At 74.1% G+C, this 55674-nt stretch carries 53 protein-coding genes and 3 pseudogenes (1 of these 56 cut by a window edge); 33 read left to right on the top strand and 23 right to left on the bottom strand.

The genetic code is table 11. The features are described from left to right. Positions 1 to 129: 129 nt before the first annotated feature. Positions 130 to 1353, top strand: a complete 1224-nt coding sequence (locus ADK41_RS11350; protein WP_030821332.1) for a S1 family peptidase — start codon at positions 130 to 132, stop codon at positions 1351 to 1353. Positions 1354 to 1418: 65 nt separating this feature from the next. Here ADK41_RS11350 and ADK41_RS11355 read toward each other — a convergent pair whose 3' ends face one another. Then, positions 1419 to 3545: a SpoIIE family protein phosphatase gene (locus tag ADK41_RS11355; protein ID WP_078661835.1), complete on the bottom strand. Its 2127-nt coding sequence runs from the start codon at positions 3543 to 3545 to the stop codon at positions 1419 to 1421. A gap of 182 nt (positions 3546 to 3727) precedes the next feature. Here ADK41_RS11355 and ADK41_RS11360 point away from each other — a divergent pair, with 182 nt between their 5' ends. The 4 genes from ADK41_RS11360 to ADK41_RS11370 all read left to right on the top strand — a co-directional run bounded on the left by ADK41_RS11360 (position 3728) and on the right by ADK41_RS11370 (position 8521). Then, positions 3728 to 6166 (top strand): SpoIIE family protein phosphatase, encoded by a 2439-nt coding sequence (locus ADK41_RS11360; protein ID WP_030821328.1) that lies wholly within the window; start codon positions 3728 to 3730, stop codon positions 6164 to 6166. Between the two features lie 111 nt (positions 6167 to 6277). Further along, positions 6278 to 6673, top strand: coding sequence for a CBS domain-containing protein (locus tag ADK41_RS11365; protein ID WP_030821325.1), 396 nt, complete (start codon positions 6278 to 6280; stop codon positions 6671 to 6673). Positions 6674 to 6811: 138 nt separating this feature from the next. Then, entirely contained in the window at positions 6812 to 6985 is a 174-nt protein-coding gene (locus ADK41_RS42085) for a hypothetical protein (RefSeq protein ID WP_167353467.1), read from the top strand. A gap of 732 nt (positions 6986 to 7717) precedes the next feature. Next, entirely contained in the window at positions 7718 to 8521 is an 804-nt protein-coding gene (locus tag ADK41_RS11370) for a methyltransferase type 11 (protein ID WP_030821321.1), read from the top strand. 72 nt (positions 8522 to 8593) lie between these two features. On the opposite strand, the gene ADK41_RS11375 is transcribed toward ADK41_RS11370, so the two are convergent. After that, positions 8594 to 10531 (bottom strand): glycosyltransferase family 2 protein, encoded by a 1938-nt coding sequence (locus tag ADK41_RS11375; RefSeq protein WP_030821320.1) that lies wholly within the window; start codon positions 10529 to 10531, stop codon positions 8594 to 8596. Positions 10532 to 10744: 213 nt separating this feature from the next. Between ADK41_RS11375 and ADK41_RS11380 the strand changes: the two genes are divergently transcribed. After that, complete coding sequence (locus tag ADK41_RS11380) at positions 10745 to 11245, top strand: metallophosphoesterase family protein (RefSeq protein ID WP_030821318.1); 501 nt, start codon at positions 10745 to 10747, stop codon at positions 11243 to 11245. Between the two features lie 659 nt (positions 11246 to 11904). On the opposite strand, the gene ADK41_RS11385 is transcribed toward ADK41_RS11380, so the two are convergent. The 3 genes from ADK41_RS11385 to ADK41_RS11395 form a co-directional block, all read right to left on the bottom strand. Further along, positions 11905 to 13158 carry a YncE family protein gene (locus ADK41_RS11385; RefSeq protein WP_030821316.1) on the bottom strand — a complete coding sequence of 418 codons (1254 nt, stop codon included), beginning with the start codon at positions 13156 to 13158 and terminating at the stop codon, positions 11905 to 11907. Positions 13159 to 13381: 223 nt separating this feature from the next. Continuing rightward, positions 13382 to 13747: a nuclear transport factor 2 family protein gene (locus tag ADK41_RS11390; RefSeq protein ID WP_030821314.1), complete on the bottom strand. Its 366-nt coding sequence runs from the start codon at positions 13745 to 13747 to the stop codon at positions 13382 to 13384. A 121-nt stretch (positions 13748 to 13868) separates the two neighbouring features. Beyond that, the gene (locus tag ADK41_RS11395) at positions 13869 to 15623 is read right to left on the bottom strand and encodes an ABC transporter ATP-binding protein (protein WP_030821312.1); all 1755 of its coding nucleotides are present in this window, start codon (positions 15621 to 15623) and stop codon (positions 13869 to 13871) included. Positions 15624 to 15756: 133 nt separating this feature from the next. Here ADK41_RS11395 and ADK41_RS11400 point away from each other — a divergent pair, with 133 nt between their 5' ends. From ADK41_RS11400 to ADK41_RS44045, 7 genes and pseudogenes are all read left to right on the top strand, one after another. Next, positions 15757 to 16845, top strand: a complete 1089-nt coding sequence (locus tag ADK41_RS11400; protein WP_030821310.1) for an S-(hydroxymethyl)mycothiol dehydrogenase — start codon at positions 15757 to 15759, stop codon at positions 16843 to 16845. Beyond that, on the top strand, positions 16845 to 17474 hold the full coding sequence (locus ADK41_RS11405; protein ID WP_030821308.1) for an MBL fold metallo-hydrolase: 630 nt from the start codon (positions 16845 to 16847) through the stop codon (positions 17472 to 17474). Before ADK41_RS11400 ends, ADK41_RS11405 begins: the two co-directional genes overlap by 1 nt. A gap of 102 nt (positions 17475 to 17576) precedes the next feature. After that, positions 17577 to 18491 carry an SDR family oxidoreductase gene (locus ADK41_RS11410; RefSeq protein WP_030821306.1) on the top strand — a complete coding sequence of 305 codons (915 nt, stop codon included), beginning with the start codon at positions 17577 to 17579 and terminating at the stop codon, positions 18489 to 18491. A gap of 13 nt (positions 18492 to 18504) precedes the next feature. Next, positions 18505 to 19254 carry an SDR family NAD(P)-dependent oxidoreductase gene (locus ADK41_RS11415; protein WP_051843008.1) on the top strand — a complete coding sequence of 250 codons (750 nt, stop codon included), beginning with the start codon at positions 18505 to 18507 and terminating at the stop codon, positions 19252 to 19254. A 127-nt stretch (positions 19255 to 19381) separates the two neighbouring features. Beyond that, complete coding sequence (locus ADK41_RS11420) at positions 19382 to 20077, top strand: L,D-transpeptidase family protein (RefSeq protein WP_030821302.1); 696 nt, start codon at positions 19382 to 19384, stop codon at positions 20075 to 20077. A gap of 166 nt (positions 20078 to 20243) precedes the next feature. Next, on the top strand, positions 20244 to 20429 hold the full coding sequence (locus ADK41_RS39110) for a hypothetical protein (protein ID WP_078661831.1): 186 nt from the start codon (positions 20244 to 20246) through the stop codon (positions 20427 to 20429). Positions 20430 to 20938: 509 nt separating this feature from the next. Continuing rightward, positions 20939 to 21280: pseudogene (locus tag ADK41_RS44045) on the top strand (multidrug DMT transporter permease); the annotation flags it as partial. 88 nt (positions 21281 to 21368) lie between these two features. Here ADK41_RS44045 and ADK41_RS11430 read toward each other — a convergent pair. Further along, a complete protein-coding gene (locus tag ADK41_RS11430) occupies positions 21369 to 22748 on the bottom strand; it encodes a S1 family peptidase (RefSeq protein ID WP_030821297.1) in 1380 nt (459 codons plus the stop codon). Between the two features lie 379 nt (positions 22749 to 23127). Here ADK41_RS11430 and ADK41_RS11435 point away from each other — a divergent pair, with 379 nt between their 5' ends. Further along, positions 23128 to 23508, top strand: coding sequence for a PPOX class F420-dependent oxidoreductase (locus ADK41_RS11435; RefSeq protein WP_030821294.1), 381 nt, complete (start codon positions 23128 to 23130; stop codon positions 23506 to 23508). Between the two features lie 28 nt (positions 23509 to 23536). Here the strand turns inward: ADK41_RS11435 and ADK41_RS11440 are convergent, their stop codons facing one another. Beyond that, positions 23537 to 23953 (bottom strand): Zn-ribbon domain-containing OB-fold protein, encoded by a 417-nt coding sequence (locus ADK41_RS11440; protein WP_030821292.1) that lies wholly within the window; start codon positions 23951 to 23953, stop codon positions 23537 to 23539. 162 nt (positions 23954 to 24115) lie between these two features. Continuing rightward, positions 24116 to 24835: a TetR/AcrR family transcriptional regulator gene (locus ADK41_RS11445; RefSeq protein ID WP_030821290.1), complete on the bottom strand. Its 720-nt coding sequence runs from the start codon at positions 24833 to 24835 to the stop codon at positions 24116 to 24118. A gap of 129 nt (positions 24836 to 24964) precedes the next feature. Here ADK41_RS11445 and ADK41_RS11450 point away from each other — a divergent pair, with 129 nt between their 5' ends. Then, positions 24965 to 25795: a hypothetical protein gene (locus tag ADK41_RS11450; RefSeq protein WP_030821288.1), complete on the top strand. Its 831-nt coding sequence runs from the start codon at positions 24965 to 24967 to the stop codon at positions 25793 to 25795. Between the two features lie 72 nt (positions 25796 to 25867). After that, positions 25868 to 26482 (top strand): peptidoglycan-binding domain-containing protein, encoded by a 615-nt coding sequence (locus ADK41_RS11455; RefSeq protein ID WP_030821286.1) that lies wholly within the window; start codon positions 25868 to 25870, stop codon positions 26480 to 26482. A gap of 20 nt (positions 26483 to 26502) precedes the next feature. On the opposite strand, the gene ADK41_RS11460 is transcribed toward ADK41_RS11455, so the two are convergent. From ADK41_RS11460 to ADK41_RS43060, 3 genes and pseudogenes are all read right to left on the bottom strand, one after another. Further along, on the bottom strand, positions 26503 to 28818 hold the full coding sequence (locus ADK41_RS11460; protein ID WP_030821284.1) for a SpoIIE family protein phosphatase: 2316 nt from the start codon (positions 28816 to 28818) through the stop codon (positions 26503 to 26505). A 157-nt stretch (positions 28819 to 28975) separates the two neighbouring features. Next, positions 28976 to 29244 (bottom strand): annotated as a pseudogene (locus tag ADK41_RS43055) (hypothetical protein); the annotation flags it as partial. After that, a pseudogene (locus ADK41_RS43060) lies at positions 29237 to 29567 on the bottom strand (MurR/RpiR family transcriptional regulator); the annotation flags it as partial. The pseudogenes ADK41_RS43055 and ADK41_RS43060, both read right to left, overlap by 8 nt. A 147-nt stretch (positions 29568 to 29714) precedes the next feature. Between ADK41_RS43060 and ADK41_RS42100 the strand changes: the two are divergent. Beyond that, on the top strand, positions 29715 to 29876 hold the full coding sequence (locus tag ADK41_RS42100; RefSeq protein WP_167353468.1) for a hypothetical protein: 162 nt from the start codon (positions 29715 to 29717) through the stop codon (positions 29874 to 29876). Positions 29877 to 29925: 49 nt separating this feature from the next. Continuing rightward, entirely contained in the window at positions 29926 to 30339 is a 414-nt protein-coding gene (locus ADK41_RS11465) for a DUF3662 domain-containing protein (protein ID WP_030821282.1), read from the top strand. Positions 30340 to 30578: 239 nt separating this feature from the next. Here the strand turns inward: ADK41_RS11465 and ADK41_RS11470 are convergent, their stop codons facing one another. Together ADK41_RS11470 and ADK41_RS11475 are read right to left on the bottom strand one after the other, a co-directional pair. Beyond that, positions 30579 to 31082, bottom strand: coding sequence for a GNAT family N-acetyltransferase (locus ADK41_RS11470; protein ID WP_030821280.1), 504 nt, complete (start codon positions 31080 to 31082; stop codon positions 30579 to 30581). Between the two features lie 102 nt (positions 31083 to 31184). Then, a complete protein-coding gene (locus ADK41_RS11475; protein WP_030821278.1) occupies positions 31185 to 31847 on the bottom strand; it encodes a nucleoside/nucleotide kinase family protein in 663 nt (220 codons plus the stop codon). Positions 31848 to 31939: 92 nt separating this feature from the next. Between ADK41_RS11475 and ADK41_RS11480 the strand changes: the two genes are divergently transcribed. The 4 genes from ADK41_RS11480 to ADK41_RS11495 all read left to right on the top strand — a co-directional run bounded on the left by ADK41_RS11480 (position 31940) and on the right by ADK41_RS11495 (position 37382). Then, positions 31940 to 32677: a beta-phosphoglucomutase family hydrolase gene (locus ADK41_RS11480; protein WP_030821276.1), complete on the top strand. Its 738-nt coding sequence runs from the start codon at positions 31940 to 31942 to the stop codon at positions 32675 to 32677. Beyond that, positions 32674 to 35028 (top strand): glycoside hydrolase family 65 protein, encoded by a 2355-nt coding sequence (locus ADK41_RS11485; protein ID WP_030821275.1) that lies wholly within the window; start codon positions 32674 to 32676, stop codon positions 35026 to 35028. Before ADK41_RS11480 ends, ADK41_RS11485 begins: the two co-directional genes overlap by 4 nt. A 168-nt stretch (positions 35029 to 35196) precedes the next feature. Continuing rightward, complete coding sequence (locus ADK41_RS11490) at positions 35197 to 36708, top strand: hypothetical protein (RefSeq protein WP_037803611.1); 1512 nt, start codon at positions 35197 to 35199, stop codon at positions 36706 to 36708. 185 nt (positions 36709 to 36893) lie between these two features. After that, positions 36894 to 37382, top strand: a complete 489-nt coding sequence (locus tag ADK41_RS11495) for a DUF5709 domain-containing protein (RefSeq protein ID WP_030821271.1) — start codon at positions 36894 to 36896, stop codon at positions 37380 to 37382. A gap of 77 nt (positions 37383 to 37459) precedes the next feature. Here the strand turns inward: ADK41_RS11495 and ADK41_RS11500 are convergent, their stop codons facing one another. From ADK41_RS11500 to ADK41_RS11515, 4 genes are all read right to left on the bottom strand, one after another. Then, positions 37460 to 37666: a hypothetical protein gene (locus ADK41_RS11500; RefSeq protein ID WP_030821269.1), complete on the bottom strand. Its 207-nt coding sequence runs from the start codon at positions 37664 to 37666 to the stop codon at positions 37460 to 37462. Positions 37667 to 37838: 172 nt separating this feature from the next. Next, positions 37839 to 39041 (bottom strand): beta-1,3-glucanase family protein, encoded by a 1203-nt coding sequence (locus tag ADK41_RS11505; RefSeq protein WP_030821268.1) that lies wholly within the window; start codon positions 39039 to 39041, stop codon positions 37839 to 37841. Positions 39042 to 39356: 315 nt separating this feature from the next. Further along, complete coding sequence (locus ADK41_RS11510) at positions 39357 to 40247, bottom strand: Gfo/Idh/MocA family protein (RefSeq protein WP_030821266.1); 891 nt, start codon at positions 40245 to 40247, stop codon at positions 39357 to 39359. A 135-nt stretch (positions 40248 to 40382) separates the two neighbouring features. Then, positions 40383 to 40796, bottom strand: coding sequence for a VOC family protein (locus ADK41_RS11515; protein WP_030821263.1), 414 nt, complete (start codon positions 40794 to 40796; stop codon positions 40383 to 40385). A 218-nt stretch (positions 40797 to 41014) separates the two neighbouring features. Here ADK41_RS11515 and ADK41_RS11520 point away from each other — a divergent pair, with 218 nt between their 5' ends. From ADK41_RS11520 to ADK41_RS11530, 3 genes are all read left to right on the top strand, one after another. Then, positions 41015 to 41872: an aldo/keto reductase gene (locus ADK41_RS11520; RefSeq protein WP_030821260.1), complete on the top strand. Its 858-nt coding sequence runs from the start codon at positions 41015 to 41017 to the stop codon at positions 41870 to 41872. Positions 41873 to 41994: 122 nt separating this feature from the next. Further along, positions 41995 to 43764, top strand: coding sequence for an ABC transporter ATP-binding protein (locus tag ADK41_RS11525; RefSeq protein WP_030821257.1), 1770 nt, complete (start codon positions 41995 to 41997; stop codon positions 43762 to 43764). A gap of 112 nt (positions 43765 to 43876) precedes the next feature. Beyond that, positions 43877 to 44137: a DUF5133 domain-containing protein gene (locus ADK41_RS11530; RefSeq protein WP_030821254.1), complete on the top strand. Its 261-nt coding sequence runs from the start codon at positions 43877 to 43879 to the stop codon at positions 44135 to 44137. 21 nt (positions 44138 to 44158) lie between these two features. On the opposite strand, the gene ADK41_RS11535 is transcribed toward ADK41_RS11530, so the two are convergent. Further along, a complete protein-coding gene (locus ADK41_RS11535; protein ID WP_037803640.1) occupies positions 44159 to 45130 on the bottom strand; it encodes a GlxA family transcriptional regulator in 972 nt (323 codons plus the stop codon). 188 nt (positions 45131 to 45318) lie between these two features. On the opposite strand from ADK41_RS11535, the gene ADK41_RS11540 reads away from it, so the two are divergent. Both ADK41_RS11540 and ADK41_RS11545 read left to right on the top strand, forming a co-directional pair. Next, positions 45319 to 45792, top strand: a complete 474-nt coding sequence (locus ADK41_RS11540; RefSeq protein WP_030821250.1) for a hypothetical protein — start codon at positions 45319 to 45321, stop codon at positions 45790 to 45792. Positions 45793 to 45952: 160 nt separating this feature from the next. Beyond that, on the top strand, positions 45953 to 46156 hold the full coding sequence (locus ADK41_RS11545; RefSeq protein ID WP_030821248.1) for a hypothetical protein: 204 nt from the start codon (positions 45953 to 45955) through the stop codon (positions 46154 to 46156). 21 nt (positions 46157 to 46177) lie between these two features. Here ADK41_RS11545 and tgmB read toward each other — a convergent pair whose 3' ends face one another. The 3 genes from tgmB to ADK41_RS11560 all read right to left on the bottom strand — a co-directional run bounded on the left by tgmB (position 46178) and on the right by ADK41_RS11560 (position 47816). Then, complete coding sequence (gene tgmB / locus ADK41_RS11550; protein ID WP_030821246.1) at positions 46178 to 47161, bottom strand: ATP-grasp ribosomal peptide maturase; 984 nt, start codon at positions 47159 to 47161, stop codon at positions 46178 to 46180. 16 nt (positions 47162 to 47177) lie between these two features. Beyond that, positions 47178 to 47369: a putative ATP-grasp-modified RiPP gene (gene tgmA, locus ADK41_RS11555; protein ID WP_030821244.1), complete on the bottom strand. Its 192-nt coding sequence runs from the start codon at positions 47367 to 47369 to the stop codon at positions 47178 to 47180. Between the two features lie 120 nt (positions 47370 to 47489). After that, a complete protein-coding gene (locus tag ADK41_RS11560) occupies positions 47490 to 47816 on the bottom strand; it encodes a YkvA family protein (protein WP_030821243.1) in 327 nt (108 codons plus the stop codon). Between the two features lie 241 nt (positions 47817 to 48057). Between ADK41_RS11560 and ADK41_RS11565 the strand changes: the two genes are divergently transcribed. Beyond that, complete coding sequence (locus ADK41_RS11565; RefSeq protein ID WP_158717640.1) at positions 48058 to 48729, top strand: hypothetical protein; 672 nt, start codon at positions 48058 to 48060, stop codon at positions 48727 to 48729. 293 nt (positions 48730 to 49022) lie between these two features. On the opposite strand, the gene ADK41_RS11570 is transcribed toward ADK41_RS11565, so the two are convergent. After that, positions 49023 to 50135: a hypothetical protein gene (locus tag ADK41_RS11570; protein WP_106979385.1), complete on the bottom strand. Its 1113-nt coding sequence runs from the start codon at positions 50133 to 50135 to the stop codon at positions 49023 to 49025. Positions 50136 to 50530: 395 nt separating this feature from the next. Between ADK41_RS11570 and ADK41_RS11575 the strand changes: the two genes are divergently transcribed. The 4 genes from ADK41_RS11575 (at position 50531) to ADK41_RS11590 (ending at position 52719) form a co-directional block, all read left to right on the top strand. Beyond that, positions 50531 to 50929, top strand: a complete 399-nt coding sequence (locus ADK41_RS11575) for a hypothetical protein (RefSeq protein WP_030821235.1) — start codon at positions 50531 to 50533, stop codon at positions 50927 to 50929. Further along, the gene (locus ADK41_RS11580; protein WP_030821232.1) at positions 50926 to 51702 is read left to right on the top strand and encodes a hypothetical protein; all 777 of its coding nucleotides are present in this window, start codon (positions 50926 to 50928) and stop codon (positions 51700 to 51702) included. Before ADK41_RS11575 ends, ADK41_RS11580 begins: the two co-directional genes overlap by 4 nt. Positions 51703 to 51740: 38 nt before the next feature. Beyond that, complete coding sequence (locus ADK41_RS11585; protein ID WP_030821230.1) at positions 51741 to 52259, top strand: roadblock/LC7 domain-containing protein; 519 nt, start codon at positions 51741 to 51743, stop codon at positions 52257 to 52259. 85 nt (positions 52260 to 52344) lie between these two features. Continuing rightward, positions 52345 to 52719: a hypothetical protein gene (locus ADK41_RS11590; RefSeq protein ID WP_030821227.1), complete on the top strand. Its 375-nt coding sequence runs from the start codon at positions 52345 to 52347 to the stop codon at positions 52717 to 52719. Between the two features lie 51 nt (positions 52720 to 52770). On the opposite strand, the gene ADK41_RS11595 is transcribed toward ADK41_RS11590, so the two are convergent. Continuing rightward, a complete protein-coding gene (locus ADK41_RS11595; protein ID WP_030821225.1) occupies positions 52771 to 53970 on the bottom strand; it encodes a globin domain-containing protein in 1200 nt (399 codons plus the stop codon). A gap of 334 nt (positions 53971 to 54304) precedes the next feature. On the opposite strand from ADK41_RS11595, the gene ADK41_RS11600 reads away from it, so the two are divergent. Further along, positions 54305 to 55674: the 5' portion of a sensor histidine kinase gene (locus tag ADK41_RS11600; protein ID WP_030821223.1), read on the top strand. 361 nt of this gene lie beyond the right edge of the window; only the first 1370 of its 1731 coding nucleotides appear in the window; its start codon is at positions 54305 to 54307; its stop codon lies beyond the right edge, outside the window.

The following is a 55674-nucleotide window of genomic DNA, read 5'->3' on the forward strand; positions in this document are numbered from 1 at the left end:
GGCTTCCGAGCGTGATCGACCGGACGGGATTGAACGCCCTTCGCGGCCCGTGCGTACCCACAGCCGTCCAGGCGCCCCACATCCGCCGAGCACCGGCGCGACTCCGGTCCCCCCAGGAGGTCGAGAAGGTTGAGTCACAAGCGAATTCCGAAGCGCAAGGCCGCGATAGCGGCGGGCGGTGCGGTGGCGCTCGGCGCCGCCGCGTTCCTGCTCCCCCACGCGAACGCCTCCCAGGACGGCGCGTCGGACGCCGCGGCGGCGGCTCCGAGGACCCTGAAGGCGGGCGACGCCTCGGATCTCGCCTCGCGGCTCGCCGGGCTCCTCGGCGACGCGTTCGCCGGCTCCTACTACGACGGCGAGAACAAGCAGCTCGTCGTCAACGTCGTGCCGGGCGACGACGACAACGTGATCGCGCGGGCCGAGAAGGCGGGTGCGGCCGTCCGCGAGGTCGACAACAGCATGACCGACCTGGAGGCCGGGGCGCGGACGCTGAAGTCGCAGGCGACCATCCCGGGGACCTCATGGGCCGTCGACCCGCGCACCAACAAGATCCTCGTCACCGCGGACAGCACGGTGACCGGGGACAAGTGGGACCGGCTGGAGTCCACCGTCGAGAGCCTCGGCTCCGGCATGGCGACCATCAGGAAGTCCGCGGGCGCCTTCAGGACGTTCGCGTCCGGCGGCGACGCCATCTTCTCCGGCGGTGCGCGCTGCTCCCTCGGCTTCAATGTCACCGCGGGCGACGGTTCCCCGGCGTTCCTGACGGCCGGTCACTGCGGTGTCGCGGCCGAGCAGTGGTCCGACGCGCAGGGCGGGCAGCCGATCGCCACGGTCGACCAGGCGGTCTTCCCCGGCGCGGGCGACTTCGCGCTCGTCACGTACGACGACCCCGCCACCGTCGCGCCGAGCGAGGTCGACCTCGGTGACCAGACCCTCGCCGTCTCCCGGGCGGCGGAGGCCACCGTCGGCCAGGAGGTGTTCCGGATGGGCAGCACCACCGGCCTCGCCGACGGCCAGGTGCTCGCCCTGAACGCCACGGTGAACTACCCGGAGGGAACGGTCACCGGCCTCATCCAGACGAACGTCTGCGCCGAGCCCGGTGACAGCGGCGGCTCGATGTTCACCCGGGACGGCCTTGCCGTCGGCCTGACCTCGGGCGGCAGCGGCGACTGCACCTCGGGCGGCGAGACGTTCTTCCAGCCGGTCACCACGGCCCTGGAGGCGGTCGGCGCGACCCTCGGCGCGGAAGGCGGCGTGGGCGCCGGCGGCGACCAGGCGGGCGCCGACGCGGGCGCCGGGGACGCGGTGGACCAGGGCGCCGGGGACGACTCCGGCCCGACCGGAACCCACTGACGCTCCGGTCCGGGTATCCCCTCCGGCCGGGCCCCGCCCCCCACGGGTGGCGGCGCCCGGCCGCGTCAGGCGCCCGGCGGCGCGTGCAGGAGGAGCAGGGCGATGTCGTCCAGGCGGTTCTCCGCGTCCGCGCCGTGCCGCACCAGGGCGTCGGCGAGCTCGTCCAGGGGAAGGCCGCCGAGGCCGGTGAGGCGGCGGCACAGGTCGGCGACGGCGTCCTCGAAGTCGGTGCCGGGGGATTCCACCAGCCCGTCGGTGTAGAGGACGAGCAGCGAACCGGGGGAGAGGCCGACCTCGGTCGACGGGTACGCCGCCGAACCGTCGATGCCCAGCAGCGGGCCGCCCGCCAGGTCCAGCACCCGCACCCGCCCGTCCGGCCCGCGCAGCAGCGGCGGCGGATGACCCGCGCGGGACATCACGGCCCGGCCGCGCGCGGGATCGAGACGCAGGTACAGACAGCTGGCGAACAGGTCGGAACCCAGTTCGAGCAGCAGCCGGTTGGTGCTGCGCATCACCTCCTCGGGCGCCTGCCCGACCGCCGTGTACGCGCGCACCGCGGTACGGACCTGTCCCATCAGCCCGGCCGCCGTCACGTTGTGCCCCTGCACGTCCCCGATCACCGCCGCCGCCATCCCCTGGACCGGCACCAGGTCGTAGAAGTCGCCCCCGATCTCCATCCCCTGAGTGGCCGGCAGATAACGGGCCGCCGCCTCGATCCCCGCCAGCGACGGCAGCGTGTGCGGCAGCAGCGCCTCCTGCAGCCCGTGCGCGAGCAGGTGCTTGGCGTCGTACAGCAGGGCCCGTTCCAGGGCCTGGGCGATCAGGCCCGCCAGACTGGTCAGCACCGCCCGCTCCTCCGTCGCGAAGTGGTGCGGCGCCGCGTACGACAGCACGCACGTTCCCACCGGGCGCCCCGAGGCGATCAGCGGCAGGTACGCCCACGCCGCGAACTCGGACGGGTTCACCAGCAGCGCCGGATACAGGCGCCCGATCTCCTCCCGGCTCTCGAAGAAGGCGGGCACGCCGGAACGCAGGACCTGGCTGCCGGGGGTCGGCTCCGACAGCGGCATCCCGTCGAACCGCTCCACGACCCGCGCGTCCGCGTACCCCTGATGGCCGAGCACGCGCAGCCGGCCCGCCCGGGAGCCGAGCACCACCAGCCCCTGGCTGCCGACCGCCGGCGCGATCTCGTCCGCGACCAGCTGCACCACGTCCCGCACCCCGACCGTCTCGGTCAGCGCCCCGGCCAGGCTCAGCACCTGGGCGATGGTGACCAGCCGCGGTTGTTCCCGCCCGGACCGCGGCGCCGTGCGGTCGGTCTCCGTCACCGCCCGCGCCCGGCTGATCCGCACACTGAGTCCGGTGGTGCTCGGGTACAGCCGGAACGACAGCCACTCGTCCGGCGGGCGCAGCGCGACGAACGAGGTGACGTGCTGGCTCAACAGCGCGGCCCGGTACCGGTCCTCGTGGACGGGATCGTTCAGCCACGGTATCGACGCCCACATCTGGGCTCCGAGCAGCCGGCTCCCCGGAACGCCCAGCAGCTCCGCGGCGGCGGCATTGGCGAAGCCGACCCGCCCGTGCAGATCGAGCGAGCACAGGCCGTACGGCAGCCGGGACACCATCCGGGCCGCCTCCACCGCGCCGAGCGTGCCGACCGCGCCGCCCACCAGCGGCGCCGCCGGCAGATCCGGCTCCGGTGCCGACGGCAGGCTCTGCTCGGCGGCCCGCTCCAGCCGCGCCGCGAGCCGGTCGCAGGCGGCGGTCAGACGATCGTGCTCCCCGTCGGACAGCTCCTGCGGACGGGTGCCGGGCCAGGTCACGAAGACCGCGCCGTACACCCTGGCCGCGGTCGCCACCGGCAGCGCGGCCAGCGAGAAGGGGTACGGCAGCACCATGGCGATCCGGGGATAGCGGCGGGCCATCTCCTCCTCGCCGCCCACCCAGACCAGCCGCCGCTCGCGCACCGCGTCGGAGACCGGGATCGGCGCGCTCAGCCCCACTCGCTCCCAGGGGGCCGCGAAGGCGCGGGGCAGCCCCGCCATCACCGCCATCTCCAGCACCGGCCGGTCCGGCGAGAGCAGGTACACGGCCCCGGAGTGGGCGTGCACCTCGTCCATCATCGAGGCCAGCGTCAGCGCCAGCAGCGGACGGCCGACCGGCGCCCGCGCGGACGACCGCCCCTCGGACACGCCGACCACCTCCTCGCACGGCCGCGCCACCTGCCCCGGGACCCAATCTCCTCCCTGCCGGGCCGTCGCGCACGACGAGCACCGGGGAAGGGCCGTACGCCCCGCCGGACGACGCACCCCCGCGCACCTCGGGAGCCGCCGAACGCGCACAGGGGCTGCGCAGGTGTTCCCCAAGCGCTGTAATGGCCAACGTGGTCGGTGAGGGCGCTGCGGGACGCAGCACGAGGACGCTGCGTGCGGAAGGCGCCCTGACGGCGATCGCGGCCGACCCGCGGCCACCCGGACGGACGCGCCGGATCCTGGAGCAGGCCCTCGTCTTCGCCGACGTCGCGTTCGCCGCCGTGTACACGCTCAGCGCGGACGGAGAACTGCTGCACCTGGCGGAGTCCGTGGGGGTGCCGCGGACCCTGTGCGGGGTGCGGGACAGCTACCCCGTCGCCGGGCGCGCCCCGGTGGCCGAGGCCCACCGCGGGCGGCCGGTGTGGCTGGAGCCGGACGACCTCGCCGCGCAGGCGCAGTCGCGGCGCGTGCCCAGCCGTGACTTCTTCCTGGCGGCGCTGCCCGTGCGGGGCGGCGGCTGCCTGCTCGCGGTCAGCGAGCGCGCCGACGGCTTCGGCGCCGACGACCGCCGCTGTCTCGGCCTCGTCGCCGACGCCCTCGCCCCGCCCGCGCGGGCCGCCGCCGAGGGCGCCGACCTGCGGCCCGACGGCTTCAGCCTCGTCATGGACACCGGGCGGGTCCGGGTCGGCGAGGACATCCTGGAGCTGTTCGGCCTCGACCCGGACGGCTTCGACGGACGGGTGGAGACCCTGCTGGGCCTGACGGTGCCGGAGGACCTGCCCTCGCTGATGTCCGTCGTCGAGGCCGACCACATGACGATCGGCGACCGCGAACTGGAGTTCCGGGTGCTCCAGCCCGCCGGCCCGCCCAGGTGGCTGCGGCTGCGCGGCCGTCTGGTGCACGGCGGCGAGGGGAGCCCCGCCCGGCTCGTGGGCTCCGTGGCCGACGCCTCCACGGTGCGTTCCGACATCACGGACGTGGCCCGGATCCAGCGCCTCGCCGCCGCGCTCGCCACCGCGGTCACCGTGCGCGACGTCGGCAGGGCCGTGGTCGCCGCACTGCGCCGGCCGCTGCGCGCCGACCGTATCGCGCTCGCGGAGCTGGAGAACGAACGGCTCGTCGTCACCGTCCTCGACCCGCCCGAGCCGGAGGCCTGGCCGGAGCTGTGGCGCGCGGAGTGGCGCACCGAGTGGCCCGACGCGCCGGTGCGCACCATGCCCACCCTCGCCGCCGCCCTGCGCGAGGGCCGCGCCCGGATCTGGCCGGCGGGCTCCCCGCTGGAGCCCGCCCTCGCCGAGGTCGGCCCCGGCGGACTGGCCGTGCTGCCGTTGCCCGCCGGGAACCGCATGGCCGGCGCCTGTCTGATCGGGTGGGACGCCCCGCACGACTTCGGCCCCGACGAACGCGCCCTCCTCACCGCCGCCGCCGGCCTCGCCGGACAGGCCCTGATACGGGCCCGCGCCTTCGACGCCGAGCACGAACTGGTCGGCATGCTCCAGCGCCAGCTGCTGCCGCGCCGTCTGCCCCGGCTGCCCGGCGCGGTCGCCGTCGCCCGTTATCTGCCCAGCACCGCGGGCCTGGAGCTCGGCGGCGACTGGTACGACGTGATCCCGCTGCCGGACCATCACGTCGCCCTCGTCATCGGCGACGTCCAGGGACACAGCGCCGGCGCCGCCACCCTCATGGGCCAGATGCGCACCGCGCTGCGCGCCTACGCCGTCGAGGGACACCCCCCGGACGTGGTGGTCTCCCGCTCCAACCGGCTCCTCATGGACATGGAGACCGACCTCTTCGCCACCTGTTGCTACGTCGACGTCGACATGGAGGAGGGCTCCGCCTGGTGCGTCCGCGCCGGTCATCTGCCGCCGGTGCTGCGCCATCCGGACGGCCGTACCGAGATCGCGGAGGCCGAGGGCGGCCCGCCGCTCGGCGTGGTGCGGCAGAGCGACTTCCCCATGAGCCCGCTCAGGCTGCGGCCCGGCACGATGGTCGCGCTCACCACGGACGGTCTGGTCGAGTCCCCCGGGTCCGACATCGACGAGGGGATGAACCGCTTCGCCCGGCACCTGTCCGCCGCCGACCCCGCCCACCTCGGGCCCGTCGCGGACGCCCTGCTCGGCAAGGCCCCGCGCGGCGACGACGTCGCCCTGCTGCTGATGCGCTACGACGGCATGACCTCCCGGCCGCTGCGGGAGAGCTGGACGGTGTGGCGGGTGCCCCAGGCGGTCGGGCACGCCCGCCGCTTCACCCGGCGCACCCTGCGCTCCTGGGGGGTGAGCGCGGACATCGACGGCGCCCTGCTCGCCGTCTCCGAACTGGTCACCAACGCCCTGGTGCACACCGACGGCCAGGTCCGTCTCGACATCACCCTGGTCAACGACCGGCTGCGCCTCGCCGTCGCCGACGCCTCGCCCCGCACCCCTGTGAAGCCCACCAGCATCGGCTGGGAGGCCACCGGAGGCCGGGGCATCCTCCTCGTCGAGGCCGTGTCGGCCACCTGGGGGGCCCTTCCGGTCAGCGGGGGCAAGCAGGTGTGGGCGGAGTTCGTGCTGCGGCCCTGACGGTCGTCGGGAACACCCGCGCCCGGTGGCCCCACCGCTGCGCCGGGTGCCCGGGACGTCACCGGGGGACAGGAGAGGGGAGACGTCACGGCTCAGCGCGTGCGCGACATCATGACCGGCGCACCGGTGACCGTCGGGCCGCACACCTCGGTCGCGGAGGTCGCCCGCATCATGCGCGACCGCGGCCTCGGGTCCGTCCTGGTGACCGACGGCGACCGGCTGCGCGGCCTGGTCACCGACCGCGACCTGATGGTGCGGTCGGTCTCCCGGGGCGGCGATCCCGAGGACATCACCGTGGCCGGCGCGTGCAGCGACGACCCGGTGACCGTGGCGCCGGACGACGACCTGGACCACGCGGTGCGGCTGATGCGCGAACACGCCGTGCGCCGCGTCCCGGTCGTCGAGGACGGACGCCCCGTCGGCGTCGTCTCGCTGGGCGACGTCGCCATGGAGCGTGATCCGGAGTCCGCCCTGGGCGACATCGGCGTGGCCCGGCCCGCCACCTGACGAGGACGCCCGTCCGACCGGAACTCCCCGCCCGGGCAGGGATGTCGAGAAATCGGAAACCTGTGCGACGGAAAAGTGTTTGTCCGGTGCGGCGCCGGGGACCCGGACGGCAGCGGACCAGAAGGAAGATGATCAGTAGTGACTCCGGAGACCAGTGACCGACCCCGCCGGACGGAGACCGGCTGGGCGCGAGCCCGGCGACTGCGGGACGAGGACCCGCTGCGGACCTGCCTCCCCGCCGTGGACCGCGGTACCACCTCCACCACCCCGAACGCGAGTGCGGAGGAGAACATCGTCAGGGGCGAGGACTAGCCCGGGCCCGGGCGCCTCGTCGGCCCTCAACGGGATGTCGTGACGCACGGGACCAGGACGGTCCCGTGCGTCACGGCCGCGAGGACCGGGAGTCCGGCCGGCGGAGGCGCCGGCCTCGTCGAGGAGTTCCGCGGGCACCGGCCCGACGCGCGGGTCCCGCTCATCCGCGTCGCCGGCCCCTGCCCCCCGGGAGCGGCCCGACCGGCCCCGTACGGCCGGGCGATCGGCCCGGAGGGGAGAACCGGGCCGTCCCCCGGCTCGCCCCCGCCGGAGTCCATCCGCTCACACCCGCTTCCCGGCGCCCGCCCGGCTCCCGCACCGACGTACGCCGCACCGTGCCCCAGGGGGACGGGAAGGATGCCGGCGACGTCGTCGACACGGAGCACGTCGCCGACACGAGGCGCGCGGCGCGCGCATCATCGCGCGTGCCGCTTGGCTCCACGGGGTCCGCGGCGCTAACTTCATGCGGACGATGACCGGTCCGGAAGAAGCCCGCCGCCCCACCGACGCCACCGGCGTCGGCGAGGCCGCCCGGTGCGACCCGCCCGGGAGGCGTTCCGTCCGACGGGCGCGGTCCCGGAGCGGACACGGCCCGTCACGACGGCCTTCCCACGGCCCCTTACGGCGCCCCTCGCACACGACCGCGGACGGGGCCTCGGCCCGCCCGCGGTCGCGTGGTGGGCGCAGCCCTGCACGAAGCACTGCCCCGCATCCGCAAGGAGAGTCCCCTTCGTGAAACGCCATGAGTTCCTCCGGGAACTGCACAAGGTCAGCGCCAACCGCAACTACCTGGAGATCGGCGTCAACGACGGCCGCAGCCTGCGCCTGTCACGCGTCCCCAGCATCGCGGTCGACCCCGCCTTCAAGGTGGTCTCGGAGCTGAAGTGCGACGTCCACCTGGTGAAGGCCACCAGCGACGACTTCTTCGCCCGCGACAACCCCCTGGCCCACCTCAAGGGCGGCCGGCACCCGCTGCGCAACCTGCGCCGGGGCCGCAGCCCGATCGGCCACTGGCGCCGCACCACGCTCGACCTGTCGTTCATCGACGGCATGCACCTGTTCGAATACGCCCTGCGCGACCTCATGAACGTTGAGAAGCACTCCGACTGGGCCAGCGTGATGGTCCTCGACGACATGCTGCCGCGCAGCGTGGACGAGGCCGCCCGCGACCGGCACACCAACGCCTGGACCGGCGACGTCTACAAGATCACCGAAGTGCTGGCGCGCTACCGCCCCGACCTGGTGACCGTCCTGGTCGACACCGAGCCCACCGGCCAGCTCGTGGTCTTCGGCGCCGACCCCGACAACACGGTGCTGCACGACAAGTACGACGAGATCATGGCCGAGTACAAGGTGCCCGACCCGCAGAAGGTGCCCGAGACGATCCTGGAGCGGGCCGGGGCGGTGCCCCCGGAGGCTCTGCTGCGGGCCGGGTTCTGGCGCCCCCTCGTGCAGGCCCGCAACCGCGGCCTGTCGCGGCGCGTGGGCTGGGAGCCCCTGCGCCGCGCCCTGGAACAGGTCGGCGTCAGCCGCTGAGGCCTCTGCCGCGCGGTCCTTCGCGGCCTGCGCGGCAGACCTCGTACGGGGACACCGGGCGGCCGGCCGCGGTCACCGCCCCCTGCCGATCAGGGGAGACACCTTCGCGCGGGCCGTGCCGAGCGCCCGCCGCGCGGCGCGCACCAGTCTCCGTGCCGTGCCGGGACGCGGGACGGACACCACCCGCACACCGCCGCCGGTGACGCGGAGCGCGAACGGCAGCCCGCTCCAGGCGGGTCGCGCGGCATCGGGGGCCGGGCTCAGCGCGACCCGCCAGATCCCCCGGGGCAGCCGGTCGGGCAGTGTGGCCTCCAGCAGGGAGCCCGGCCCGTCGGCCGCACCGGTGAGCGTGCCGGACGCGTGCAGCGTCCTGCCGGAAGCGGTGAACCTGAGCCCCACCCGGGCGCCCCCGGCCGCGTGCAGCGGGATCCGGACGCGCAGCCGGGCCCCGCAGACGGTGACGTCCGGCCGCCGCACGCCGTCCAGACCGAGCCGCCGGCCCCCGGCCCCCGTGTCCAGCGAGAGGTTCCCGTGCGGCTCGGTCCAGTACGGCAGGACCGCGCGCCCGCCGGTCACCCCCGCGCAGGGCTCGGGACGCGTGGCGCGCGGGGCGGGGCCGAGCCGGCACTCCTTGGTCCAGCCGCCGAGCTTCACCCGTACGACCGCGTCCCAGACCCCGTCCCCCGGCAACTCGGCGGGATCGACGGCGGCGGTCGCCCGCAGCACCAGCCGCACCCGCTCACCGCCGTCGACGGGAACCGTCTCCCGGGTGACCTCCACGGGCTGGAAGTACTGGGCGGAGCTGGACCGTTCACGCAGCAGCAGGTCCGCGGTGGCCTGTCCGAACCGGGCCGCGGTCTCCGCGCAGACCCACGCCACCGCCTCCTCCACGTTCTTCGGAGCGTCGGCCAGCGGGGTGCGGGCGGCGTTCGCGGGGAAGGTCATCGGCGCGCGGGCGGAGGTGTACTCGGCGGTGAAACCGATGTGCAGCGAGCCGCCGCGCCACCCCACGTCCGTGGGCCCCGCGGTCGGCGCGACACCGGCCTCCCACGCGGCGAAGGCCACCACGTCGTCGTACCGGTCGGCCTCGGCCAGCGCGGCGACGACCTGCTGCGTCGGCTGCAACCCGGCGGGGACGCCCGGACCGAAGCGCTCGACGACGACCTTGTGGATCTCCGCGAACAGGGCCCTGCGGTAGTCGTCCGGCAGCCCCAGCAGCCGCCGGGCCCGCAGCCGCTCCACCATCTCCACCCGCAGCCAGCGGCGGAACAGCCGGTCCCGCACCGCACCCGGCTCGGTGTACCGCTCGACGACGTCGAGCGCCTCCCGCAGGTTGCCGAAGTACCCCACGGGGTCGAAGCGCTGGAAGCCGGCGTTCGAGGCGTCGTCGCGTCCGATGTGGTAGTAGCAGACGTAGTCACTGAGCACGGACACGTTGTCCGCGCGCAGATACGCCTCGGTGACGAAGACGTGGTCCTCCAGGCGCCGCCGCCCCTCCGGGAAGCGCAGCCCGATACGGTCGAGGAACTCCCGGCGGAACATTTTGTGCGGCGTGAGGCTGTCGATCAGCGGGGCGTTCTCGACCGTCGCCCGCGGATGGTTGCGACGGAACAGCTCCACCGGCACCCCGCGGTTCTTGCCGGCCATCTTCCCCACGACGACGTCGGCGCCGTGGGCCACGCCGTACGCGTACATCCGCTCCAGGGCCTCGTCGCCGAGGTAGTCGTCGTTGTCGACGAACATCACGAACTCGCCCCGCGCGGCGGCGATCCCCACGTTGCGGGGCTTGCCCGACCAGCCGGAGTTCTCCTGGTGGATCACCCGCATCCGGGGATCCCCGGATGCGAGCCGGTCGAGCCGGGCCGGTGTCCCGTCGGTCGAGCCGTCGTCGACGAAGATCGCCTCGTACGCGTCGGGAGGCAGCGACTGCCGCTGCAGCGAGGCGATGCAGTCCTCGATGTAGACCCCCGGGTTGTACACGGGAATGATGACGCTGACCTTGACCGGCATCTGGATCTGGGCCCTTCGGGTCTCTCGCCGTCGAACGTGCGGGCTCGGTGTGCGACGCCCGATCGTAGTGCCACGGCCGCCGCGTTCCCCGGACCGCCCCGCCGCCGGGAGCCCACCGTGACGAGCGCCGGCACCCGCCGGCCGGCGTGCCCGCCGGGTGGCTCGAGGCGTGGTACCGCACCGCGGGCGCGGCCGCCGCCTACGCTGCTGTTCGTGCGCCTGCTCCTGACCTCCGACACCCACCTGCCGAAGCGAGCCAAGCGGCTGCCCGCGCCGCTGCTGGACGAACTCCCGCGCGTGGACGTCGTGTTCCACGCGGGGGACTGGGTCGACACCGCCACCCTCGATCTCCTGGAGAGCCGCAGCCGCAGACTCGTCGGCGTGTACGGCAACAACGACGGGCCCGAGCTGCGGGCCAGGCTGCCGGAGACCGCGTACGCGGATCTCGGTGGGGTGCGCTTCGGCGTGGTCCACGAGACGGGCCCGGCGCGGGGGCGGGAGAACCGGTGCGCCGCCCGCTTCCCCGGGATTGACGTACTGGTGTTCGGACACAGTCACATCCCGTGGGACACCACCGCTCCCACGGGACTGCGTCTGCTCAACCCGGGTTCGCCGACGGACCGCCGCCGGCAGCCCCACTGCACCTATATGACCGCCACGGTGACCGGAGGCCGGCTCACGGAGGTGGAACTCCACCGGCTGCCCCGGCGCTGACGGGCCGGGCCGCTTCGTGTCGCTGGAAGCGGCCCGGACGCTGCGATCAGATGCGCTCTCACGGACCTCCTTCCCACGATCGGAGGTGATATCAGCCGACTACCCCCTCCCGTGGGACTTACACAGGTATGTCCGGTTTTCCTTCGGTTCGTCCGGCGGTCGTCCTGTCGTGGCCGGTGGGGCCCGGGGGAGTCGAGTGAGCCGGGTGGCCGGAGGGGTCGCGCTCTCCGTCGGGGGCGGCGGCGCGTCCGGCCGGCGGAGGTGCCGGTACTGGTTGCGGTGTCCGATCGGGTGCGGCATGTGGCGAGTTGTCCGCCGCGTGCTGCCGCACATCCCCTTCGGCGTGCCGCACGCCGCGACCGTCCACCACGCACGCGCGAACACGTCGCGCCGGGAGTGCGCCCATGCCCGACCGGTCGGCCCCCGCGGGCTGAACACCGACCCGTACGGCGCCGAGTCCCCTCGGGCCTCTCTCCGGGACTCCGTGCCCGGCACGGAGTTGACGCGACGCAGGCTCCTCGGGCTCGGCGCCGCGCCGGGACCGGTCGCGGCGGGCGGCACGGGACGCCGCCGCCGTCCCGTGCCCGCTCGACGGCGTCACGGTCGGTCTCCCGGACGCGCCCGGGCGCCCGGACCTCGTCGCCGGCTTCCGGGACGAGTCACCGCCGCCCGCCCTCCGCGCCCGGCCAGCCGGCCTCCACGTGGCCGAGGCGGACCCGCTGCGGGTGGTCGCCGACGGGTACGGACACGGTCTTCTCTCCGGTCGCGAAGTCGATGGCGGTGACCCGGTCGGCGCCGCTCTCGGAGACCACGCAGGACCTGCCGTCACCGCTGACGGTCGCCCAGTACGGCTTGGACGCGGTGACGAGCGGCCCCTGCTGGAGGGTCGCGCGGTCGACGACGGTCGCGTAGTCGTCCATGGTGCCCGCCACGCACAGTTTGGTGCCGTCGGGTTTCATGGTGATGCCGTGGTGGCGCGAGTCGTTGACCCAGGTGGTGCGGTCCTCGCTGGTGGCCGGGTTCTTCGGCAGGGTCTTGGTGCGGGTGATGCGGTCGGTGGCGACGTCGTACTCGAAGAAGCCGTTGAAGAAGGAGACCTGGAAGTACAGCTTCGACTCGTCCGGGGAGAACGCGGCCGGGCGCACCGCGTCCGAGTGGTCCTTCAGGCCGACGGCGTCGAGCCGGCTCCGCATGTCGATCACCTTGGCCTGCCGGAAGGTGGTCGCGTCGACGACCGTGATCCGGCGGTCGCCCTTCGTCCAGTCCAGCCAGGGCGCGTCGAGGGCGGTGTTCACCTCGCCGATGGACATGTTCCAGATGTACTTGCCGTCCTTGCTGAAGACGTTCTCGTGCGGCTTGTCGCCGGTCTTGAAGGAGCCGAGCTCGTCCCCGGTCCCGATGTCCAGGACGTGCACCGTGTTGGAGGTCGAGGCCGAGACGGCGACCCGCTTGCCGTCGGGGGAGACCGCCATGTGGTCGGAGCGGTAACCCGACACCGGGAAGCGCCAGTTGATCCGCCCGGTGGCGAGGTCGAGGGAGACCACGTCGGCGAAGCTCGGCCGGGAGACCACCACCGAGGCGCCGTCCGGGGTGGAGTACATGTCGTCGACGAACTGGTCGTGGCCCTCTCCGACGCCGCTTCGGATCGCCATGAAGTAGATCCAGTGGATCGGGTCGGCGTTGATCTCGGCCATCCGCTCGGCCTTGTCCGGGATGACGTCGATCCGGCCGATCCGTGCGAAGTCACCGGTGGACTCGATGACATCGGCGGTGCCGTCCCAGTTGTTGCCCACGAACAGCACTTCGCGCAGGCCCGCGGAGGGGGCGGCGGCGGTGGCCGTGGCGGGGGCGGCGGCGGTCAGGGCGAGGGCGGCGGCGACGGCGTACAGGTGCCTGGTTCTGCGGACCGGCATGACGGCTCTCTCCAGCCTCTGGAAGCATGTGCTCCGAAAATCGACTTACTGAAAAGTAAGGAAAGGAGCCGCCCGCGACAAGGTCGCGTACACGACAAAATTGAGCGCCGTCGGCCGTCCGGCCGGTTCCGGCCTCCACCGACCGGTCCGGACACGGTGCGCGTCCGGGCGATGTCACGCGGTACAGCGCCCGGACGCGCCGCTCACCTCCGTACCGCCGTTCCTACTCGTCCCAGGCCTGGATCATCACCTGTCCGGCGATCCTGCCGTCCCGCAGCGTGAGCATCGACTCCGACAGCACCCGCACCCCGTCCGGGTACCGGCAGCTCTCGCAGTAGGCGGCGTGATCCCCCTGGACGACGCACGCCTCGAGGGAGTGCGTCATGTCGCGGCTGTAGACGTCGTCCAGCGCGGCGGCGATCTCGTCCCGGCCGTGCAGGACCTTGGGGTGGCTGGGCTGGGTGTCGCGGTCCACGATGCGCACTTCCGCGTCGTCCGCGTAGAGCGACACCAGGTCCGCCGAGGTGTCCGCCTCGATGCCCCGGCGCAGCGTGTCGGTGCCGAAGACGGGGTGTGCCGCGGTTGTCATGGTGACCCACCTCCTCCGAGGCCGTGGCCCGGAACTCCGGCGGGCCGCAACGGCCTCTCCTACGAGCGTCCTCCGGCCCGGCGGGCACGGCAAGCCCGGCCGCCGTGCCCGCCCGCGCCGCTCACTCGGCCGTCGCGAGGAACTGGGTGGCGGCCAGCTCGGCGTACAGCGGATCGGCGCTCACCAGCTCCCGGTGCGTGCCGACGGCCCGTACCCGGCCCGCGTCCATCACCACGATCCGGTCGGCCGCCGTCACCGTGGACAGCCGGTGCGCGACGACCAGCACCGTCGTCGTGCGCGCCACGTCGGCGACGGTGTCCCGCAGCGCCGCCTCGTTCACCGCGTCGAGCTGCGAGGTCGCCTCGTCGAGCAGCAGCAGCCGGGGGCGGCGCAGCAGGGCGCGGGCTATGGCGACCCGCTGCCGCTCACCGCCGGACAGCTTGGTGCCGCGATGCCCGACGAGGGTGTCGAGCCCGTCCGGCAGCCGGGACACCAGTCCGTCGAGCCGGGTCGTCTTCAGCACCCGCGTCAGGGCGCCGTCGTCCGCCTCGGCGTTGCCCAGCAGCAGGTTGTCCCGCAGGGAGCCCGACAGCACCGGCGCGTCCTGCTCGACGTACCCGATCGAGGCCCGCAGCCGCGGCAGCTCCCAGTCGGCCAGATCCCGGCCGTCCAGCGTGATCACACCGGAGCCGGGGTCGTAGAACCGCTCGATGAGGGAGAAGACGGTGGTCTTGCCCGCTCCGGACGGACCGACGAACGCCGTCATGCCCCGTGCGGGCACGGTGAACGTCACCCCGTGGTGGACGTACGGCAGGTCGTCGGCGTACCGGAAGCGGACGTCCTCGAAGGCGAGCGCGGCGGGCTCGGCACCGGACGCGGGCAACGGCGCGGGCCCGGCGGCCGGCTCGGCGGGCAGTCGCAGCGCCTCCTGGATCCGGGCGAGGGCGGCGCTGCCCGTCTGGTACTGCGTGAGCGCGCCGACGACCTGCTGGATCGGCGCCATCAGATAGAACACGAACAGCAGGAACGCCACCAGCGTCCCGATGTCGATGGCACCGGTCGCCACCCGCGCGCCGCCCACCGCGAGCACCGTGATGAACGCGATCTGCATCGCGAGCCCGGCCGTGTTGCCCGCCGCGGCCGACCACTTGGCGGCGCGCACGCTCTGCCGCCACGACTCCTGCGCGGCCTCGTGCAGCGTGCGCTCCTCCCGCGGCTCGGCACCGGACGCCTTGACCGTGCGCAGCGCGCCGAGCACCCGCTCCAGCGAGGCGCCCATCACGCCGACCGCGTCCTGCGCCTGCCGGGAGGCCCGGTTGATGTGCGGCACGATCACGCCCAGCACCGTGCCGGCGAGCGCGATCACACCCAGGGTGACCCCCAGCAGCACCGGGTCCACGAAACCCATCAGCGTCACGGTCGCGACCAGTGTCAGCCCGCCCGTGCCGAGACCCACCAGCGAGTCCGTGGTCACCTCGCGCAGCAGGGTGGTGTCGGAGGTGATGCGGGCCATCAGATCGCCCGGCTCACTGCGGTCGACGGCGGTGACGCGCAGCCGCAGCAGGTACGACGACAGCGAGCGCCGCGCCCCGAGCACCACCGACTCGGCGGTGCGCCGCAGCACGTACGAACCCAGCGCCCCCAGCACGGCGTTGGCGACCACGAGCGCCGACATCAGCAGCAGCGCGCCGGTGATCGCCCGGTCGTCCGAGAGGTCGTCGATCAGGTCCCGGGCCACCAGCGGCAGCGTCAGCCCCGTCGCCCCGGTCATCAGGGACAGCGCGGCGCCGCCCAGCAGCGCCCACCGGTGCGGCCGTACATATCCCAGAAGCAGCCGCCAGGCGGGCGGACCGGATCCCTCTGCCACGATGCTCACGTCGCCCCCCTCGGCGTCGGACGGAGGTTCAGGCTACGTCGCGGGGGTGGCCCCGCCGTACGGCGGGCGGCGGAAGCGATCATTCCCGCGTAGGGTCGGAGGGACGGACCCGGCGGATGAAGGAGTCAGCAGGATGGCGCAGGAAGTACGCGGCGTGATCGCACCCGGCAAGGACGAGCCGGTACGGATCGAGACGATCGTCGTGCCCGATCCCGGCCCCGGCGAGGCGGTCGTCCGGGTCCAGGCCTGCGGGGTGTGCCACACCGATCTGCACTACAAGCAGGGCGGGATCGGCGACGACTTCCCGTTCCTGCTCGGTCACGAGGCCGCGGGCGTGGTCGAGTCGGTCGGCGACGGCGTCACCGACGTCGAGCCCGGTGACTTCGTGATCCTCAACTGGCGCGCGGTGTGCGGGAAGTGCCGGGCCTGTCTGCGCGGACGCCCCTGGTACTGCTTCGACACCCACAACGCGAAGCAGAGGATGACCCTCGCCTCCACGGGGCAGGAGCTCTCCCCGGCCCTGGGCATCGGAGCCTTCGCCGAGAAGACCCTGGTCGCCGCCGGACAGTGCACCAAGGTCGACCCCGCCGTCTCGGCGCAGGTCGCCGGGCTGCTCGGCTGCGGGGTGATGGCCGGGATCGGCGCCGCGATCAACACCGGGAACGTCGGCCGGGGCGACTCGGTCGCCGTCATCGGCTGCGGCGGCGTCGGGGACGCGGCGATCGCCGGGTCCCGGCTGGCCGGAGCGGCGAAGATCATCGCCGTCGACATCGACGACCGCAAGCTCGAGACCGCCCGCTCCATGGGCGCCACCCACACCGTCAACTCGCGCGGGACCGACCCCGTCGAGGCGATCCGCGAACTCACCGGCGGCTTCGGCGCCGACGTCGTCATCGAGGCCGTCGGCCGCCCCGAGACCTACCGGCAGGCCTTCTACGCCCGTGACCTGGCCGGCACGGTCGTCCTGGTCGGCGTGCCCACCCCGGAGATGAAGATCGAACTGCCGCTCCTCGACGTCTTCGGCCGCGGCGGCTCCCTGAAGTCCTCCTGGTACGGCGACTGCCTGCCCTCCCGGGACTTCCCGATGCTGATCGACCTCCATCTCCAGGGCCGCCTGGACCTGGGCGCGTTCGTCACCGAGACCATCCGGCTGGACGAGGTGGAGAAGGCCTTCGAGCGGATGCACCGCGGCGACGTGCTGCGTTCGGTGGTGGTGCTGTGATGGCCGCCCGCATCGAACGGCTCGTCACCTCGGGGCAGTTCAGCCTCGACGGCGGCACCTGGGACGTCGACAACAACGTGTGGATCGTCGGCGACGACCACGAGGCGATCGTGATCGACGCCGCCCACGACGCCGACGCCATCGCCGAGGCGGTGGGGGACCGGCGCCTGACGGCCATCGTGTGCACCCACGCCCACAACGACCACATCGACGCCGCCCCCGCCCTCGCCGACCGCACCGGCGCCACCATCTGGCTGCACCCCGACGACCTGCCGCTGTGGCAGCAGACCCACCCCGACCGCGACCCCGACGCCTGGCTGGTCGACGGCCAGGTGATCGAGGCCGCCGGCACCGACCTCACCGTGCTGCACACCCCCGGGCACGCGCCGGGCGCGGTCTGCCTCCACGATCCCGGGCTGGCGACGGTGTTCACCGGCGACACCCTCTTCCAGGGCGGCCCGGGCGCCACCGGCCGCTCCTTCAGCCACTTCCCGACGATCATCGACTCGATCCGGGACCGGCTGCTCACCCTCCCGCCCGAGACGAAGGTCCTCACCGGTCACGGCGACCCCACCACCATCGGCGCGGAGACCCCGCACCTGGAGGAATGGATCGCGCGGGGCCACTGAGCGGACCCGCCGGACGACCGGCGCGAAAAGACGACAGAAGATGTCCGGCTTACCCGTCATCCTCGAAGCGACAAGCAGGGAATCGGTGACGGGAGGCCGTACATGTCGGAGCAGCTCGAGGGCAGGGTCGCGCTGGTGGCCGGGGCGACCCGGGGAGCGGGGCGGGGCATCGCCGTGGAACTGGGGGCCGCGGGCGCGACCGTCTACGTCACGGGCCGCACCACCCGCGCCCGCCGCTCCGAGTACGGCCGCCCCGAGACCATCGAGGACACCGCCGACCTGGTCACCGAGGCGGGCGGCCGGGGGATCGCGGTGCCGACCGACCACCTGGAGCCGGGGCAGGTGAAGGCACTGGTCGACCGCATCGCCGGCGAACAGGGACGCCTGGACGTCCTCGTCAACGACATCTGGGGCGGCGAGACCCTCTTCGAGTGGGACGCGCCCCTCTGGGAGCACGACCTGGACAAGGGTCTGCGCCTGCTCCGCCTCGCCGTCGAGACCCACGCCGTCACCAGCCACCACGCGCTGCCGCTGCTGCTGCGTCACCCCGGCGGACTGGTCGTCGAGGTCACCGACGGCACCGCCGACTACAACCGCGACCACTACCGCGTCTCCTTCTTCTACGACCTCGCCAAGTCCTCCGTCCTGCGCATGGCGTTCGCCCTCGGCCACGAACTCGGCCCGCGCGGCGCCACGGCCGTGGCCCTCACCCCGGGCTGGATGCGCTCGGAGATCATGCTCGACCAATTCGGCGTACGCGAGGACAACTGGCGCGACGCCCTCGACGACGTCCCCCACTTCGCGATCTCGGAGACCCCGCGCTACGTCGGCCGGGCCGTCGCCGCCCTCGCCGCCGACCCGGACGCGGCCCGCTTCAACGGCGCCTCCCTCTCCAGCGGCGGCCTCGCCCGGGAGTACGGCTTCACCGACCTCGACGGCAGCCGCCCGGACGCCTGGCGCTACCTCGTCGAGGTCCAGGACGCGGGCCGGCCGGCCGACGTGACCGGCTACCGCTGATCCCGTCCGCCCCCTGCCGCCGCGGTCGCCCCGGCGGCTGCCTGCGCCCCATGGCGCCGGGGAGGGGGCGCGGGTCCTGGTGGCCGACGTGGATCCCGACGAGGCGGAACGGACGGCGGCGGCGCCGAGGGAGCGGGGGTTCGGCGCCGCCTCCGGCTGTGACGTGGCCGGCCGGGCCTCGGCCGAGACGGCCGTCGCACACGCCGTGCACACCTTCGGATCGCTCGACGTCCTGGTCGACGACGCCGCCCACCGCACACCGGACGCGCCCCGCTTCGAGGACGAACCGGACGACGCATGGGCCACGGACCTCGGCGTCACCCTCACCGGCGCGTACCGCTGCTGCCGCGCCGCGCTGGAACACCTCGCCGCCCTGGGCCGGGGCGCGATCGTGAACGTCGGCTCCGTCAACGGCCCCCGGGACTTCGGCGAGCACGCCTCCAGCGCGGCCGAGGCGGGCCGGGTCTCCCTCCTTTGCACCCTCGCCGGGCAGGCGGGGCCCCGCGGGGTCCGGGTCGGCCTCGTCGCGCCGGGGACCGTGCGCACCCGCGCCCGGGCGGGCCGGGAGGCGGAACCCGAAGCGGCCCGGCGCCTCCACCCGTTGGGCCGGGTCGGCGAGCCCGAGGACGTCGTGGCCGCCGTCGCCTTCCTCGCCTCCCGCGAGGCGGCCCGGATCGCCGGCATCATCCTCGCCGTCGACGGCGGCGTCACGGCGGTCGACTCGGGGTTCCGGCAGGCGCCGGGCGAGCCCCCGCCGCGGTAGCCGGTGACATCCGGCCCTGCCCGCCGGATGCCGCCGTTCGGCCGTACAACCGATTTCTCCGCCGGATCGTCTATCTGGCAGAGTGCGCAGGCCATGCGCTCACTTCTGCGGAAAGGCGGAACAGAACATGGGGGACATGCGTAGACGGAGTGCCGTCGTCCTCGGGGTCACCTCGCTGGTGGCGCCGCTCACACTCGCGCTCGGCGCGACACCGGCACAGGCCGCGAGCTGCACCACCTCGGCGGGCCCCTACCAGAAGAAGGTGGAGAAGTTCCTCGGCCGCCCGGTCGACGGGAAGCAGTCCTCCGCCGACTGCAAGGCCATCCGTTCCTTCCAGACCAAACACGGCATCACGCCGAACATCGGGTACGCCGGTCCCGTGACCTGGGGCGTGATGGACCTGATGAACAAGCAGAAGGCCGTCGGAAAGAAACCGAACAAGTCGGGCAAATGCCCCACGAACAAGGGTCGTATCGCCTGCGTGGACCTCACGCTCCAGCTCAGCTGGATCCAGGACGGCAAGAAGCTCGTCTACGGCCCCGTCCCGGTCCGTACGGGACGGGACGGGTACGAGACCCGCACCGGCCTGAAGAAGGTCTACTGGCGCAACATCGACCACGTCTCGACCATCTACGACGTGCCGATGCCCTACAGCCAGTTCTTCGACGGCGGCCAGGCCTTCCACTCGGTCGGCGTCAGCATGTGGAACCCGCCCGGCTCCCACGGCTGCGTCAACATGACGAAGACCGACGCCAAGAAGTACTGGTCGCTGCTGAAGAAGGGTGACGACGTCTACGTGTACGGCCGCAAGCCGGGCACCTGATCGCCGCGGGCGCCCGGACCGCCGGGCGCCTCGCACCCCGGTGCGTCCCCGAGGGCCCGGATGTGAACTCGCCCACGTTCCTTGGCAGATGGACGTGATCAGCGACACTGCCCGAAATGTCCCATGTGTGTGCGATTACTCACAGCGTCTTCACGTCCGGCCCCGTATGCTTCACGGCATGTCCACCACTGTTGAACCCTCTTCCGAGCGATCGGCTGACGAGGTCAACGAGGAGATCCGGGCCCTGTGGCTCCGGTCGGGCGGGACACTCAGCGTCGAACAGCGCGAGGAGTACCAGCGCCTGGTCCAGGAGTGGGCCTCGGCCCTCCCGCAGCCGGCCCGGGCCGCCTGAACGACTTTTGGGCGGTCCGGGATCACCATCCCGTCGGCTGGGCACCCGTCACCGAATGGGTGCCCTTCTCGCACTTGCCTCGGCCCTCTGCTACGGCATCGTCGTCCCCCGAGCTCTCGGCTTCGCTCGAGCAGGGAGGCGCCCCCACCGCCGGCGGACTGCTGTCCCGCCGCGTCCCGCACGCCGCCGTCACCTTCCTCGGCCGGCTCGGCGGCCTGCTGCTCGCCGCAGGGGCCGCCCTCCTCCTGCCCGCCGACGCCCTCGCCGGCTCCGACCTCCTCTGGGGCGCCCTGTCCGGCGTCGGCAGCGCCACCGCCATGCGCTTCCTCAACCGTGGCCTGAGTCACGGCGCGATGAGCGTGGTCGTGCCGGTGAGCGCCGTCACGGGCGTCGCGCTGTCCGTCCTGTGCGGCGTCCTCCTCCTCGGCGACCGCCCGGGCGTCGTGGCCTGGGCGGGGATCGCCGTCACCGGACCCGCCCTGTGGTGGGTGTCCGGCGGCGGCGCCCGCATGGGCCGGGAGGCGTCGGACGGGCTTCTGGCCAGTGCCGGCGTCGCCGTGCAGTACGTCGCCCTGGGCCAGGCCGATCCCGCGAGCGGGCTGTGGCCGGTCGTCGCGGGCCGGATCGCCGCCGTCCTCGTCCTGCTCCCCGGCGCCGTCCGGCGCCCCGGACTCCTGCGGCTGCCGGCGCGGCGGTGCGCCCAGGCCCTGCTGATCGGGGCGGGCGCCGCCCTCGGGCTCATCCTCTACCTGCTCGCCGCCCAGCGGCAGATGCTCGCCGTCGCGGTGGTCCTCGCCTCCCTCTATCCCGCGCTCCCGGTCGTCCTCGGCCTCGCCGTCCTGCATGAGCGCATCACCCGGCGGCAGGCCGCCGGGTTGCTGGGAGCCGCCCTGGCGACCGTGCTGCTCACCCTCGGCCGGCGGCGGACCCGCCGCCCGCTCAGCCCCATGTCGCCGAGTAGTGCCGCCGGTACGCCTTGCGGTCCTGCTCCGCCCGTATCCAGCGCGACGCCACCAGGGCGACCAGACTGCCCGCGATCACCAGCAGCCCGGGCCCGACGTTGCGGGGGTCGGCCAGCCGGGACAGCAGTGTCGACGGGTCCGGGACGATGCCCCGCACCGGAGCCGACGACCCCGGCGAGGCGGCGTCCGGAGCCGCCGCGCCCCGCTCGTCCGACGGAGCGGGGGAGGGGGCCGCCGCGCCGCCGTCGGCCCCGGGCGCCACGAGGAGCCGTACGCCGAGCCGCGTCAGCGCCTTCGTCACGGGCTGGAAGTACGTCGTACCGCCCGTGCGGCAGTCACCGCTGCCGCCCGAGGTGACACCGAGCGCGATGCCCTCGGAGAACAGCGGGCCACCACTGTCCCCGGGTTCGGCGCACACGTTCGACTCGATGAGACCGCTGACCGTGCCCTCGGGATAGTTCACCGTCGCGTTGAGCGCGGTCACCTCACCGTCCCGCAGCCCGCTGGTGCTGCCGCTGCGGAACACCCGCCGGCCCACCGTCGGATCCGCCACCCCGGTGATCCGCACGCCCTTGCCGTCACCGACGGCCACCACGCCGGCGCCCTCGCCGGCCCGGCCGCCGGCGTACTCGATCAGCGAGTAGTCGTCCCCGGGAAAGCTGCCGCCGACCGTCGTCCCGACCTCCTGCCTGCCCTGGCTGTCGGCGAACCACACCGACCCGTCGGGCCCGCAGTGTCCGGCCGTGAGGATGAAGTCCCGTTTCCCGTCGGTCACGTTGAAGCCCGCCGAACAGCGGCCGGCCGTCGACAGGATGGGCTGTGCCCCGTTGAGCCGGGTGGTGAAGGAGCCCTCGCTGCGCTCCATGCGGACGAAACCGCCGATGCCGTCCGCCACTTCGGTCAGCTCGGACCAGTCCTCCGCCGACACCGTGCTGTCGCCCCGGACCACCACCTCGTTGGTCCGGTAGTCCATGGCCCACGCCGTCCCGGGCACGCGCGGCGCCGAACCCAGCGTCTCGGTCGCGGACGTGAAGTCGTCCATGCTGTGCCGCACCATCTTCGGCTCGGCGCCGGCCTCGCGCACCTCGGCCGCCGCCTCCTCGTCGGTGACCGCGACCACCGTCCCACCGTCGTCGGCGATCCAGCTGCCCGCCGTACGGGACGTGCCGAGTTTCGCCACCAGATCGGCGCCCGGTCCGGTGCTCACCGTCCCCTCGGCGGTGGCGAACGGGACCGCGTCGGGCGCGCGGGGCTCACTGGCGACGGCGTGGGTGACCATCGTGGCTCCCAGGAGGAGTCCGCCGACGGCCGCCAGCCGTGTCACTCGCCGGACGACCCGTCGTCGTGCGTGCCTCATGCGTGGCTCCCGAACCCAGGCGGCGCGGTGCGCGCACCGCGAGGACCTTCCCTGCGTCGAAGGCCCTCTTCCCATACGGGTCCGCGGCCCGGCGCGTTCAGCCGGGGCACGGATCCCGCCCCGTCGTCCCGGGAGCACCGGGGCCCCTGTCGTGCGCCCAGGACCAGGATCCCGCACGGGACGTCCGGTGGACCGAATCCGCCGCCCCGGCCGGCGCCGGACACCGGCCGCGGAACAGGGGGTGTTCGCCTCGCCCCTGGCCGACCGGGGAACGACGCCGGGCACGGCTTCGCGGTGGAGGAGGTACGGGACGCCTCCGACCGCCCGGGCCGGGGGTTCGTCTTCGCCGCACGGCGTCCGGGCGCCTAGACTTCCCCGTATGGACGACGCGTTGAGGGACCGGCTCGGGGCGGGGAAGTACCTGTTGGTCACCAGCTACCGCAAGAACGGCACGCCCGTCGCCACGCCGGTGTGGGTGGTGCGGGACGGTGACGCGCTCGGGGTGTGGACCGTCGCCGACTCGTGGAAGGTGAAGCGGATCCGCGCCCGCGCCGACGTCCTCGTCGGCCCCTGCGACGTGCGCGGCAACCCGACCGGCGACCAGGTCCCCGCCACCGCGGAGGTCTGCGACCCGGCGACCACGGCCCGTTACCGCAAGCTGCTCGCCCGCAAGTACGGCGTCCTGGGACGGCTGACCCTCCTGGGCAGCCGGCTGCGCCGGGGAACAGACGGCACGGTCGGGATCCGCATCACCCTCTGAGTCGCGTGCCGGTCCGCCCGGCGGCCCGTCAGGTCCAGGCCCGGAACGGCTCGTCCACCAGCTGGAAGACCGGCTCGCCCCGCACGGGGTCCTCGGCCGTCGACAGCCGTACCCGGTCGCCGCCGTGGATGCCGATGGGCGGCCCCATGACCCGGCCGCGCACCACGAACCCCTCGGCCATCTCGATCAGGGACACGTTGCGGGCCGCCGGGGTGTTGCGGTGCAGCACCGTGGAATGGCGGACCGTCCCGAGGCCCTCGCTGCGCTCCGTGCGCAGGTCGCCGCCCTGGCAGACCGGACAGAGCAGCCGGTGGTACATGGCGGTGCCGCACCAGGTGCAGCGCTGGAAGAGCATGGCCTCCGCACGGTCCTTGCCCCGGGGGTCGAGGACGCCCGCCGTGGAGCCGGCTGCCTGCTGAGCGACGCTTCCTGAGTGGTGGTACACGCTGGTCAACTCCCTGCACTCGGCCGGAACCCCGCGTGCGCGGTCACCCGGCACGCATGTGCCGGTGCGCCCTGCCACCGTGCACGGCCACAGAGTATGGCACTCAGTGCCACCAGTAAAGGCACTCCGTACCCTCGCATGCGGGCGGACGTCCGCGCCGGGTCACCCGCGTCCGAGCGCGGTCTCCAGCTCCTGCACCACCCGCCACAGCGGCGCCCCGCGCCGTGAGACGACCACCACCACGTCCTCGGGTCCTTTGCCCGCCGCGGCGACGGGCCCGGCGCCGAACGCGGCCCGCACCTGCCCCAGCGCGTGGTCCACCGCCGCCTCCGCGTCCCCCTTCCCGTCCGAACGCAGCCAGGAGCGCAGGGCGTTGTGGTGCGCGGCGACCACCGCCGCCGCGATCACATCGGCGCGGAGGGCGCCGTCGCGCGGACCGGCGAAGCGCGCCCGCAGGTATCCGGCCGGCGCCCGCTCGTACCGCCGGACCACGGACGACTCGTACGCCCGCAGTCCGGGCACGCTCTCGGTGAGGCGGTAGCGCCGCACGGAGAACGCCGGGTTCTCGGCGTGCATCCGCAGCACCGGCCGGGCCGCGGCGCAGACCCTGCGCACCGGTTCGTCGTCGGCGCCCGCGGCGAGGAAGGCCGTCATGTCGGCCAGGCACCGCTCGTGGTCGGGGAAGACCGCGTCGTCCTCGGACGGGAAGCAGCGGAAGAAGGACCGCCGGCCCACCCCGGCGAGCGCCACGACGTCGTCGACCGTGGTCTGCTCGTAGCCCCGCTCCAGGAACAGCCGGAACGCCGCCGCGACCAGGGCGTCCCGCATCGGCGGCTTCTCGGCCCCGTCCCCGCGGCCGGGAGCCGCACTGCTCGAGCTCATGCACGGAACGCAGCACCGGGAGGCCGCTGAGGGCACTCGGTGCACACCGCCCACGGAACCCGGTACCGCCACGCCCCCTTTCCGCAGGTCGTTCCTATGATCGAGCCACCGCCGTCCCGAGGAGCCCGTATGCCGTCCGCCCGCCCCCGCGTCCTGTACGTCACCGACCTGGCCTACCCGGCCCGCGGACGCCGCTACGGCGACGAGGACGTCTTCCTCGCCTCCCGGCTGCGCGAGCACGTCGACCTCGCCCTGTGCCACCCGCGGGACGCCGTCGCCCTGATGGACGGCTTCGACGCCGTCGTGGTCCGCAACAGCGGTCCCGTACTGGAGTACCCGGACGCCTACGAGGCCTTCCGCGAGCGTGCCGCCGCGACCGGCACGCCGGTCTACAACCCGCTCACCGGCCGGGGCGACATGGCCGGCAAGCAGTACCTGCTCGACCTGACCGCCGCCGGCCGTCCGGTGATCCCCACCGTCGACCGGCCGGAGGACCTGCACCGGCTGCCCGCGGCGGAACGGTACGTGGTCAAGCCCAGGCTCGGCGCCGACTCCATCGGCCTGCGCGTCGTCCCCGCGGACGAGGTGCGCGGCCTCGTCGACGGGAACGTCCTGGTGCAGCCGCACATCGACTTCGCCTACGAGGTCTCCTTCTACTTCGTCGACCACGACTTCCAGTACGCCCTGTACGCCCCGCACACCGGGCGACGCTGGCAGCTGGAGCCGTACGAACCCGGCCCGGCCGACCTGGACTTCGCCCGGGGCTTCGTCGACTGGAACACCCTCGACCACGGCGTCCAGCGCGTCGACGCCTGCCGTGCGCCGGGCGGCGAACTGCTGCTGGTCGAACTGGAGGACCTCAACCCCTACCTGTCCCTCGACGCCCTCGACGACACCGGCCGGGAGGCGTTCGTGTCCGCCCTGACGGCGTCCCTGCGCCGTTTCCTCCACGACGCCTGAACCCGCGGCCCCTTCGTCACGTATTCCTCCGCGCAGGCGAATCGACTCCCCGCGGCACGGAAGGAGAGCGACGTGACGACACCGCCCGGACCGGGACGGCCGCACGACGGACCGCCCCTCGAACCCGTCCACGTCCTGCGCCCGCGCCGCACCGACGCACTCGCCGAGCTGTTCCGGGAGTTCGAGCGGGAGGAGCGGGGCGGGTACGAGTCGGTGCCGCTCTCCCGGCCGCCGCACGGGTCCGAGGACCGGACACAGGAGATCCCGCCCGTTCCCGCCGCCCGCCCCGCCTCCGGGATCCGCCGCACCGCCCTCGCGCTCGCCGTGGCCGCCGCCGCGGTGGCCGGCTTCGGCGGCGCGCTCCTGCTCGCGGGAGGCGAGGCCGACGACCGCGCGGCACCCGCCCCGCGTCCGTCCACGACCGTCCCCGCCACCCCGGCCCCGCCCGCCGCCCCCGCCGAGCAGGGGTTCCTGCGGGAGGGCGACTCGGGCCCCGAGGTGACCGAACTCCAGGAGCGGCTGCTGCGCGTCCCGGACGTCTACCGGTCCGGCGCCACCGACGGCCGCTACGACGCGGGCCTCTCCGCCGCCGTCGCCCGCTTCCAGCTCTGGTACGGCGTCCGGGGCGACGAGACCGGCGTCTACGGCGACGACACCCGTCTCGCGCTGGAGGCCCGCACCGGCTGACCGGGCGACCGCCCCGGCGGCTACCGCTCCTTCGGCACCCGGATGTCCAGCACGCACACGTCGTCGCGGCGCTCGTCCTCCAGCATCGCCTCCAGCAGCGTCCCCAGGGACCCGGCCGCGTCGCCGGGGCGGGCCGCCACGGCCTCGGCGAGACGCGCGAGGCCCACGTCGATGTTCTCCGGGGGCCGCTCCACCAGGCCGTCGGTGTACAGCAGCACCCGGTCGCCCGGTTCGAGACGGCACTCGGCCTCCTCGAAACGCGGTGCGGTGGCTCCGCCGAGCAGCATGCCGCCGGGCCGGCGCAGATACGTCACCTCGCCGTCGCGCAGCAGCAGGGGCGGGGTGTGTCCCGCCTGCGCCCAGACCAGGCGCCGGTCCGCCGGCCGGTAGCGGGCGAGCACCATGGTCGCGGTGGCGTGGCTGTCGCGGGAGTGCAGCAGCAGGGTGTTGAGCCGGGCGAGCGCGCCGGTCAGCGACGAGCCGGTGATGACCATGCCCTTGGCGGTGAACCGCAGCTGGGCCATGGTGGCCACGGCGCCGATCCCGTGCCCGGCGACGTCGCCGACGACGAACAGGGCGTCGCCGTCGGGCAGCTCGATGGCGCTGAACCAGTCGCCGCCGACGTGTATGCCGGCCTGGGCGGGAAGGTAGGCGACCTCGACGCGCAGTCCGGCCAGGTCGACCGCCCGCTCGGGCAACGGCAGCAGGGCGTTCTGCAGCCGGGCGACCAGGGACCGTTCGGCCTGGAGCACGTCGTGCTGGGTGAGGATGGCCCGCTCGGTCTCCACCAGGGCGAGCTCGGCCCGCCGCCGCGCGGTCAGGTCCTGCAGGAAGCCGTGCACCTCGACGGGCCTGCCGCGCAGGTCGGCCACCGCCTCGGCGGCGAGCCGCAGATGCCGGACGCCGCGCGCGCCGCGGACCCGGAACGGGGCGTCCAACGGCAGCGCCTCGTGGATCAGGGCGTCGACGGCGTGGCTCAGCGCGGACCGGTCCTCGGGCACCGCGAGCGCGGGGAGGTCGACCAGCCGGAGGGGCCCGTCCGCCGGGTCACGGCCGAGGATCGCGAAGACCTGCGACGACCAGGACGCCTCGGACGTGGTCAGGTCCCAGTTGGCCCAGCCGAGGTTGCCCAGCCGCTGCAGGTCGGTGAGCCGCTGCTCCTGCCGGTCGGAGGAGGCGCGCCGGACCCAGGTGACGACCAGCGCGTCCTCCACTCGGGTCACCCGTACGGAGTACGTCGTCAGCTCGGTGACGCCGTCCGCGGCCTCCTGGTGGGCGAACGGCTCGCTCTCGTACGCCTCCCCGCCCGCCAGGGTGTCCAGGCAGCCCTGCCACAGCGGGGTGTCCGCCAGGTCGGGCCGCACCTCCCGCAGCCGCCGTCCGGCCGGATCGCCCCCGGCGCCGCCCAGGACGGCGGACGCCTGCGCCGTCACGGCGTCGATCCGGAAGTCCTCGGTCCCGCCGGACGGGCTGCGCAGCGGGGTCAGCAGCATCGCCGCGACCGGCAGCGCCGCGAAGAGCGCCCGTACGGCGTCCGGGAGCGGGTCGGCCACGGCCCCGGACGGGGCCGTGCACGTACGCAGCCGGCCCGCGCAGAGCCGGACCGCTCCGCGCAGGTGGGCGCGGTCGCGCGGGGTGAAGGGAGCGGAGCGTCCGCGCAGCACACCGACGCAGACCTCGGGGGCGTCCCCGCCGGGCACCGGCAGCCAGGCGTGGGACCGCCATCGGTCGGGAGGGTCGCCGATCAGCAGGTGCCGCGCGCTGTCCTCGGCGAAGTCCTCCAGCCAGAGGGGCTCACCGGCCTCGAGCGCGTCCAGCGCGGCGACCCCGCTGAAGGGGGGCAGCCGACGCCACCGGGCGGCCAGCCGCTCGTCGACGCCGGCGTGCCCGAGCAGTTCGAGGCCACCGCCGGCACGGCGGGCGTAGATCATGACCGAGTCCGCGGCCAGGTCCTGCCCGAAGTGTTCCAGCAGGCACCGGGCCAGCTCCTGGGGGGTACGGGTATGCACCAGGACCCGGGCGAGACGGCTCAGGGCGTCGGCGACGTCGTCGGGGGCCGAGGGCGTCGCCGGCGGCTCACCGGGCCGGGCGGGCGCCAGTTCCCCCAGGGTGATCCAGCACTCCTCCAGCAGGGTGCGGCGGGCCGCCTTGGCACGCTGGAGCAGCGTCTCGTCGGCGGCGTCGGCGGAGCACCCGCTCAGCGCCATCACGACGCCCTTGGCCCGCTCCACGACGGCCGACGTCGCGGCCTGCTCGCGCAGCCGGTCCATCTCGGCACGCTGCCGGGCGACGACCTTGGCCAGTTCCATCAGGTCCGGCGCTGCTCCGGACCCCATCGGGACAATGGGCTCCCTCATCACGCCATGAGCATCGCACACGTCTCCCGGTTCGTTGACCGGCTCGGTCGCCCGGAATCCGCGCACGGCCCGGAGCGCGGGGGCGTGACGTGCGCGGCCGGTGGGGACCGGGGTCAGCGGCCGGACCCGGCCAGGGCCGGGCGGCCGCCCGTACGCCGCGGGCGATGTGCTGGAGCCGCGCGACCCCGGCCGCGTAGAGCTTGATCGTGTGCTCGACGACCCCTTCGTGCGGTCCGGCCCGGGGCAGGCCGGCCCGGGCGGTCCGCAGGGCGGTGCGGCCACCCGGATCTCGTGCTCGACCTGGATCCGGGCGTGCCGGGCCGGCGGGACGGGGTGTCGGACGAACACCGGGCAGCTCGCGCGGCGCGCGGGCACCAGCGTGCGCAGCCACGTGACCGCCGAGCGTGAGCGACCGGAGCCCCTCCCGCGGCGCGGGGCGGCCGCTGAAGCCGACCGCCGAGGCGAACCGGGTCACCGAGGGCCGACCCGCCCCGGCCCGGTCCGCGAGATCCGTGATCGACGGGAACGCCGCCTTTGCGATGTGCTCGATCAGGTACGGGGCGATGCGCCGCCGGCCGGGGGGAGAGCCGGGACCGGTCGAACAGCGTGCGGAGCCGGGCCGTCGGGGACACCTCCGGGTCCTGGCCCGCCTGCCCCGAAGTGATCGCGGACGCCTGTGCGCGTGCCTGCCGCGGCGATCGCGCCGGTGCGCCTCCTTCGTCTCCCACGGGGGTTCGACACAGCCCGCCCATCGTGGCGGTCGGGCCGCTCGCCGGAGCACACCGGACCGCCGCACCGGGGATATCCGCGCCCGTGCTGGGCACCCGACGGCACAGCGAAGCAGAAACCCCCTGACACACCAGGAGCCACCGGACATGACCGTCCCCGAGGAGAACCGGCCGAAGACCCGGGACACCGACGTCGTCGTCGAGCAGCGGCAGGACAAGGAGACGCGCGATCAGGGCGGCACCGGCCGCACGATGCGCGAGGCGCTGGAGGAGGCGGAGATCAAGCCCGACGACTTCCGGGAACGCTAGAGAACCCGCCGTCGCCCCGCCCCCGACCACGTTTCGAGCAGGTGAAAGCATGAGCGCCCTGAGCGCGCTGGAAGACGCCCTGGAGAACCGATGGGAAGCGCTGTGGACGCGCTTGTTCGGCCGGGAGCCGGTCGAACTCGTCGACGCCCTGCGGCGCGAGTGCGACAGCCACGCCGTGGTGTGCCGGGCGGGCCGGGTGATGGTCCCCAACGCCTACGACGTGGAGCTCGCCGCACCCGTGCACGAGGAACTGACCCGCCGCGGCAGTCGCGTGGGCCAGGCGCTCACCGACCGGCTGGCCCGGCACGCCGCGCGCCACGGTTACGAATGGGCGGGCCCGCTCGCCGTGCACGTCCGTCGGTCCGCCGAGGTCCCCAACGGCCGCTTCCGTGTGGCGAGCAGCGTGATGCCGCACGTGAGCGCGGACGCCTTCCAGCGGGTGGGGCAGGCGGAGGCGGTCTGAGGCCCGGTCGCCCCGGCCGCGGGTGAGGGCGCCGGGCCGCGGCCGGGTCCGCCTTCGCCCCACCCGCGGCCGGACCGGGGCCGGGCCGAGGCCGTCCGCGTGTTCCGCGGCTTCACCCGTGACGCCGACGGGAACGCCGCAGTCGTCGTGTCGGGACGGGGCGGGATCCCCCGGCCGTTCGAGTCGCGCACCCTCGCGGCGCGTCGCTCCGGCCCGGGTCCGGACCGGCAGGTCCGGCGTCACCGCGCCCGGTGCGCCACGGCCGGCGCCCGCGCGGCGAGTTCCTCCAGCGGGCCACCGGTCAGGCGGCACACCCTCCACTCCGTCAGCAGCCGTGCGCCGAGCGATTCGTAGAATCCGATGGCCGGCTCATTCCAGTCCAGCACCGTCCACTCGAAGCGCTCGAAACCGTTCTCCCGGCAGATCGCCGCGAGGGCGGCGAGCAGCGCCTTGCCGTGTCCGCAACCCCGGGTGTGCGGACGGACGTAGAGGTCCTCCAGATGGAGGCCGCGCGTGCCGGTCCAGGTGGAGAAGCGCGGGAACCACAGCGCGAACCCGGCGGTCTTGCCGGTGCCGTCGTCCTCCGCGATCAGGACGGACGCGGCGGGGTGCTCCCCGAACAGCGCCCGACGCAGCTGCTCCTCGGTGGCGCGTGCCTGCTCGGCGGCCTTCTCGTAGGCGGCGAGTTCGCGGATCATCGCGTGGATCTCGGGAATGTCGTTCACGGTGGCTGCTCTGATCATGCGCCAGAGCCTGCGGCACCGCGCCGGATCGCGTCCAGCCGGTTTCGAGGGCCGGGACGGCAGCGGCCGCCCGGCCGCCCGGCCGCCCGGCCACCGGCCGCCCTACGCCCCGGCGCCCGCGCCCGGCAGGGCCGACTCCGGCACCACGAGGTCGGCCCGCTCCCGTGTCGCGGCCACCAGCGCGGCGTTGCGCTCGTCCGTGCGCAGCACCCACGCCACCGCCTCCGCGTGACTCTTGCCGAACTCCTCGTGCCGGGCCACCAGCCGCCGCACCCGCTCCTCCTCGTCCAGGACGCAGAACCACACCTCGTCGAGCTGCGGCCGGACCCGCGCCCAGGCGCCGGTGTCCAGCAGCAGGTAGTTGCCCTCCGTCACCACCAGCCGGGCCGTCGGCGGTACCGGGAGCGCGCCCGCGACCGGCTGCTCCAGCACCCGCTCGAAACCGGGCGCGTACACCACGTCGTCGTACGTCTCCTCGCGCAGCCGCCGCAGCAGCGCCGCGTACCCGGCCGCGTCGAAGGTGTCCGGTGCGCCCTTGCGGTCGCGGCGGCCGAGGCGGTCCAGTTCGGCGTCGGCGAGGTGGAAGCCGTCCATCGGCACCTGCGCGACCCACGGCTCCCCGGCGCCGTTCAGCTCCCGCACCAACTCCCCGGCGAGCGTGGACTTTCCCGCGCCCGGGCTGCCCGCGATGCCGAGGATCGCGCGCCGTCCGCCCCGCGGGAGGGCACGGGCACGGCGGAGGAGGTCGTCGAAGGTCGGTGCCACACACAAGAGTGTGTCACCCGACCGCCGGAGTCCTGCCGCCATGTGGCCCGCGCCACTCACTGTTCGGCGCCGTACGGGGAACGGTGTCGGGTATGACGGATCTGGGTCTGCCCGATGACATCCTCGCCTGCCTCTTCGACCTCGACGGAGTCGTCACGAAGACGGCCGCCGTCCACGCGGCCGCATGGAAGGAGATGTTCGACGCCTTCCTCCGCGAACGGGACGGCGAGGCCTTCCGGCCCTTCACCGACGCCGACTACGACGAGTACGTGGACGGCCGCCCGCGCGCCGACGGCGTCCGCACCTTCCTCGCCTCCCGCGCCGTCGAACTGCCCGAGGGCGAACCCGGCGACCCGCCCGACGCCCGTACCGTGCACGGTCTCGGCAACCGCAAGAACGAGCTGCTGCTGGCGAGGATCCGCACCGACGGGGTGGAGGCCTACGACGGCACCCTGCGCTACCTCGCCGCGGTCCGCGCCCGCGGACTGCGCACCGCGATCGTCTCCTCCAGCGCCAACTGCCGTGACGTGCTGCGGTCGATCGGGGCCGAGGACCTCTTCGACGTCCGGATCGACGGTGTGGTCGCCGCCGAGCGCGGGCTGCCCGGGAAGCCGGAGCCCGACACCTTCCTCGCCGCGGCGGCGGACCTCGGCGTCGAGCCGTCCCGGGCCGCCGTGTTCGAGGACGCGCTGGCCGGCATGGACGCGGGCCGCGCCGGGCGGTTCGGATACGTCGTCGGCGTGGACCGCGTGGGCCAGGCCGACGCCCTGTACGCGCACGGCGCCGACCGGGTCGTGACGGACCTGGCCGAACTCGGGAGTGGCGAGTGATCGCACAGCGGGCGTACGACGTCGAACCGTGGACGGTGCGCGAACGGAACCTGGACCTGGACCTCCTGGCGCAGAGCGAATCGGTGTTCGCGCTGTCCAACGGCCATGTCGGCTGGCGCGGCAACCTCGACGAGGGCGAACCGCACGGTCTGCCCGGCTCCTACCTCAACGGCGTCCACGAACTCCACCCGCTGCCCTACGCCGAGGCCGGCTACGGCTACCCGGAGTCGGGCCAGACGGTCATCGACGTCACCAACGGCAAGGTGATCCGGCTGCTGGTCGACGACGAACCGTTCGACCTGCGCTACGGACGGCTCGTCAGCCACGAGCGGACCCTGGACCTGCGCCGGGGCGTCCTCGAGCGGACCTGCGAATGGACCTCCCCGGCCGGGTCCACGGTCCGGGTGCGCTCCACCCGGCTGGTCTCCCTCACCCAGCGGGCCGTCGCCGCCGTCGCCTACGAGGTCGAGCCCGTCGACAGCCGCATCCGTGTGGTGGTGCAGTCCGAACTGGTCGCCAACGAGAGCCTGCCCGGACCGGACGGCGACCCGCGCGCCGCCCGCGTCCTGAAGTCCCCGCTGGAACCCGAGGAGGACTTCGCCGAGGGCCACCGGCTGCGCCTGGTGCACCGCACCCGGCGCAGCGGCCTGCGGGTCGCGGTGGCCGCCGACCACGTCGTCGACGGCCCCGAACGCACCACCACCGGCTGCGAGAGCAACGTGGACGTGGCCCGGCTGACCGTCACCTCCGTCCTGGAGCCGGGACAGCGGCTGCGGGTGGAGAAACTCGTCGCCCACGGCTGGTCCGGCGCCCGTTCCCGGCCCGCCATGAGCGACCAGGTGGAAGCGGCGCTGGCGGCCGCCGCGCACAGCGGCTGGCAGGGACTCCTCGACGAACAGCGGGCCTGCCTCGACGACTTCTGGGACAGCGCCGACGTGGAGGTCGACGGCGACGAGGAGATCCAGCAGGCCGTCCGCTTCGCCCTCTTCCACGTCCTGCAGGCGGGGGCCCGCGCCGAACGGCGCGCGATACCCGCCAAGGGCCTGACCGGATCCGGCTACGACGGGCACGCCTTCTGGGACACCGAGGTGTTCGTGCTGCCCCTGCTGATCTGCACCGTGCCGGAGGCCGCCGCCGAGGCGCTGCGCTGGCGGCAGACCACCCTCCCCGTCGCCCGGGAGCGCGCCACCCAACTCGGCCTGCGCGGGGCCGCGTTCCCCTGGCGCACCATCGAGGGTTCGGAGGGTTCCGCCTACTGGCCGGCCGGCACCGCCGCCTTCCACGTCAACGCCGGCATCGCCGACGCCGTGGTGCGTTACGTCCAGGCCACCGGCGACGAACGCTTCGAACGCGACACCGGCGTGGAGCTGCTGGTGGAGACCGCCCGCCTCTGGCGCTCCCTCGGCCACCACGACGACCGGGGCGTCTTCCACATCGACGGCGTCACCGGACCGGACGAGTACAGCGCCGTCGCCGACGACAACACGTACACCAACCTCATGGCCCGGGCGAACCTGCTGGCCGCCGCCGACGCCTGCAAACGCCACCCCGACGCCGCGGCGGCCCTCGGCGTCGACGAGGAGGAGAGCGCCGGCTGGCGGGACGCCGCCGAAGCCGTCAACGTCCCCTACAACGACGAGCTCGGCGTGCACGAACAGCACGCGGGCTTCACCCGCTACCAGCGCTGGGACTTCACCCGCACCCGCGCCGGCCAGTACCCGCTGATGCTGCACTTCCCCTACTTCGACCTCTACCGCAAACAGGTGGTCAAACAGGCGGACCTGGTGCTGGCGATGCATACCTGCGCCGCCTTCTTCGAGGAGGTCTTCGACGAGGAGCAGATCGCCCGCAACTTCGCCTACTACGAGCCGCTGACCGTACGGGACTCCTCGCTGTCGGCCTGCGTCCAGGCCGTCCTCGCCGCCCGCACCGGCCACCTGGACCTGGCCCACGCCTACACCGCCGAGGCCGCTCTGATGGACCTCGCGGACCTGGAGCACAACACCCGCGACGGACTGCACATCGCCTCACTGGCCGGCGCCTGGACGGCGCTGGTCGCCGGGTTCGGCGGCATGCGCTGGGACGACGGCAGCCTCCGGTTCGCCCCCCGGCTGCCGCCGAGGCTGCGCCGCCTGGCCTTCACCCTGCGGTTCCTCGGCCGGCGCCTGCGCGTGGAGGTCACCGCGGACCGGGCCACGTACACGCTGCGGTCCGGGGCGCCGCTGACCGTCCGCCACCACGGTGCCGAGCTGACCGTGCGCGAGGGCGCCCCCGTCGAGCGTCCGCTCCCGGTGCCCCGGCCCCGCCCGGCGCCCGAGCAGCCCCCGCACCGGAGCCCGCACCCGCGCTGAGCGGCGGCGGGCCCCGGCGCGGACGGCGACGTCCCGCCCTGCGGGCCCGCCGCACGCGGGTTAGGTTGGCGGTGATCTCCGGAACGCCGGTTTCCCGAAACCCGTCCTTCAGAGCGCAGGGCCCGGGGAGCCCGGGACCCGACGACACGCGGGAGTGAGGGACGGACGATGACCGACGGCACCGGTGCCCTTCTCGCCGGCACACGGCGGCGCGAGCAGCGGGCCGGACCGGGCCCGGCGCGGCACGGCGGCACCCGCCCCCTCGCGGTGCTCGCCGCCGTCTTCACCCTCGCCCAACTCCTCCTGGTCCGCCCCGCGCTGGGCCTCGGCTGGGACGAGATCGTCTACACCAGCCAGGTCACCTCCCACCACCCGGCCGCCTTCTTCAGCGCGCCCCGCTCCCGGGGCGTGTCCCTGCTGGTGGCGCCCGTCGCGTCCTGGTCGGAGTCCACCGTCCTGCTGCGCGTCCACCTCGCCCTCCTCTCCGGCCTCGCCCTCCACCTGGCCCTGCGCTCCTGGCGCGGTCTGTTCCCCACCCGCGTCCTGGTCACCGCCGGCGCCTTCTTCGCCTCCCTGTGGGTGACGCTCTTCTACGGCCCCCAGGCCATGCCCAACTACTGGGTCGCCGTCGGCGCGCTGGCCGCGGTCGGCTGCTTCCTGCGCCACCGCGCGGACCCCTCGCCCGGTGGCCCCCTGTGGGGGATGGCGGCGGGGGCCGCGCTCATGGCCTGGATGCGGCCCACCGACGCCGTCTGGGTGACGGTCCCGCTCCTCGTCCTCGCCCTGGCCGGCCGGCACGGGCGGTCGCTGCTCGCCCTCGTCGGCGGTCTGCTGGCGGGAGGGGTCCCCTGGGTGGCCGAGGCGTACACCGCGTTCGGCGGCCTGCGGGAGCGGCTCGCCGAGGCCTCCCGGGTCCAGGGCGGCCTCGGCCTGAACATCGCCGTCGACGACCAGCTGCGCAGCCTGGGCGGGCGCGCCCTGTGCCGTCCCTGCACGGGCGCGATGCCCCACCCGGTGATCACCCTGTGGTGGTTCGTCCTGCCGCTGCTCGCCGTCCTCGGACTGATCGTCGCCGTACGGGCCCGCCGCACCCTGCGCACCGCGGTGCCGCTGGCCTGTGCCACGACCGCCGCCCTGCCGTACCTGTTCATGATCGGGTACGCGGCGCCCCGCTTCCTCCAGCCCGCCTACGCCCTGCTCGCGATCCCGGTCGCCGACGCGCTGTGGCACCTGGTCACGGCACCGCGCGGAAAGTGGCGGCCGGCCGCCAGGACCCTGGTCGCACTCGGGCTGGCCGGTCATCTCACGGTGCAGCTGACCGTCCTCGCGCACACGGTGGACCGCAACACCGACAGCCGCCGGGACTGGGCCCGCACGGCCGGCGACCTGCACCGGCTCGGTGTCCGCCCGCCCTGTCTGATCACCGGCCACGAGGCGATCCCCATCGGCTACTACACCGGCTGCTCCTCCGGCTCGACCGCCGGGAACAACGAGAACACCACGGCCGGGGAGATCCTGCGGACCGCAGACCGCATCCAGGTCGCCGCCCTCACCGGGCCCGGCGGCACACCGCCCGGGTACGCCCGCGCCTGGCCCGTCCACCGGCTCGGCGACCTCCAGGTCCGTGTCGCCCCGGCGCCCGGGTCCGACGGGACGACGGGTCTCCCGCGCGCCCGGTGACGGAGGTCCACCGCGCTCCACGACGCCGTCGGGCACGACTTCACGGCCGGCGGGGCCCGGACCTCGCCCGCGACCTCACCGGGACCCCCCCGCACCCGGCGCCACGAGGTTAGAGATCGCCTGACGGGAAACGCGGATCTGACACCGGGCCGAACGAGCCGACGCAGCGGAACAGGGAGGAAGCCATGGGCACCGAGCCGATGGGGGACGACGCGTACCAGCCCACCGGGAGCAACGAGGAGCAGGAGGACGCCGCGCCGCTCGACATGCAGGACGCCGTCGACGAACGCACCTACGACGACACCCTCGACGAGGGCTACTCCCCGCCGGAGAAACCGCTCGGCGTGACCAAGTACGGCACCACGGCCTCGGAGCAGCACGAAGGGGAGACCCTCGACCAGCGGCTGGCCCAGGAGGTGCCGGACGCGTCGGGGCCCGCCGGGGATGAGGTGGGCGACCTGCCCGGCGGCGAGGGCGAGCCGGTCGACCCGGAGGCGGGCGCCGGACGCGCCGGACGCCTGGTCGCCCCGGACGAGGGCGCCCACCCCGACACCACCAAGGAGGCCGTCGCCGAGGACGTCGGCATCGACGCCGGGGCGGCCGGCGCGGAGGAGGCCGCGATGCACGTGGTGGAGGACGAGACGGCGCTCCCCGAGGACCGGGACAGAACCTGACCCCGGCACGCCGCCGGCCCGGTGCGATCGCGCACCGGGCCGGCGGCCTGCTGCCCCGCGAACAGGCGTACGCGCGTTCAGGGCAGCATCTTGTCCAGGGCGGCGGGCCCCTCCTCGTTCAGCTTCCGCCTGGCCCACTCGAGGTTGTGCGGGGTGAGGTCCTTGCCCGAGGCAAGAACGAGGTCTTCCGGCGACACGTCGGTGCCGGTGCGGGCGTGGAGCAGGCTGTCCGGGGTGGCGCTGTCCTCGGGCTGCCGGGACGCGTCGGGCTGGGACGTCGACATCTTCTGGCTCCTCGGGTCCGGATCGCTGGAGCGGCCCCGGTGCTGTCATCGGGTCCGATACTCAACCATTCAACGCGGGGGCCCGCCGTGCATCCGGAACGCCCGCGGCGCCGCGGTGAAGGGCCGCTCCTGTACCTTCCCCGGCCCGCGGGAAACCTGCTCCACGGGCCGCCTAGAAGGCCGTGAGCGTCAGCCGCAGGCCCGTGGGCGCCGTGTCCTGGATGTAGGAGGCGAAGTCGGCCACGTCGTCGAAGGCGAAGCCGTACGCCCTGCCGTCCTCGGTGGCCGTGTGGACGGCCTTGGCGTAGTGGTTGGTGAGTTCGGTCCGGTAGAAGACCGAGGCGTCGGCCGTCGGCTGGTCCGGGTGGCTGAGCAGCGTCGAACGGTTGAAGCCGGCGCCCAGCACGGCGGCCACCGGGCCGGTCGTGCCGTCGTTGGGGGCGGCGAGGGCGCCGTCGCAGAACAGCACGTCCCGCGTGGAGGGCTTGCCGAAGGAGACCTGGGCGGGCCCGTCGAAGGTGAACCGCTCACCGCGCACCCGGCCGGTGAAGGTACCGGCGTTGGTGGTGACCTTGAGGTCCCGGCCGGTGTAGGTGCTCCACACCTCGTCGATGTACGGGGCGAGGTAGTCCTTCGCGAACAGACCGGCGTCCAGACCGTGCCCGGGGGCGATGATCCGGGTGTCGTCCACGACGAGCCGGGAGAACGCCTCCACCTGCTTGACGGCGGCGAACGCGGCCGCGCGGCCGCCCGCGCGCACGGTGCCGGTCGTCTGGTCCTCGGCGCCGGTGAGCCGGATGCTCATCGGCACGCTGAACATGTCGACCATGGTCGTGTTGCAGAACATGCCCGAGGAGTTGTACGTGAACTCGGCGCAGTCGTGGAGCACGCCGTAGTTGGGGTCGGAGGCGACCCAGCCGGCCGGGTACTGCAGCGCCGCGTCGCCGTTGCCGTCCGTGACGACCTTGAACTTGAGCTTCGCGCCGAGGGAGACGTAGATCCGGCCGGACATGTACGGCAGGGAGAGCTTGGTCCCGCCACTGCCGGCCAGGCCGATCGCGTAGTCGGCGAAGCCGTCCGGGCCGTTGTCGGAGGCGGCGACGGGGACGACGGCGCCCTCCGGGGTGACCCGGACCTGACGGCCGTCCACGTTGCCCACGATGTAGAGGTGCACGTTCGCGTTGCCGAAGGAACCGCTGTCGTTGACGATCGTCAGCGGCAGGGCCCCCGCCGCGGCGCCGGCCTTCTGCTCGCCGGACTGGTCCGCGAGGGCGTGCGGGGCGATCGCCGCCGCCGCGGGAAGGGCCACGGCGGCTCCGCCGAGGGCGAAGAGGACCTTGCGGCGGCCGAGGTCGCGCTGATGGCGGGGAGTCATGTGGGGGATCTCCAGGGGTCTCGTGCGGGTCGCTGACCGCGTCGGCCCGCCGACGTGGGGAGGCGGCCTGGGAGGGAGCGCTCTCAGGCGGTACGTCGGCACCGGCGCGCGGCATTGATGGTAGGGACGGCCGCGCCCCCGGCCAACGGTCCGACTTGTCCGCAACACCGCTCTGACCTGCTGTTCCTTCAAAGACCGACGACTGTCCAACGATCACTTAACCGGCCTTTAAGGGCTGCTTAAGCCGGTCGGGACCCCCAGCCACGGAGCGCGTCGGGAGCGCTCCGTTCCGCAGTCGGCCGGCCGGCGCCGCGGTCAGCGGGTCGTGCCGCCCAGCTGGGCCTCCGCCGCGGCCAGGATCTCCGTCACCCGGAGCGCGAACGCCGCGTCGCAGGGATGGGGGACGCCGGTGCCGGCCGCGGCGAGGAGGGCGTCCGCGGCCCGGGCGAGCGCCGGGGCCGCCCCCTCGGAGGCCTCCGGGAGACCGGTGACGCCCGCCGCGCCGCGGAGCTCGACCATGGCGCCGGCCGCGGCCGGGGGAGCGGTCAGGCTCAGGGTGAGGCTGCTCGACGCGCCGCCCGCGTGGTCGAGGACGAGATGGACGGTGTCGCCGGGGCCGTACGCCGCCGCCGTCACCCGCCGCGGTTCGCCGAGCACCGGAAGCAGGACGGACAGGGCGTGCGGGCCGACGTCCCACAGGGCGCCCTTCTCCCGCCGCCACTCAGAGGCGGCGAAGGGATCGCCGTCGGAGGTGAACACCGCCCCGAGCCACTGCGCGCGCCCGGTGAACCAGCCGCCCACGCGCGCCTGTTCGGTGATCCACGCCTCCGGCTCCGGCTGGAAGCGGGTGGTGAAGAAGACCACGGACGCGACCCCCGCCTCCCGGGCCGCCCCGACCACCGCGCGCCCCTGCGCGACGGTCGGCGCGAGCGGCTTGTCGAGCAGCAGGTGGCACCCCGCCCGCGCCGCGCGCACCGCCAGCTCCGCCTGCACCGCCGGCGGCAGCGCGACGGCGACGGCGTCCACGTCGGCGAAGAGCGCCTCGACGTCGTCGTAGGCCCGGGCGCCGTGCAGACCGGCGAGCTCCTCGGCGGCCTCGGGCCGGCGGCCCCACACGCCGGCGAGGTCGAGGTCGGGGTGCCCGCTCAGCGCGGGGGCGTGGGCCGCCCGCGCCCAGGGTCCGGTGCCGAGCAGTCCGATCCGCATGCCGCCGCCTCTCCCGGTGCGGCGACCGCCGCCGGACCGGTGTCCTGTCGCGCTCCGCCGGCGCGCTCCGGTCAGTACGGTGGTCCCCGCCGGAACGCCGTGTCAACGGCCGCCCGCCGGGAGACCGTCCGGGGCTCAGCCCCCGGGCTGGTTGATGTTGACCATCCAGGGGACGCCGAAGCGGTCCGTGCACATCCCGAACACGTCCCCCCACATCTGCTTCTCCAGCGGTACGGCCACCGAGCCGCCGCCGGACAGCTTCTCCCAGTAGCCGCGCAGCGCGGACCCGTCCTCGCCGCTGACGCACACGGCGAAGTTGTTCCCCGGGGCGTACCCCATGCCCGGCGGCATGTCGGCGCCCATGAAGGTGAAGCCGGCCGTGCTCGCCAGCATGCCGTGCATGATCTTGTCGGTGTTGTCGGCTCCGGCCCGGCCGAAGTCGCCGTACGTGGTGAGCCGCAGCTCGCCGCCGAAGACCTCCTTGTAGAACTCCAGCGCCTGCCGTGCGTTCCCGTCGAAGCTGAGGTACGGAGTGAGGAGCGAGGCCATGATTACCTCCCGGAATGTCCGCAAAGGGCCGACTGCGCGCAGCGTAACGCCGGGTATCGGCGCCCGCGCGGCGGCGGTGTGGCGGGCGGGGCCCCGATTCAGCGCCCCGTCTGCTGAATGCGTTCGCTTTCTTCTATTGGATTTCGGGCCGTGCGGGGGCCAGGCTGGTACGCGCTTTCCAAGATCGTGGGACGACAGCCGGAAGAGGTCACGCGCACATGCACACCCGCCGTATCGGTGACGTCGAGGTCGGTGCCGTCGGACTGGGCGCCATGCCCATGTCGATCGAGGGACGTCCGGACGAGGCCCGCTCCCTGGCCACCCTGCACGCCGCGCTGGACGCCGGTGTCACCCTGATCGACACCGCGGACTCGTACCACCTGCGCGCCGGCGAGGTCGGCCACAACGAGACCCTGATCGCCAAGGCCCTCGCCTCCCACGACCGGGGCGGCGACGTCCTGGTCGCCACCAAGGGCGGTCACCTGCGCCCCGGCGACGGCAGCTGGACGCAGGACGGCAGCCCCGCACACCTGAAGCGGGCCTGCGAGGCCTCCCTGCGCCGGCTCGGCGTGGAGGCCATCGGGCTCTACCAGTTCCACCGGCCCGACCCCCGCGTCCCGTACGCGGAGTCCGTCGGCGCGCTGCGCGAACTGCTGGACGAGGGGAAGATCCGCATGGCCGGCGTCTCCAACGCCGACCCGGAGCAGATCCGGCAGGCCGACGAGATCCTCGGCGGCCGGCTGGCCTCCGTGCAGAACAAGTTCTCCCCGGCCTTCCGCTCCAGCGAGCCGGAGCTGCGCCTGTGCGACGAGCTCGGTATCGCCTTCCTGCCCTACAGTCCGTTCGGCGGCATCGCCCGGGCCGGTGAACTCGCCTCGGCCCACGCCCCGTTCGCGCGGATCGCCCGGGCGCACGGGGTGAGCGCGTACCAGGTGTGCCTGGCGTGGATGCTCGCCAGGTCGCCGGTCGTCGTCCCCATCCCGGGCGCGAGCCGGCCGGAGTCGGTCACCGACTCGGCGGGCGCCGCCGGTCTCGTCCTGACGGCCGAGGACGTCGCGGAGCTGGACGCCGCCTGATTCCGCCCCGCCCGTCTCGGGCGCCGGACGCCGTGGGCGGACACCTCGCGTGCCTGGTGTACTCCTGGCGCGCAGGCCGAGAAAGCGCTTGCTGAAGAAAGTCACAGGGAGGACCACCGCCCATGGCGTCGTCGCCGGAAAGACCGCTCGACCACCGCTACCGCGGCGAGCACCCGATCCGCACCCTCGCCTATCTGTTCCGCGCCGACCGCGGCCGGCTCGCCGCCGCGGTCGGCGTCTTCACGGTCAAGCACAGCCCGGTCTGGCTGCTGCCGCTGATCACCGCGTCCATCATCGACACCGTCGTGCAGCACCAGCCGATCTCCCGGCTGTGGACCAGCGCCGGCGTCATCATGTTCATCCTGCTGGTCAACTACCCGCTGCACGTGCTGTACGTCCGCCTGCTGTACGGCAGCGTCCGCCGCATGGGCACCGCCCTGCGCTCCGCGCTGTGCACCCGCATGCAGCAGCTCTCCATCGGCTACCACTCCCGGGTCAGCGCCGGTGTGCTCCAGGCCAAGGTCGTGCGGGACGTGGAGACCGTCGAGCAGATGGTGCAGCAGACCGCGGAGAACGGGCTCGGCGCGCTCACCGTCCTCACCGGCGGACTCGTCATCATCGCCGTCCGCACCCCCGAGTTCCTCCCCGTCTTCCTGATCGTCGTGCCCGCCGCGGCCCTGCTCGTCGCCCGGCTCCGGTCCCGGCTGCGCACGCACAACGAGCACTTCCGCCACGAGGTGGAGACGCTGTCCTCACGGGTGACGGAGATGACCCGGCTCATCCCCGTCACCCGCGCCCACGGCCTGGAGGGCAAGGCGCTGCGCCGGATGAACGGCACCCTGAACCGGCTGCTCACCTCCGGGATGCGCCTGGACCTGGTCAACGGCCGGTTCGGCTCGCTGGCCTGGGTCGTCCTCAACGTCGTCGGCGTGTGCGTGCTGACCGGCGCGGCTCTCATCTCGTACTACGACGTCTGGGGCGTCACCGCCGGCGACGTCGTGATGCTCAGCGCCTTCCTGACCACGCTCACCAACTCCACGACCACGCTGGCGGGGCTGGCCCCGGTCATCACCAAGGGGCTGGAGTCCGTCCGCTCGGTCGGCGAGGTCCTCCAGGCCCCCGAACTGGAGGACAACGCGGGCAAGGCGGAGGTCGACGGAGTGCGCGGCGCGATCACCTTCGAGGGCGTCGGCCACGCGTACGAGACCGACGGGCGCCCCGCCGTGCGCGACTTCACCCTCGATGTCGCCCCGGGCGAGACCATCGCGCTCGTCGGCGCCTCCGGGGCGGGCAAGTCCACCGTGCTCAACCTGGTCATCGGCTTCATCCGCCCGACCTCCGGCCGGCTGCTGCTCGACGGCGCCGACATGAGCGGCCTCGATCTGCGCACCTACCGGCGCTTCCTGTCCGTGGTGCCCCAGGAGTCGATCCTGTTCGACGGCACCGTCCGGGAGAACGTCGCCTACGGCATGGACGACGCCGACGAGGAGGCGGTGCGGGCCGCGCTGCGCGACGCCAACGCGCTGGAGTTCGTCGACCGGCTGCCCCAGGGCCTCGACACCCTCGTCGGGGAGCGCGGTGCACGGCTGTCCGGCGGACAGCGCCAGCGCCTCGCCATCGCCCGCGCGCTGATCCGGGACCCGAAGGTGCTGGTCCTCGACGAGGCGACCTCGGCCCTCGACACCCGCTCGGAGGCGCTGGTGCAGGAGGCCCTCGGCCGACTGCTGCGCGGGCGCACCACGTTCGTGGTGGCCCACCGGCTCTCCACCGTGCGCGGCGCCGACCGGATCGTGGTGATGGCGGACGGCCGGATCCAGGAGATCGGCACCCATGAGGACCTGCTGCGCCGGGGAGGGGCGTACACGGCGCTGCACAGCGGTCAGGTGGCCTGATCGCCCGGTCATGGTACGGCGGTTTTCGGTCAATTGCGGTCGGTCGGGCAAGTGGGGTGAGTGCTTCCGCCTACTCCGGGCATACGGAGCGAAAACCAGAGAGGGGCGCTTCGTGCTCGCACCGGATCCCAAGGTCGTCAGACGGTTGCTCACACGGTACGCGACGCTGCGGATAGCTCAGGCGGAACGGTACTCGTCGGAGGCGGCGCGTGAACTGGACGACGTCAGCGAGACGCTCTGCGTGATGACGGGGGCGTCCCGCGTCCAGGACGCCATCGCCCTGGCCGACGCCCTGCTCGACGGGGCACGGCCCGCCGCGGGCCGGGCGGCCCCGCGGGCGGACGGGGAGAGCAGCCTGCCCCTGGCCGTCTGAGCCGCCGGACCGCTCACCCGTTCACCCGCTGCCCGCGACGGCGGCGCGCCGTCCGTTGAACGCCGAGCGGTAGGCGTACGGCGTCGTGCCCACGACCTTGCGGAACCGTTCGCGGAAGGCCGTGGGCGAACCGAACCCTGCCTGCCGGGCGATCCGCTCGACCGTGTGGTCGCTGTTCTCCAGCAGGTACTGGGCGCGCCGCACCCGCGCCCGCAGCAGCCACTGCAGCGGCGTGGTGCCCGTCTGCTCACGGAACCGGCGGCTGAAGGTGCGCTCGCTCAGGCCGGCCCGCGCCGCCATCGCCCCGAGGGTGACCTCGTGCGCCAGATTGTCCTCGATCCACTCCAGCAGCGGTTCCAGATCCGACCCGCGGGGCACGGGCGGGTGCTCGTGCACGATGAACTGGGCCTGGCCGCCCTCCCGCTCCAGCGGCATCACCGACATCCGGGCGGCGTTCGCGGCCACGGCCGATCCCAGGTCCCGGCGGATCATGTGCAGGCACATGTCCAGCGCGGCGGCGGCGCCGGCCGAGGTGAGGATCTGCCCGTTGTCGACGTAGAGCACGTCCGGCTGCACGTCGACGCGGGGGAAGTCCCGGGCGAGCCGCCCGGCGGCCACCCAGTGCGTGGTGGCGCGCAGGCCGTCCAGCAGCCCGGCCTCCGCCAGCACGAACGCGCCCACGCACACCGAGGCGATCCGGGTGCCCGCCCCGGCCGCGTCCCGCAGGGCCGCGAGCACGGCGGGCGAGAGCGGGGCCGCGCCCTCGGCGCGGCCCGGGACGATGATCGTGTCGGCGTCCGCCAGCGCTTGGAGTCCGCGCTCGACGCGCAGGGTGAAACCGCCGTCCGCGATCACCTCCGGCCGCTCGGCGCACAGCCGGACCCGGTAGGGGCGCCGGCCGTCGGGCAGCCGCGTCCAGTCGAGGACCTGCATGGGCGCCGCCATGTCGAACGGCACGACCCCATCGAGAACCAGAATCGCCACGGAGTGCATGACCGCCACGATAGGCGGTTTCCCGCCACCTTCGGGACCAGCGGCACAGGGGCGGTGACGCGGGCGATCCGTGGTGAACCGCCTTGGCGAGAACCCGTCGGAACCTGTCGTTTCAGCCCCTGGGTGATCACCCGGCGGGTCCCTAACGTGAGCCCGGCACCGCCGATCACACCAAGGAAAGAGTTCCGGTGACCAAGCTCCTGCTGTCCCTCCACGTCCTGGCCGCCATCGTCGCCGTCGGTCCCGTCACCGTCGCGGCCAGCATGTTCCCGCCGGCCGTACGCCGCGCCCTCCCGGCGGAGGGCGGCGAACCCGTCGCGACGGCCGTGGCCACCGTCGCGCTGCTCCACCGCATCTGCCGGGTCTACGCCCGCGTGGGGATCGCGGTGCCCCTCCTCGGTCTCGCCACCGCGCTGGCGATGGGCGTCCTGGACGACGGCTGGCTCGTCACCTCGGTCGGCCTCACCGCGGCCGCCGCCGGGGTCCTGCTCGCCTTCGTGCTGCCCCGGCAGGACGAACTCGTCGGACAGCTGGGCGGGAGCCGGCCCGTCGACCGCCGGAGCACGGTACGACTCGCCATGTTCACCGGGGTGTTCAACCTGCTGTGGGCGACCGTCACCGCCCTGATGATCGTCCGCCCCGGCTCGACGACGGGCGCCTGACCGCCCGGACCGCCCGGAGTCACCGATCTGCGCCTGATGTCCGTAATGCCCGTTCCGTGTTCCGTCGTGCCGGGGAATTCCCCCTTCGGGAGGGTCGGCCGCCTAGACTCTGCAGTCGCGTCCCGCATCGGGGCCGACGAGCAGAAAGGCACGTTGACGGGTGTTCCAGGATTCCCCCATCTACGACCGACTCATCGCGGAGTGCGGCGACGTGCCCGCACAGGTGCGACGCGAGGCCGAACGCGTGAGCAGGGAGCTGGAGCTGGTCATGCGGCCCCTGCAGTCTCCCGGCCTCGACCGGCCGCACTCCCCGGGCAACGGCTGGCAGCGTACCGCCCTGCTGCCGGGACCGCGGTCGCACTGAGCCCGGTGCGGTGACGGGCCCTCACCGCACCGTGCTGCCCGCCTCGGCCGGCTCGGCGGGTTCGTCGGGAAGGGGACGGGACAGCCACTCGGCGATGGTCCGGGCGATCGGTTGCCCCGTTTCCACCTCCACGAACCCGAACTGCCCCGACTGGTTGCATTCCAGGAACCACCAGGTCCCGTCGGCGTCCTCGGCGAAGTCGAAAGCGCCGTACGCCAGTTCGGACCGGCGCAGATAGTCGCGTACGGCATCGGCGGTGCGCGCCGGGACCTCGACCGGCTCCCAGGGCGACCCGGGAGCGGCGAAACGCACGTCCACCTCCTCCGGATCCGCGTCCGGCCGCGTCGCCTTGCGGGCCGCCAGCAGCCGCTCGCCCACCGCGGTGAGCCGGATGTCGGCCCGCTTGGCGATCCGCCGCTGCAGCAGCGTCGGTCCGAACGCGACCGCGGAGAAGTCCGTGTCCGGCGCCACCCTGCTGGTCGGCACCGCCCTCGGCGGGTCCTGCGGATGCGCCCCCGACACCGGCTTGACCACCAGGTCCGGGAAACGCTCCGCGAACTCCCGCGCGGCACGCGGGAACGTGGTGATCACCGTGGCCGGCACGGGCAGGCCGCAGCGCTGGGCCAGCCGCAGCTGCCACGGCTTGTGGCGGGCCTGCCGGGCCGCGTCCGGGTGGTTCATCCACCGCGCGTCACCACCGCGCAGCATGCCGTAGAGCGCCTGCGAGGCCTCCTCGGTCAGCCATGCGGACGGCTGCGCCGCGCGCCCGGCCGGCGTGCCGGGCCGGCGCACCCACACGGACCGCAGCCCGCAGATGCCCACCAGCCGCCCGCCGACGGACAGATGGCCGCGGAAGCGGCCGTGGACGTACTCGCCGGACAGCGAGACGCCGCCCGTCAGATCGGCGGGATCGAGGCGCACCACCGGTACACCGGAGCCGTTCAGATGGACGACCACCATGTCGGCGGTCACGTCCTCCTCGCAGGTGAGGATCAGCACGGTCATGGTTCACGGTCCGCGTTCAGTCGTCGAAGTGGGTCTTGGAGCCCGCGGTGGACGTCGTCGTCCCCGCCTCGCGCAACAGTGCGTGGTCGCAGGCCGCGATCCGCCCGTCGCCGAGTACGTTCAACTGCAGTCCGGAGTCATACGCGTACGGAGTGGCAACGGCCAACTCCACCGCCGGACGTGCGTAGTTGAGCGCGAACGGTTGCATCGTCTCTCCCTCGTCGGTGCTGCGCCGAGCAGGCAACGGCCCACGGTGCGCCGTTGCTTGGTCCGCCGACTTCTTTTGGCTTCCAGAGACTTATACGAATCGAACGAGTGGTTGGTTTCCTTACGGAGCGTAATCATCGGCGGGTCGCCGACCGCTCCGCCGGAGAGCTCCTCCGGGAGCCCGGGCGCCGGAGGAACCCCGCAGGGTGCGCAGAGCCAGCAGCAGCACGCCCACGTCGTCCAGATAGACCGGATCGGGCAACAGGTCGGTCGGCAGCACCAGATAGAGAACCGCGCCCCAGAACACCCAGCGGGGCCCCGTGGGCAGACCCGCGTGACGCAACTCACGCCGTGTGCGCACCAGTCGGACCAGGACGGCGATGGCGCCGGCCAGCACCGCGGCCGCGAGGACCGCGGCGACGACGAGCAGCACGGTGGTCGTCTCCAAGGGACCGCCCTCCTTCCGTGACCCGTGCCGCGGCCTCGCCGCGGCACAGCCTGCACTGAGCGGATTCCCGCTCGCGGCGCCGGTATGGCGGCGGGGACCGGCCATACGCGCACACGCCCGGTGCCCCGCGGGATCCGTGCGAAACGACGGATCACCGCAGGTCGTCCCGGTGCCTCAACCGAGTGGCGGCACGGGGTGGGGGCGCCTAGAAATGGTCATCAGCCTTCTCATGGAGCCGATCATGACCACCTGCTCTTCGTCGCCTTCCTCGAACGAACCGGTCATACCCGCCGGGGCGGCCCCACTCTCCGCCACGACGGCCGCGGCGACCGGCCGGTCCGCCGGCGAACCGGCCGGGCCGATCGACCGCCCGGCCGCCCACCGCCCGGCCGCCCACCGCCCGGCCGCCCACCGGCCGGCGACGGCCGACCCCCGTTCCGGGGACGAGGGCGACCGCCGGCCCGACAGCCGTACGCCCGAGCCGGTCGACGGGGCCGTGGTCCGGTCGGACCGGCTCGCCGTGGTGGCCCTCGCGGTGTGCGCGATGGCCCACTTCCCGCCGCGGTACGACGGTGTCCCCCTGGGCCTGCACGCCCTCGCCGTCGGCCTGTCGGTGTGCTGCGCGGCACTCGCGCTGATCCTGGTGGTACGCCCCGGTGCGGTGGTCCTCGCGGGGGCGGTCGTGGTCCCGGCGGTCCTGGCCGTGGCCCACGTCCACGGCGGCTCCCTCCCGTCGGCCGCCCTGTCCCGGTCCGTGGACCTCGTCCTCGCGCCCCCGTGGTTCGCCGCCCCGGTGGCCGCCGCGGCCGCCCTGCTGGCCCTGGCGGCGCTGGTCGTACGCGTGGCGTCCGCACGTCCCGCCGCCCGCCGGACCCCTTCGCCACCCCCGAAGACCCGCCGCACGGCGGACTGACGCCCCCACCGGCCCCCGAGCCGGCGGCGGGATCCGTCACCACGGCCGCCCGCACCGCCCCGAGACCGCGGGCGGTGCCGCCTCCCCGGCGCCTCGAGGGCCCGGGGGGGCGCCCCGTCGGCGCCGGACCGCGTCAACCGCCCCCGGCCCGCGACCGTCCGGCGGCCTCGCCCGCCGCGGGACCCGGCCGCCACCGCCCGCGGAACAGGGCCCGTACGCCCACGCCGGCGCGCCCCGGCGACCGCCCTCCCCGCACACCGCGTCCGGGCCGGACCGGATCGGACCGGAAGTGACTAATGGTCCAGTGCGGCCGGGTCCTCGGGGGCGGGGCGGCGGGTCCTGGCGCCGACCTTGAGGCGTTCCAGGGTGCGCGTCAGGGGAGACGGGGTCCGGGGCGCGGGGGGCTGCCCCGCGTCAGGGGATCCGGCGGACTCCCGGTACGCGGCCAACGCCTCGTGCGCGCGTTCCGCGGCCTCCCGGTACAGGTCCCGTGACTTCGTCATCGCCTCCAGCGCCTCGGCGTACATCGCCACCAGCGCCCGCTCGCGCACGAGCTCCTCCGCCGTCGTCAACAGACGCCACTCCTCCCGCAGCGCCGTCAGCGCGTCCCGCGCCCCGTCCGGCAGCGCCCGCGGCAGCGCGTCGTACCGGACCACCGCCTCCACGAGGTCGACCGGTTCCGTGCCGTCCAGGAACACCGCGCGCACGGCGAAGTCGTCGGCGTCGTAGCCCTCCGGGGCGGGATCGCCGGGCAGCACCACCGCGCCCCCGCGCGGAACCTCCACGCCGAACTCCCGCAGCGCCCAGTTCGCCACCCGCGACTGCTGGGGCGCGGCCCGGTGCTCCACCACCCGGTCCCGCAGCCCCGGCGGCAGCCAGCGCGCGAGCGGTATCCGGCCGCGCTCGTCCGGGGTCATGGCCTCGTGGACGACGACATGGACGTGCCACGGGTCGCGCGCGCAGTCGCGCAGCAGCCGTCGTACGGCCTTGTCGTCCTCGGGAAGCGGATTGATCACGCCCGCCCGCAGTCCCGTCACCGGGTCGGTGTTCCACTCCGCGTCCGGCTCCGACGGCCAGAACATGGCGGCCGGGGAAGGCCAGGAGGGGTCCCAGGGCCGCTCCGCCTCGGCGACCAGGACCCAGTCCCGGCCCGCGTCCGTGCCGGGCGCGAGGCTCAGCCGGGCGCGCACGGTGACCCCGTCGGTGACCCGCGTCCGAGATTCGAACACCAGGTCGGGGGAGGTCTCCGTCGGGGGGAGTTCCAGGAAGTCGTCGATGTCCTGGCCGGCCTTGAGCCAGTGCAGGGTGTGCCGGAGCGCCGCGTCGGGTGTGGCGCCGGTGTGGCGGCCGCGGGCCAGCCAGACGGTGGGAGGGACGGTGGGGCGGGCTGAGGAGGAGGTCGGCATGGGTCCAGTCGTGAGCGGGGGCACGTGTTCCTGCCAGTATCGTCGGGGCCGGCCGGAGGGTTGAGCCGGGGCTCCGCCGGTCGGCGTGTCGCGCACGGGGTGCGCGCGGCGCACACGCGGGGACGGCGGTTCACCCGTGGCCCCGGAGGCGGGGCCGTCACCACCATGGATCCCGCGGGCGGGTCCGGCCCACCGTCCGCACCGGGGCCGGACCCGCCCGCGCCCGGCCGGCGGCCACCCCTCCTTCCGGCGGCAAAAGCCCGGACCCTACCAGCGGCGCGCTCTCCTTGTCGCATATTCCCCCGGAAAACGCCAAAGCCCTCACCTCGGTCGAGCACCCACCGTAGCGTCGACGTCACGTTCGCGGTACAGCCGTGCGAGAAGGGGGATCCGGCGTGCCCGGAATCGACGAGAGCCTGCTGGAAGCCATGCGACTGCCGGGGGCGCGCGGTGCCCTGGTGGTCGACTGGATCAGCGGGCTCGCCCTGGGGGCGGTGGGCGAGGCGCCCGGCGAGGACGCGGAGGCCACGGCCGCGGAGACCGCCGAACTCGCCCGCCTGGCCATGGAGAGCGGCACCCTCGCGCCCGCCGTCGGCGGGGCCGAGGCGGGCGAGGAACCACCCGTCGACGACCTGATCCTCACCACCGCCGACGCCTACCACCTCCTGCGCTTCGTCATCACGACCTTCGACAGCACGGTGTTCCTGTACCTCTGGCTCGACCGCGCCGACGGCAACCTCGCCCTGGCCCGGATCCGGCTGGCCGAGATGGCGCAGCGGCTGGTGCTCGGATGATCACGGCGTGCACCGACGGAACCGCGTCGCAGCTGCTCGGCACCCTCGCGGCCGACCACGCCACCGGGGCGCTCTCCACGGAGTCCGGCGTCTTCTACCTCTCGGCCGGACGCGTCGTCCACGTCGAGTCCGCGTACAGCCCGGACCTCGGCGACCTGCTCACCCGCAGCGGCGCCGTCGCCCCGGCCGGCTGGTGGGACGCCGTCGAACGAGCGGGGGCGGCGCACGGCGTCGGCCGCCAGCTGGTCGACAGCGGGCGGCTCACCACCGGGGCGCTGGAACTGTGCCATCTGGGCGCCCTGTTCGACGCGGCGTACTTCGCGCTCGCCCACGACGGCGCCACGCTCCGCTTCCGTCCCGGAGCCGCGCACTGGCTCGGCGCGGTCCGCCCGGTCCCCGTGGCGACCGTGCTCGGCGAGTCACGGCGCCGCCGCGACCTGCTGCACCGCATCTGGCCCGACCCGGCCGTCGACACCGCGCCGCTCACCCGCGTGCCCGGCGCCCGTCCCGCCGAACTGCCGCCCCGCCGCGCCCGCACCCTCGCCCAGGTCGACGGCGCCCGCACCGCCGCACAGATCGCCGCGGCCCTCGCCCACCGCACCTTCCACACCCTCGTCGAGCTGCGCCGCCTGGCCGCCGGCGGACTGGTCACCCCCGCGCCACCCCCGCCCGCCACGCCCGTCCACGCCGCCCCCGACGCGGGCGGCGCGGCGTGGGACGAGCCCGACACAGCGCTGCTGAGACGGCTCCTGGACGCCTTGGAGGCACTGTGATCCGCGCGCGCCGACAGCGTGCCGAAAGGAGACTGCTCATGGCCGTCGAGACCGACGTGCTGGACGAACTGCGTCGGCTCCGCACCCGTATACCCAAACTGGCGGGCTCCCTGGCGGCCACCGTCGACGGACTCGTCCTCGCCCACGACGTGCCGGACACCGAACCGGAAGGGCTGGCCGCGCTCACCGCCGCCGCGCTCGGCGTCGCGTACCGCATGGCGGACGCCGCCGCCCGCGGCGAGTTCCGCGAACTGCTGGTGCGGGGCGACCGAGGCTACATCGCCACCTACGCGGCCGGCACCACCGCGGTCCTCACCCTCCTCGCCGACGACCGGGTCAACGTGGGCCGGCTGCACCTGGAGGGCCGGCGCAGCGGCGCCCGGATCGCGGAACTGGTCGACACCCGCATCGGCCCGGGCGGAGGGCGGCACGCCGACCGGCTCGCGGCCCGGGACACCCCCGCGCCGGTCCAGGACCCCGCCCGGACCATCGGCACCCTCCCGGTGCGGACCCCGCAGCGGCCCGCACACCGGCCCCGGCCCCAGCCCGGCGGCTGACTCCCGGACTTCCTCCCGGCCGGACGCCTCCGCACGATCCGGCGGCCGGTCCGAATCACCCGTCACGACCGAAAGGACACGTTTCATGGCCAACACCGAGACCGCGCTCAAGGAATGCCTCAGCTCCATCGACGGCGCGACGGCCGCCGCACTCGTCGACTACACCAGCGGCATGGCCCTCGGCACGCTGGGCGGAGGCAAGGACTTCAACCTGGAGGTCGCCGCCGCCGGCAACACCGACGTGGTGCGGTCCAAGCTGCGCACCATGGAGCACCTGGGGCTGAACGAGGAGATCGAGGACATCCTGATCACCCTGAGCAGCCAGTACCACCTCATCCGCCTGCTCAGGGGGCGCGGCGGGAACGGCCTCTTCCTGTACCTGGTGCTCGACGCCGGCCGGGCCAACCTGGCCATGGCGCGGCACCAGTTGCGCCGTATCGAGGCCGAGCTCGAGGTCTGATCCGGCGCCCGGGCCCTGCGCGCCGCCGTGGGCGCGAAGGGCCCGGGACGGTCAGGCCGCCGGCAGCCACAGGTCGGGGCCGAAGACCTCGTAGTGGATGGAGCGGGCGGGCACCCCGGCGTCGAGCAGCCCGCCGCGCACGGCACGCATGAACGGCAGCGGGCCGCACAGGTACACCGTGGCGTCCGCCGGGACGTCGATCCCCGCGAGGTCCATCAGGCCGTCGCGGGCGTCGGGCTCCTCCGGGCCGGGACGCTCGTACCAGAAGACCGCCTCCGCGTCCGGCAGCGAGTCCACCGTCTCACGGGTCTCGGCGCGCAGGGCGTGCTCGTCGGGCGAGCCGTCCGCGTGCAGGACGAGCACCCGCCGGGTGGAGCCGGTGGCGGCCAGCCGGGCGAGCATGCCCAGCATCGGGGTGCAGCCGATGCCGGCCGAGACCAGGACCAGCGGGGTGCGGGCCTCGTCGAGCGCCACGTCGCCGGCGGGCACGGACAGCATCAGCTCGTCACCGGTGCCGGTCCGTTCGTGCAGCAGGTCGGAGACCTCGCCGTCCGGCGCGCCGTCCGCCCCCGTGACCCGTTTGACGGTGATGCGGCGCAGATCGTTCCCGGGGTCCGAGGACAGGCTGTACTGGCGCACCTGGTGCACCCCGTCGGGCATGAGCAGCTTCACGCTGACGTACTGGCCCGCCCGGGCCGGCGGGGCGGCCCCGCCGTCGGCGGGGCGCAGCAGGAACGACACCACGTCGGCCGTCTCCTCGTGGCGCTCCACGACCGTCCACGGGCGCCAGATGTCGCCGGGTTCGACACCGGCGTCGTGGTACAGGCGCGCCTCCCGCGCGATGAGGGCGCCGGCCATCAGCCAGTACACCTCGTCCCAGGCGGCGGCCACCTCGGGCGTCACCGCGTCGCCCAGCACCTCGGCGATCGCGCCGAACAGGTACTTGTGCACGATCGTGTACTGGTCGTCGGTGATCCCGACCGCCACGTGCTTGTGGGCGATCCGGGACAGCAGGGCGTCCGGCCGGGTGTCCGGGTCGGCGAGCAGCGCCTGGGCGAAACCGGCTATGGACCCGGCGAGCGCCCGGCGCTGGGCGCCACTGGCCTGGTTGCCCCGGTTGAACAGGCCGTCCAGCAGCTCGGGCCGGTCGCGGAACATCGAGCCGTAGAAACGCGTGGTGATCTCGTCGAGCGCCCCGGCCACGGCGGGCAGGGTCGCCCGCAGCACTGCGGCGGACTCTTCGGACAGCATGAGGTCTCCCAAGGGCGGGACGGGGAAAGCGGGTGGGGCCGTGGATCCGGACCGGCGGCAGCACCTGTATAGCAACCCGGCACGCCTGTTTCCGGGGGTAACGGGGCCGTCGGGGGCGATGCGGGACCGTCGTCCCGCCGGAAGGGGACCTCCGGCCCCGGCGAGCGGTCGTGGGACGGGGCCGTCCGGCCCGGCGGACCGGACGGCCGGCCGTGGTCCCCGCCGGTCCGGCCCCCGTCCCATGCCGTACCGTCACTTTTGCTGGACCGTTACCGGGGCGCCGGCCGGGTGGCCGCCGGGCGACGGCGTCGGACGAGGGGACGGAGGCACACGGGTGGCAGGTTCCGAGCGGGACGAGGACGCCCGCGTACGGCTACCGCAGCTGAGGCTCGACGAGCTGCTGGAGGAGCTCCAGGCGCGGATCGACGCGGCCCGTGGCACCCGCGACCGGGTGCGCAGTCTGCTGGAGGCCGTTCTCTCGGTCGGCCGGGAACTCGACCTGGAACAGGTGCTGCACAGCATCGTGGAGGCCGCCGCGGCGCTGGTGGACGCGGAGTACGCCGCGCTGGGCGTGATCGGCCCGGACGGCAGGCGGCTGTCCGCCTTCCACACCGTCGGGGTCGGCGAGGAGGTGATCGCCCGCATCGGCCACTACCCCGAGGGCCACGGCATCCTCGGCGAGCTGATCCGCCACCCGGAGCCGCTGCGGGTGCCGAAACTCTCCGACCACCCCGCCTCGTACGGATTCCCGCCCCACCACCCGCCGATGAACACCTTCCTCGGGGTCCCCATCCGGGTCCGCGACCAGGTCTTCGGCAACCTGTACCTGACCGAGAAGCGGGGCGGGGCGCACTTCGACGAGGAGGACGAGTCGGTCCTGTCCACCCTCGCGGTCGCCGCCGGCGTCGCCATCGACAACGCCCGCCTGTACGAGGAGTCCCGGCTGCGCGAGCGGTGGCTGCGGGCCAACGCCGAGATCACCCACGGACTGATGTCCGGCAGCGAACGCGGCGCGGCCCTCCTGCTCATCGCGGAACGCGCCCGCGAGATCACCGGGGCCGCCCTCGCCGTGGTCGCGGTCCCCATGACCGACACCGACTCGCTGACCGTGGAACTGGCCATCGGACAGGGCGCGGACACCCACCGGGGACTCGTCGTGCCCGTCGACGACAGCCTGCTGGGCCGCGCCTTCACCAGTGCCGCCCCCGTCATCAGCGCGGACATCGCGTGCGACGACCGGGCCTTCCCGGGCCCCCAGCGGTACACCGGCCTCGGTCCGGCGGTCGCCGTGCCCATCGGGTCGGGCGAGGGCGTGCGCGGCATCGTCCTGCTGGTGCGGGCCGCGGGCCGCAACGCGTTCACGGACGAGGAGATCGAACCGCTGCGGGGGTTCGCCGCCCAGGCGGCCGTGGCGATGGAACTGGCGGAACGCCGTCAGGACGCCGAGCAGATCGCCGTGTTCGAGGACCGGGACCGGATCGCCCGCGATCTGCACGATCTGGCGATCCAGCGGTTGTTCGCCACCGGCATGACGCTGCAGAGCGCCGGCCGGTTCATCGAGCACAAGGAGGCCTCGGAACGGGTGCTGCGGGCCGTGGACGACCTGGACGAGACCATCAGGATCATCCGGTCGACCATCTTCGGTCTGCGCTCGCCCGCCGACGAGGGCGCGGGCGGAACCGGCCTGCGGGCCCGCGCCGTACG

Source organism: Streptomyces caelestis, assembly GCF_001279005.1.
Taxonomy (GTDB): domain Bacteria; phylum Actinomycetota; class Actinomycetes; order Streptomycetales; family Streptomycetaceae; genus Streptomyces; species Streptomyces heliomycini.

Bases quoted from the DNA above. Each gene is read 5' to 3' on its own strand.
- ADK41_RS11515 (WP_030821263.1), bottom strand. From the start codon at position 40,796: ATGGCCTCGCTCCTCACTCCGTACCTCAGCTTCGACGGGAACGCACGG.
- ADK41_RS11500 (WP_030821269.1), bottom strand. From the start codon at position 37,666: ATGTCGACGTCCCAGCCCGACGCGTCCCGGCAGCCCGAGGACAGCGCC.
- ADK41_RS11535 (WP_037803640.1), bottom strand. From the start codon at position 45,130: ATGCACTCCGTGGCGATTCTGGTTCTCGATGGGGTCGTGCCGTTCGAC.
- ADK41_RS11460 (WP_030821284.1), bottom strand. From the start codon at position 28,818: ATGGGGTCCGGAGCAGCGCCGGACCTGATGGAACTGGCCAAGGTCGTC.
- ADK41_RS11495 (WP_030821271.1), top strand. From the start codon at position 36,894: ATGGGCACCGAGCCGATGGGGGACGACGCGTACCAGCCCACCGGGAGC.
- ADK41_RS11520 (WP_030821260.1), top strand. From the start codon at position 41,015: ATGCACACCCGCCGTATCGGTGACGTCGAGGTCGGTGCCGTCGGACTG.
- ADK41_RS11405 (WP_030821308.1), top strand. From the start codon at position 16,845: ATGGCCGCCCGCATCGAACGGCTCGTCACCTCGGGGCAGTTCAGCCTC.
- ADK41_RS11505 (WP_030821268.1), bottom strand. From the start codon at position 39,041: ATGACTCCCCGCCATCAGCGCGACCTCGGCCGCCGCAAGGTCCTCTTC.
- ADK41_RS11525 (WP_030821257.1), top strand. From the start codon at position 41,995: ATGGCGTCGTCGCCGGAAAGACCGCTCGACCACCGCTACCGCGGCGAG.
- ADK41_RS11595 (WP_030821225.1), bottom strand. From the start codon at position 53,970: ATGCTGTCCGAAGAGTCCGCCGCAGTGCTGCGGGCGACCCTGCCCGCC.
- ADK41_RS11445 (WP_030821290.1), bottom strand. From the start codon at position 24,835: ATGAGCTCGAGCAGTGCGGCTCCCGGCCGCGGGGACGGGGCCGAGAAG.
- ADK41_RS11435 (WP_030821294.1), top strand. From the start codon at position 23,128: ATGGACGACGCGTTGAGGGACCGGCTCGGGGCGGGGAAGTACCTGTTG.
- ADK41_RS11585 (WP_030821230.1), top strand. From the start codon at position 51,741: ATGGCCGTCGAGACCGACGTGCTGGACGAACTGCGTCGGCTCCGCACC.
- ADK41_RS11375 (WP_030821320.1), bottom strand. From the start codon at position 10,531: ATGCCGGTCAAGGTCAGCGTCATCATTCCCGTGTACAACCCGGGGGTC.
- ADK41_RS11570 (WP_106979385.1), bottom strand. From the start codon at position 50,135: ATGCCGACCTCCTCCTCAGCCCGCCCCACCGTCCCTCCCACCGTCTGG.
- ADK41_RS11565 (WP_158717640.1), top strand. From the start codon at position 48,058: ATGACCACCTGCTCTTCGTCGCCTTCCTCGAACGAACCGGTCATACCC.
- ADK41_RS11470 (WP_030821280.1), bottom strand. From the start codon at position 31,082: ATGATCAGAGCAGCCACCGTGAACGACATTCCCGAGATCCACGCGATG.
- ADK41_RS11480 (WP_030821276.1), top strand. From the start codon at position 31,940: ATGACGGATCTGGGTCTGCCCGATGACATCCTCGCCTGCCTCTTCGAC.
- ADK41_RS11360 (WP_030821328.1), top strand. From the start codon at position 3,728: ATGGCCAACGTGGTCGGTGAGGGCGCTGCGGGACGCAGCACGAGGACG.
- ADK41_RS11420 (WP_030821302.1), top strand. From the start codon at position 19,382: ATGGGGGACATGCGTAGACGGAGTGCCGTCGTCCTCGGGGTCACCTCG.
- ADK41_RS11390 (WP_030821314.1), bottom strand. From the start codon at position 13,747: ATGACAACCGCGGCACACCCCGTCTTCGGCACCGACACGCTGCGCCGG.
- ADK41_RS11450 (WP_030821288.1), top strand. From the start codon at position 24,965: ATGCCGTCCGCCCGCCCCCGCGTCCTGTACGTCACCGACCTGGCCTAC.
- ADK41_RS11510 (WP_030821266.1), bottom strand. From the start codon at position 40,247: ATGCGGATCGGACTGCTCGGCACCGGACCCTGGGCGCGGGCGGCCCAC.
- tgmB (WP_030821246.1), bottom strand. From the start codon at position 47,161: ATGACCGTGCTGATCCTCACCTGCGAGGAGGACGTGACCGCCGACATG.
- ADK41_RS42100 (WP_167353468.1), top strand. From the start codon at position 29,715: ATGACCGTCCCCGAGGAGAACCGGCCGAAGACCCGGGACACCGACGTC.
- ADK41_RS39110 (WP_078661831.1), top strand. From the start codon at position 20,244: ATGCTTCACGGCATGTCCACCACTGTTGAACCCTCTTCCGAGCGATCG.
- ADK41_RS11590 (WP_030821227.1), top strand. From the start codon at position 52,345: ATGGCCAACACCGAGACCGCGCTCAAGGAATGCCTCAGCTCCATCGAC.
- ADK41_RS11465 (WP_030821282.1), top strand. From the start codon at position 29,926: ATGAGCGCCCTGAGCGCGCTGGAAGACGCCCTGGAGAACCGATGGGAA.
- ADK41_RS11385 (WP_030821316.1), bottom strand. From the start codon at position 13,158: ATGCCGGTCCGCAGAACCAGGCACCTGTACGCCGTCGCCGCCGCCCTC.
- ADK41_RS11410 (WP_030821306.1), top strand. From the start codon at position 17,577: ATGTCGGAGCAGCTCGAGGGCAGGGTCGCGCTGGTGGCCGGGGCGACC.
- ADK41_RS11365 (WP_030821325.1), top strand. From the start codon at position 6,278: ATGACCGGCGCACCGGTGACCGTCGGGCCGCACACCTCGGTCGCGGAG.
- ADK41_RS11400 (WP_030821310.1), top strand. From the start codon at position 15,757: ATGGCGCAGGAAGTACGCGGCGTGATCGCACCCGGCAAGGACGAGCCG.
- ADK41_RS11580 (WP_030821232.1), top strand. From the start codon at position 50,926: ATGATCACGGCGTGCACCGACGGAACCGCGTCGCAGCTGCTCGGCACC.
- ADK41_RS11430 (WP_030821297.1), bottom strand. From the start codon at position 22,748: ATGAGGCACGCACGACGACGGGTCGTCCGGCGAGTGACACGGCTGGCG.
- ADK41_RS11490 (WP_037803611.1), top strand. From the start codon at position 35,197: ATGACCGACGGCACCGGTGCCCTTCTCGCCGGCACACGGCGGCGCGAG.
- tgmA (WP_030821244.1), bottom strand. From the start codon at position 47,369: ATGCAACCGTTCGCGCTCAACTACGCACGTCCGGCGGTGGAGTTGGCC.